The organism is Rhodococcus sp. 105337, assembly GCF_012844225.1.
Classification (GTDB): Bacteria; Actinomycetota; Actinomycetes; order Mycobacteriales; family Mycobacteriaceae; genus Rhodococcus.
In genome coordinates, this window is the sequence record NZ_JABAGQ010000006.1 from 1 (window position 1) to 57671 (window position 57671).

General features: G+C 68.1%; 50 protein-coding genes, 3 tRNA genes and 1 pseudogene. 29 read left to right on the plus strand and 25 right to left on the minus strand.

The features are described 5' to 3' along the window. The 3 genes from HF886_RS11405 to HF886_RS11415 all read left to right on the plus strand — a co-directional run bounded on the left by HF886_RS11405 (position 1) and on the right by HF886_RS11415 (position 292). Positions 1 to 75 (plus strand) — tRNA-Val (locus HF886_RS11405). Positions 76 to 121: 46 nt separating this feature from the next. Continuing rightward, a tRNA-Gly gene (locus HF886_RS11410) sits at positions 122 to 197 on the plus strand. A gap of 20 nt (positions 198 to 217) precedes the next feature. After that, positions 218 to 292 (plus strand) — tRNA-Val (locus tag HF886_RS11415). 114 nt (positions 293 to 406) lie between these two features. On the opposite strand, the gene HF886_RS11420 is transcribed toward HF886_RS11415, so the two are convergent. Beyond that, entirely contained in the window at positions 407 to 976 is a 570-nt protein-coding gene (locus tag HF886_RS11420; RefSeq protein WP_240952125.1) for a 2-isopropylmalate synthase, read from the minus strand. Between the two features lie 346 nt (positions 977 to 1322). Between HF886_RS11420 and HF886_RS11425 the strand changes: the two genes are divergently transcribed. Beyond that, complete coding sequence (locus HF886_RS11425) at positions 1323 to 1982, plus strand: N-acetyltransferase (protein WP_169620704.1); 660 nt, start codon at positions 1323 to 1325, stop codon at positions 1980 to 1982. Positions 1983 to 1994: 12 nt separating this feature from the next. Here HF886_RS11425 and zapE read toward each other — a convergent pair whose 3' ends face one another. Then, positions 1995 to 3008, minus strand: a complete 1014-nt coding sequence (gene zapE, locus HF886_RS11430; RefSeq protein ID WP_169652362.1) for a cell division protein ZapE — start codon at positions 3006 to 3008, stop codon at positions 1995 to 1997. Positions 3009 to 3232: 224 nt separating this feature from the next. On the opposite strand from zapE, the gene HF886_RS11435 reads away from it, so the two are divergent. The 3 genes from HF886_RS11435 to msrB all read left to right on the plus strand — a co-directional run bounded on the left by HF886_RS11435 (position 3233) and on the right by msrB (position 6618). After that, complete coding sequence (locus HF886_RS11435) at positions 3233 to 4792, plus strand: alpha/beta hydrolase (protein ID WP_206038719.1); 1560 nt, start codon at positions 3233 to 3235, stop codon at positions 4790 to 4792. 73 nt (positions 4793 to 4865) lie between these two features. Next, on the plus strand, positions 4866 to 6116 hold the full coding sequence (locus tag HF886_RS11440; protein ID WP_346765092.1) for a glycosyltransferase family 87 protein: 1251 nt from the start codon (positions 4866 to 4868) through the stop codon (positions 6114 to 6116). 73 nt (positions 6117 to 6189) lie between these two features. After that, positions 6190 to 6618, plus strand: a complete 429-nt coding sequence (msrB, locus tag HF886_RS11445) for a peptide-methionine (R)-S-oxide reductase MsrB (RefSeq protein WP_169620703.1) — start codon at positions 6190 to 6192, stop codon at positions 6616 to 6618. Here the strand turns inward: msrB and HF886_RS11450 are convergent. Beyond that, a complete protein-coding gene (locus HF886_RS11450) occupies positions 6581 to 7306 on the minus strand; it encodes an HAD family hydrolase (RefSeq protein ID WP_169652363.1) in 726 nt (241 codons plus the stop codon). The genes msrB and HF886_RS11450 overlap by 38 nt on opposite strands. 90 nt (positions 7307 to 7396) lie before the next feature. On the opposite strand from HF886_RS11450, the gene HF886_RS11455 reads away from it, so the two are divergent. Further along, positions 7397 to 8368, plus strand: a complete 972-nt coding sequence (locus tag HF886_RS11455) for an L-lactate dehydrogenase (RefSeq protein WP_169620701.1) — start codon at positions 7397 to 7399, stop codon at positions 8366 to 8368. A gap of 36 nt (positions 8369 to 8404) precedes the next feature. On the opposite strand, the gene HF886_RS11460 is transcribed toward HF886_RS11455, so the two are convergent. The 4 genes from HF886_RS11460 to hemE are packed head-to-tail and all read right to left on the minus strand — an operon-like array spanning position 8405 to position 13909. Then, complete coding sequence (locus tag HF886_RS11460; RefSeq protein ID WP_169652457.1) at positions 8405 to 10696, minus strand: molybdopterin-dependent oxidoreductase; 2292 nt, start codon at positions 10694 to 10696, stop codon at positions 8405 to 8407. A 59-nt stretch (positions 10697 to 10755) separates the two neighbouring features. Beyond that, positions 10756 to 11451 (minus strand): hydrogen peroxide-dependent heme synthase, encoded by a 696-nt coding sequence (gene hemQ / locus HF886_RS11465; protein ID WP_169620700.1) that lies wholly within the window; start codon positions 11449 to 11451, stop codon positions 10756 to 10758. A 5-nt stretch (positions 11452 to 11456) separates the two neighbouring features. Continuing rightward, positions 11457 to 12815 carry a protoporphyrinogen oxidase gene (locus HF886_RS11470; protein ID WP_169652364.1) on the minus strand — a complete coding sequence of 453 codons (1359 nt, stop codon included), beginning with the start codon at positions 12813 to 12815 and terminating at the stop codon, positions 11457 to 11459. Beyond that, positions 12812 to 13909 (minus strand): uroporphyrinogen decarboxylase, encoded by a 1098-nt coding sequence (hemE, locus tag HF886_RS11475; RefSeq protein WP_169620698.1) that lies wholly within the window; start codon positions 13907 to 13909, stop codon positions 12812 to 12814. The genes HF886_RS11470 and hemE overlap by 4 nt, the downstream gene beginning before the upstream one ends. A 133-nt stretch (positions 13910 to 14042) precedes the next feature. On the opposite strand from hemE, the gene HF886_RS11480 reads away from it, so the two are divergent. Genes HF886_RS11480 through HF886_RS11490 form a run of 3 tightly spaced genes read left to right on the plus strand, consistent with a single transcriptional unit; the run spans position 14043 to position 17456 of the window. Continuing rightward, a complete protein-coding gene (locus tag HF886_RS11480) occupies positions 14043 to 14615 on the plus strand; it encodes a DUF3000 domain-containing protein (RefSeq protein WP_169620697.1) in 573 nt (190 codons plus the stop codon). A 54-nt stretch (positions 14616 to 14669) separates the two neighbouring features. After that, complete coding sequence (locus HF886_RS11485) at positions 14670 to 16100, plus strand: wax ester/triacylglycerol synthase family O-acyltransferase (RefSeq protein ID WP_169620696.1); 1431 nt, start codon at positions 14670 to 14672, stop codon at positions 16098 to 16100. 60 nt (positions 16101 to 16160) lie between these two features. Then, a complete protein-coding gene (locus HF886_RS11490; protein WP_169620695.1) occupies positions 16161 to 17456 on the plus strand; it encodes a ribonuclease D in 1296 nt (431 codons plus the stop codon). Here the strand turns inward: HF886_RS11490 and HF886_RS11495 are convergent. Together HF886_RS11495 and HF886_RS11500 are read right to left on the minus strand one after the other, a co-directional pair. Further along, entirely contained in the window at positions 17360 to 18475 is a 1116-nt protein-coding gene (locus HF886_RS11495) for an alpha/beta hydrolase fold domain-containing protein (RefSeq protein ID WP_169652365.1), read from the minus strand. The two genes, HF886_RS11490 and HF886_RS11495, sit on opposite strands and share 97 nt — an antisense overlap. Beyond that, positions 18472 to 19281, minus strand: coding sequence for an oxygenase MpaB family protein (locus HF886_RS11500; RefSeq protein WP_240955071.1), 810 nt, complete (start codon positions 19279 to 19281; stop codon positions 18472 to 18474). The genes HF886_RS11495 and HF886_RS11500 overlap by 4 nt, the downstream gene beginning before the upstream one ends. A 353-nt stretch (positions 19282 to 19634) precedes the next feature. Between HF886_RS11500 and HF886_RS11505 the strand changes: the two genes are divergently transcribed. From HF886_RS11505 to HF886_RS11515, 3 genes are all read left to right on the plus strand, one after another. Next, entirely contained in the window at positions 19635 to 20855 is a 1221-nt protein-coding gene (locus tag HF886_RS11505; RefSeq protein ID WP_169620693.1) for a thiolase family protein, read from the plus strand. Positions 20856 to 20857: 2 nt separating this feature from the next. After that, the gene (locus HF886_RS11510) at positions 20858 to 22999 is read left to right on the plus strand and encodes a 3-hydroxyacyl-CoA dehydrogenase NAD-binding domain-containing protein (protein WP_169652366.1); all 2142 of its coding nucleotides are present in this window, start codon (positions 20858 to 20860) and stop codon (positions 22997 to 22999) included. Positions 23000 to 23181: 182 nt separating this feature from the next. Then, positions 23182 to 24579, plus strand: a complete 1398-nt coding sequence (locus HF886_RS11515; RefSeq protein WP_169652367.1) for a sugar porter family MFS transporter — start codon at positions 23182 to 23184, stop codon at positions 24577 to 24579. Positions 24580 to 24709: 130 nt separating this feature from the next. On the opposite strand, the pseudogene dxs reads toward HF886_RS11515, so the two are convergent. The 5 genes and pseudogenes from dxs to HF886_RS11540 form a co-directional block, all read right to left on the minus strand. Continuing rightward, a pseudogene (gene dxs / locus HF886_RS11520) lies at positions 24710 to 26584 on the minus strand (1-deoxy-D-xylulose-5-phosphate synthase); the annotation flags it as partial. 157 nt (positions 26585 to 26741) lie between these two features. Next, entirely contained in the window at positions 26742 to 28283 is a 1542-nt protein-coding gene (locus HF886_RS11525) for an MDR family MFS transporter (RefSeq protein ID WP_169620737.1), read from the minus strand. Between the two features lie 62 nt (positions 28284 to 28345). Beyond that, entirely contained in the window at positions 28346 to 28810 is a 465-nt protein-coding gene (locus tag HF886_RS11530; RefSeq protein ID WP_169620689.1) for a MarR family transcriptional regulator, read from the minus strand. A 128-nt stretch (positions 28811 to 28938) separates the two neighbouring features. Next, a complete protein-coding gene (locus HF886_RS11535) occupies positions 28939 to 30231 on the minus strand; it encodes a TRAM domain-containing protein (protein WP_296551153.1) in 1293 nt (430 codons plus the stop codon). Further along, positions 30228 to 32225: an APC family permease gene (locus HF886_RS11540; RefSeq protein WP_169652369.1), complete on the minus strand. Its 1998-nt coding sequence runs from the start codon at positions 32223 to 32225 to the stop codon at positions 30228 to 30230. Before HF886_RS11540 ends, HF886_RS11535 begins: the two co-directional genes overlap by 4 nt. Positions 32226 to 32405: 180 nt before the next feature. On the opposite strand from HF886_RS11540, the gene HF886_RS11545 reads away from it, so the two are divergent. The 4 genes from HF886_RS11545 (at position 32406) to eutC (ending at position 36090) form a co-directional block, all read left to right on the plus strand. Continuing rightward, positions 32406 to 33071: a TrkA family potassium uptake protein gene (locus tag HF886_RS11545; protein WP_169652459.1), complete on the plus strand. Its 666-nt coding sequence runs from the start codon at positions 32406 to 32408 to the stop codon at positions 33069 to 33071. Between the two features lie 34 nt (positions 33072 to 33105). Further along, positions 33106 to 33759: a TrkA family potassium uptake protein gene (locus tag HF886_RS11550; protein ID WP_169620687.1), complete on the plus strand. Its 654-nt coding sequence runs from the start codon at positions 33106 to 33108 to the stop codon at positions 33757 to 33759. A gap of 148 nt (positions 33760 to 33907) precedes the next feature. After that, complete coding sequence (locus tag HF886_RS11555; RefSeq protein WP_169652370.1) at positions 33908 to 35320, plus strand: ethanolamine ammonia-lyase subunit EutB; 1413 nt, start codon at positions 33908 to 33910, stop codon at positions 35318 to 35320. After that, positions 35317 to 36090, plus strand: a complete 774-nt coding sequence (eutC, locus tag HF886_RS11560; RefSeq protein ID WP_169652371.1) for an ethanolamine ammonia-lyase subunit EutC — start codon at positions 35317 to 35319, stop codon at positions 36088 to 36090. The genes HF886_RS11555 and eutC overlap by 4 nt, the downstream gene beginning before the upstream one ends. Before the next feature lie 21 nt (positions 36091 to 36111). On the opposite strand, the gene HF886_RS11565 is transcribed toward eutC, so the two are convergent. Beyond that, complete coding sequence (locus HF886_RS11565; RefSeq protein WP_296551161.1) at positions 36112 to 36789, minus strand: DUF3159 domain-containing protein; 678 nt, start codon at positions 36787 to 36789, stop codon at positions 36112 to 36114. An 81-nt stretch (positions 36790 to 36870) separates the two neighbouring features. Beyond that, positions 36871 to 37248 (minus strand): OB-fold nucleic acid binding domain-containing protein, encoded by a 378-nt coding sequence (locus HF886_RS11570; RefSeq protein WP_169620683.1) that lies wholly within the window; start codon positions 37246 to 37248, stop codon positions 36871 to 36873. 133 nt (positions 37249 to 37381) lie between these two features. Here HF886_RS11570 and HF886_RS11575 point away from each other — a divergent pair, with 133 nt between their 5' ends. Beyond that, complete coding sequence (locus HF886_RS11575; protein WP_169652372.1) at positions 37382 to 38146, plus strand: alpha/beta hydrolase; 765 nt, start codon at positions 37382 to 37384, stop codon at positions 38144 to 38146. On the opposite strand, the gene HF886_RS11580 is transcribed toward HF886_RS11575, so the two are convergent. Both HF886_RS11580 and dut read right to left on the minus strand, forming a co-directional pair. Continuing rightward, entirely contained in the window at positions 38143 to 39129 is a 987-nt protein-coding gene (locus HF886_RS11580; RefSeq protein ID WP_169652373.1) for a DUF3710 domain-containing protein, read from the minus strand. The two genes, HF886_RS11575 and HF886_RS11580, sit on opposite strands and share 4 nt — an antisense overlap. 1 nt (position 39130) lies before the next feature. Then, positions 39131 to 39601 carry a dUTP diphosphatase gene (dut, locus tag HF886_RS11585; protein WP_169620680.1) on the minus strand — a complete coding sequence of 157 codons (471 nt, stop codon included), beginning with the start codon at positions 39599 to 39601 and terminating at the stop codon, positions 39131 to 39133. A gap of 149 nt (positions 39602 to 39750) precedes the next feature. Between dut and HF886_RS11590 the strand changes: the two genes are divergently transcribed. After that, positions 39751 to 40185 carry a DUF3093 domain-containing protein gene (locus HF886_RS11590; RefSeq protein ID WP_169652461.1) on the plus strand — a complete coding sequence of 145 codons (435 nt, stop codon included), beginning with the start codon at positions 39751 to 39753 and terminating at the stop codon, positions 40183 to 40185. A gap of 174 nt (positions 40186 to 40359) precedes the next feature. Here HF886_RS11590 and HF886_RS11595 read toward each other — a convergent pair whose 3' ends face one another. After that, positions 40360 to 40662 (minus strand): DUF4193 domain-containing protein, encoded by a 303-nt coding sequence (locus HF886_RS11595; protein WP_169620679.1) that lies wholly within the window; start codon positions 40660 to 40662, stop codon positions 40360 to 40362. Between the two features lie 381 nt (positions 40663 to 41043). Here HF886_RS11595 and cei point away from each other — a divergent pair, with 381 nt between their 5' ends. Beyond that, positions 41044 to 41727, plus strand: a complete 684-nt coding sequence (gene cei, locus HF886_RS11600) for an envelope integrity protein Cei (protein ID WP_169620678.1) — start codon at positions 41044 to 41046, stop codon at positions 41725 to 41727. Positions 41728 to 41819: 92 nt separating this feature from the next. Here the strand turns inward: cei and HF886_RS11605 are convergent, their stop codons facing one another. Next, entirely contained in the window at positions 41820 to 42698 is an 879-nt protein-coding gene (locus tag HF886_RS11605) for an inositol monophosphatase family protein (RefSeq protein WP_169620677.1), read from the minus strand. Positions 42699 to 42865: 167 nt separating this feature from the next. Here HF886_RS11605 and ppgK point away from each other — a divergent pair, with 167 nt between their 5' ends. Beyond that, positions 42866 to 43660 carry a polyphosphate--glucose phosphotransferase gene (gene ppgK, locus HF886_RS11610; protein ID WP_169620676.1) on the plus strand — a complete coding sequence of 265 codons (795 nt, stop codon included), beginning with the start codon at positions 42866 to 42868 and terminating at the stop codon, positions 43658 to 43660. 133 nt (positions 43661 to 43793) lie between these two features. Beyond that, the gene (locus tag HF886_RS11615) at positions 43794 to 45167 is read left to right on the plus strand and encodes an RNA polymerase sigma factor (protein WP_169620675.1); all 1374 of its coding nucleotides are present in this window, start codon (positions 43794 to 43796) and stop codon (positions 45165 to 45167) included. Between the two features lie 99 nt (positions 45168 to 45266). On the opposite strand, the gene HF886_RS11620 is transcribed toward HF886_RS11615, so the two are convergent. Beyond that, positions 45267 to 45611 (minus strand): DUF952 domain-containing protein, encoded by a 345-nt coding sequence (locus HF886_RS11620; protein WP_169652374.1) that lies wholly within the window; start codon positions 45609 to 45611, stop codon positions 45267 to 45269. A 280-nt stretch (positions 45612 to 45891) separates the two neighbouring features. Here HF886_RS11620 and HF886_RS11625 point away from each other — a divergent pair, with 280 nt between their 5' ends. Beyond that, positions 45892 to 46092 carry a hypothetical protein gene (locus HF886_RS11625; protein WP_169620673.1) on the plus strand — a complete coding sequence of 67 codons (201 nt, stop codon included), beginning with the start codon at positions 45892 to 45894 and terminating at the stop codon, positions 46090 to 46092. A 98-nt stretch (positions 46093 to 46190) separates the two neighbouring features. Here HF886_RS11625 and HF886_RS11630 read toward each other — a convergent pair whose 3' ends face one another. Beyond that, positions 46191 to 47918 (minus strand): DEAD/DEAH box helicase, encoded by a 1728-nt coding sequence (locus HF886_RS11630; protein WP_169652375.1) that lies wholly within the window; start codon positions 47916 to 47918, stop codon positions 46191 to 46193. Positions 47919 to 48149: 231 nt separating this feature from the next. Between HF886_RS11630 and HF886_RS11635 the strand changes: the two genes are divergently transcribed. Beyond that, the gene (locus HF886_RS11635) at positions 48150 to 49445 is read left to right on the plus strand and encodes a YihY/virulence factor BrkB family protein (RefSeq protein WP_240952122.1); all 1296 of its coding nucleotides are present in this window, start codon (positions 48150 to 48152) and stop codon (positions 49443 to 49445) included. Here HF886_RS11635 and HF886_RS11640 read toward each other — a convergent pair. Beyond that, positions 49415 to 49654, minus strand: coding sequence for a DUF3039 domain-containing protein (locus tag HF886_RS11640; RefSeq protein WP_169620671.1), 240 nt, complete (start codon positions 49652 to 49654; stop codon positions 49415 to 49417). The genes HF886_RS11635 and HF886_RS11640 overlap by 31 nt on opposite strands. A gap of 73 nt (positions 49655 to 49727) precedes the next feature. On the opposite strand from HF886_RS11640, the gene HF886_RS11645 reads away from it, so the two are divergent. The 3 genes from HF886_RS11645 to HF886_RS11655 all read left to right on the plus strand — a co-directional run bounded on the left by HF886_RS11645 (position 49728) and on the right by HF886_RS11655 (position 52728). Next, complete coding sequence (locus HF886_RS11645; RefSeq protein ID WP_169620670.1) at positions 49728 to 50087, plus strand: DUF3099 domain-containing protein; 360 nt, start codon at positions 49728 to 49730, stop codon at positions 50085 to 50087. Positions 50088 to 50114: 27 nt separating this feature from the next. Then, complete coding sequence (locus HF886_RS11650; protein WP_169652376.1) at positions 50115 to 51593, plus strand: class I SAM-dependent methyltransferase; 1479 nt, start codon at positions 50115 to 50117, stop codon at positions 51591 to 51593. Between the two features lie 172 nt (positions 51594 to 51765). Further along, positions 51766 to 52728, plus strand: a complete 963-nt coding sequence (locus HF886_RS11655; protein ID WP_169620668.1) for a sigma-70 family RNA polymerase sigma factor — start codon at positions 51766 to 51768, stop codon at positions 52726 to 52728. An 89-nt stretch (positions 52729 to 52817) separates the two neighbouring features. Here HF886_RS11655 and HF886_RS11660 read toward each other — a convergent pair whose 3' ends face one another. Both HF886_RS11660 and HF886_RS11665 read right to left on the minus strand, forming a co-directional pair. After that, entirely contained in the window at positions 52818 to 55502 is a 2685-nt protein-coding gene (locus HF886_RS11660; protein ID WP_169620733.1) for a bifunctional GNAT family N-acetyltransferase/acetate--CoA ligase family protein, read from the minus strand. A gap of 55 nt (positions 55503 to 55557) precedes the next feature. After that, positions 55558 to 56829 (minus strand): acetoin utilization protein AcuC, encoded by a 1272-nt coding sequence (locus HF886_RS11665; protein WP_169652377.1) that lies wholly within the window; start codon positions 56827 to 56829, stop codon positions 55558 to 55560. Positions 56830 to 56933: 104 nt separating this feature from the next. Here HF886_RS11665 and HF886_RS11670 point away from each other — a divergent pair, with 104 nt between their 5' ends. Further along, entirely contained in the window at positions 56934 to 57620 is a 687-nt protein-coding gene (locus tag HF886_RS11670) for a metal-dependent transcriptional regulator (protein WP_169620666.1), read from the plus strand. The last annotated feature ends 51 nt before the right edge of the window (positions 57621 to 57671 follow it).

The window sequence follows — 57671 nt, forward strand, 5'->3', positions numbered from 1 at the left end:
GCGCGATTAGCTCAGCGGGAGAGCGCTTCCCTGACACGGAAGAGGTCACTGGTTCAATCCCAGTATCGCGCACCAGGTTCGACCAGCACGTGGGTCGAATCGATGTAGAGTCAACGTGCATGCGGATGTAGCGCAGCTGGTAGCGCATCACCTTGCCAAGGTGAGGGTCGCGGGTTCGAATCCCGTCATCCGCTCCAAATCTGGACCCCACAATCCCGCGCGATTAGCTCAGCGGGAGAGCGCTTCCCTGACACGGAAGAGGTCACTGGTTCAATCCCAGTATCGCGCACCAGGAACGACGAAGGCCCCCTTCCTCAGGAAGGGGGCCTTCGTCGTATCCGTCCGGTGGACGCGGCCCTCGATCAGGAACGCGACCGGCGTCGCATCCGAGTCGAGGGCCCGCGGACTACCGGCCCGCCGCCGCCGTGTGGGTCCGGTTGATTCCGGCGATCATCGCGCGAAGAGTCGATTCCACGCCGCTCTCCCCCATGCCCATCACCCACGTGCGACGTGCGCCGGACCCGCAGAGCAGGAACGTCACGTGCAGGTCGCCGAGATCGTGCCGGTGGAACGAGTGGATCTCGATGCCGAAACCGAGGTCGTAGAGCATCGCCGTCATCCCCGCGACGGGACCACACGCGAGCGCGGACGCGGAGTGGATCGTATCGCCCACCGCGATCGTCGCTTCGAACGCCGATCGGCCCGCCGGCAACGTGGTGGCCGACCAGTCACCCAATCGAAGGGGACCGCGCTCGGAGGCGTACACCGCGAGGAACTCCGGCCACGACATTCCGGCGGCTTCGGCACGCAGCGGGAGCGGAAGCGGGCGGCCGTACCGCGCAGCGAAAGGATCGAGGGGCGTAGCACTGCCGGGCGCGCACGCCGGTGCGGCACGCAGAGCGGTTCGACGAGAATCCGACGGACGCGCAAAGGCAGCATCGAAATCGGAGGAGATGAAAGAAGTGAAGGCGTTCATTTCGGGAGGTCTTCCGCGAGAAGGAAGGACCGACGCATAGCTCAACGACCCGCAGCGAGGGGTCGGTCCGAATCAGACCCCGCTACGGCGGTGAACTACGAGTACGCGCTTCATAGGTGCCGACCTTAAAGGGTTTGTGAACGTTCCGCAACAATGAGTTGTGCACGATGTGACGGAAACGTGACCGCAGCAGGTGGAACTCCCCGAAAACACTCGGGTAGCGTGGAACGTGCCATCCCCCCCGATGGTATTGGACCCCAGCCATGACCCCCCATCCAAGGCTGGGGTTCAGCCATTTCCGGGCCCGGAACTTCCCGCCCCGACCACTCGGTGCTTCACTGGATCCATGCCCACGTCGTCGTCACTCGAAGAGTCCGTCTCCGTCGGTCCGGCAGGCATCTGGGATGCCGAGACCATCGCCGGAGTCGCCGCCACCACGTTTCCGCTCGCGTGCCCTCCAGGGGCCGGGTCCGAGGACATCGCGGCGTTCGTCGAGGAAACCCTCAGCGCAGAGAACTTCAGCGAGTACCTGACCGACCCTCGCCGCATCGTGCTGAAAGCCTGCGTCGACGACGAGATCGTCGGCTATCTGATGGCCGTAGATCCGGCGAGTGAGACCACGGTGGACCCCGCGAGTGAGAACTCGGTGGACCCCGCGAGTCAGAACTCGGTGGACCCCGCGAGTGAGAACTCGGTGGACCCCGCGAGTCAGAACTCGGACGCGTACGCCGTACCCGACGTGGTCACCGCACGACCCGCCATCGAGATCAGCAAGCTGTACGTACTTCCGGGACATCACGGCGCCGGAGTATCCGCCGCGCTGATGGACGCGATCGTCGAGCGCGCCGCCGAGCGCAGGCGTGCCGGGCTGTGGCTGGGTGTGAACCAGGAGAACACGCGTGCCCGTCGCTTCTACCAGAAGCACGGCTTCGAGGTCGTCGGTACGCGAACCTTCGTTGTCGGTTCACAGACACACGACGATTTCCTCATGCAACGCGTGCTGTGACCGCCCCGCCGGTCAGCCGGCGGCAACCTCGAAACGGGACAAGGCGAGCAGACGCGACGTGGCACGCAGGTACTTCTTGCGGTACCCGCCCGACAGCATCTCGGGTGTGAAGATCTCGTCGAGCCGTGCGCCGGCGACCGTCACCGGAATGCTCGCGTCGTAGAGGCGATCCGCAAAGACCACGAGACGCAAAGCGACCGACTGATCGCGCGCGGGGTGCACCCCGTTGATGAAGACCGCGGGCACTCCTTCGACGAGCTTGCCGTACCGGGACGGGTGCAGGGTGCTCAGGTGATCGCACAATTCGTCGAAGTCGTCGAGCGTCGCGCCGGAAACCTGGTCCGCACGCTCGATGAGCTCCTCCGACTCGATGGGATCGGGGGCCGGCGGCAGGTCGCGGTGGCGATAGTCGGGTCCGTCCACGCGGATCGTCTCGAAGATCGAGGCGAGCTTCTTGATCTCGCGCAGGAAGTCCTGGGCCGCGAAGCGACCCTCGCCGAGCTGGCCAGGCAGTGTGTTCGACGTGGCCACGATCGACACTCCGCGTGCCGACAATTCGGTGAGCAGCCGGGAGATGAGCATGGTGTCGCCCGGATCGTCGAGTTCGAACTCGTCGATGCACAGGACGCTGTGACTCGACAGTTCCTCGACGGCCTTGTTGAACCCCAGCGCTCCGACGACGTGGGTGAGCTCGACGAAGGTGCCGAAGGCTTTCGGGGACGGTGCGCTGTGGAAGATCGAGGCGAGCAGGTGGGTCTTGCCCACGCCGAAACCGCCGTCGAGGTACAGCCCCGCTCCCTGGGCCGGGGCCTTACGGCCGAACAGGCCGCGCTTGCCGCCCCGGATCTTCTCGACCTTGCCGACGAACTCCTCGGCGGCCTTGACCGCCGCGGCCTGGCTCGGCTCGGCAGGATCGGGGATGTACGACGCGAAACTCACCTCGTCGAACATCGCGGGCGGCACCAGCTGGGCCACCAACTGATCTGCGGGCACCACCGGGTTGCGGTCGACGAGGCGTTCGTGCATTCATCCAGCGTAAGGCCGCAGAGTGAGTGGGTAGCACCGCCCAAGCGGAATGCGACCTACTTCACAGAACGTTCACCATGTGTTCACGAGTCGCGAGGACAATCCACTGCCCCGCGAGGCGGCGCCGATTTCACTCTTACCGGGATCATGTCCGGGCCTCGGGACGGCCGCTCACGTCGACACCTGTGCACTCCCCGATCGGTGACACCTGGCAGGCTGTCCCCATGCGCAGAACCGGTGTGCTCGCGGTGGGATGGATCGCGGTGGCCGCAGTGGCCGCCGCGTGCGGAGCGGGACCATCGGTCCGGCCCGACGTCGCCGTGGTGCGCGAAGGAGTCGATAGCAGCGAACCGACCGTCCAGGAAGACGAGGACGCGGCGCCCGAACTGCCCGTTCCCCAAACGGACCTCACGTGGCGCGACTGCACTTCCGACACCGTGGCGTCCTACTCGCTCTCGTCGGGGCCGACAGGTCTGTCGCTCGAATGCGCCGAAGTGCCGACGCCGATCGACCCCTCCGGTGCTGTTCCCGGCACCTTCCCGCTTGCCGTGCTCCGGGCGCAGCTCCCGGACACCCCGGACGACGTCGCACCACTGGTCCTCACGACCGGCAGCGACATGCCGTCGACGCGCGCCCTCGCCGCACTCGCAACCGGCCCGCTCTCGGGCGTGCTGACGACGCGTCCGGTGGTCGCGGTGGATCGTCGTGGCATCGGGATGTCGCTGGCCATCGACTGTGTGTTCGGCGCCGACCGTCGCGCCCTCGCCGATCTGGGACAGTTCGGTCGCAGCGGGTCCGCGCCGGAGCGAGTGGCCGAACTCGGCCGCCAGGCCACCATCTCCTGCACCGACTATCTTCAGCCCCAGGAGTTGATGTTCAGCGCGTCCCACGCGGCCGGCGACATCGACCGGCTGCGGCAGGCATGGAACGTCGAGCGCGTGGGCCTCCTCGGCATCGGAAACGGCGCGGCGGTGGGTCTCGCATATGCCGCGGCCTACCCGGGTGCCGTGGGACGGCTCGTGCTGGACTCCCCCGTCGCCGCATCGGGCGACGCAGAACAGATCGCGGAGTCGCGCGCCCGCGGCGCCGAGTCCGCGGTGGACGCGTTCTCGCGGCAGTGCGCAGCGCTCGACTGTTCGCTCGGTGACGACCCCCGGCAGGCTCTCGAAGACCTCCACGCACAGGCCTCGAGCGGCGCTCTGGCACCGGTGTCCTCCAATGCCTTGCTGACGGTGATCACCGCGTATCTCGGCACACCGCGCGGAGATCTTCCCAGCCGGATCCGCGAACTGTCCGACACGCTGGCTTCCGCGCGGGACGGCGATGTGGTGCCACTGCTCGATCTGGTGGGCACCGCCGAACAGATTCTCGCCTCCGACGGCCAGTTCGTCTCGCGGTGCAGCGACGGCCAGCGATGGCCGACGCCGACCCGCGCGGCCGATCTCCAGCGCAACTGGGCGACGCTCTACCCCCTGTTCGGTGCGGACACGGCCGCGGCTACCACCGCATGCGCGGCCTGGCCCACCCTGCCCGCTCCACCCCTGCCCGCAGCCCTCGACACCCCTGTACTCGTCACCGGCGGCGCTGCGGATCCCATTGTCGGCAGCGTGGGAGTCGAATCGGTGACCGGCGCGCTCACCGCCGGCGCGATCGCATGGTCGACCGTGTCCTGGCAGGGTGCCGGTTATTCCGCCTCGTTGCATTCGACGTGCATTCAGGGCCGCATCGAGCGGTACCTGAGTACGGGAGAGCTGCCGCCGAACGGAAGTCTCTGCCCGGCATGAGACGCGACGCGCCGTTCCCCTGCGTGCCGGGGGACGTGCGCGGTCCCGATCCCGGACGGGGTACCGTGCCGTAGTGTTCCTCAGCAGTCTCGAACCCCGGACGGCACGAACCACCGCAGACGTGGTCAAGGCCGTGGTGTGGCCATTGGCGGTCCTGACCGTTCTTCACCGGGTGGTGATCAAAGCAGTCAACGGTTTCCGGACCGATGATTTCACCCCGGTCTACAACGCGGCGCTCGCGTTCCTCAACCGGCTTCCGGTCTATACCGCGAACTTCCAATGGGTCGACCCGCACTACCTCTATCCCCCGTCCGGGACGCTGCTGATCTCGCCGATCGCCGTGATCGACCCCGAACGATCCCGGTGGCTGTTCATCATTGCGAACGCCGTCGCCATCCTGATCGCGCTGTACCTGCTGCTGCGCATGTTCGGCTTGCGGCTCGACTCGCCCATCGCTCCCATCCTCGTGCTGGGTGCGTTCGCGTCCGAGACGGTGACCAACACGCTGGTCTTCACCAACATCAACGGACTGGTGCTGCTGGGAGAAGTCGCGTTCCTGGTGCTCCTGCTCAAACGCCGAGACCTCTGGGCGGGCGTGATGCTGGGACTCACGTTCGCGGTCAAACCGATCCTCGCGCCTCTGCTGTTCCTTCCACTCGTACGCGGCCAGTGGAAGGTGTTCCTCACCGCCGCCGGGGTGCCCATCGCACTGAACATCATCGCGTGGCCACTGTCGGTCGACGCGTGGGATTTCGTCGAACTCACGGTGCCGTACCTGCTCGAGTCCCGCGACTACTTCAACAGCGCGATCGTCGGCAACGGGATGTACTACGGGCTGCCCGGCTGGCTGGTCCTGGGCCTGCGCGGTGTGCTCGCCGTGCTCGTGGCGGTGTCGCTCTGGCTGCTCTACCGCTACTGCCGCAACGACGAGGTCTTCTTCGTGTGCACCGCCACCGGTGTGCTCCTGAGTGCGTCGTTCCTGCTGGGATCGCTCGGCCAGATGTACTACTCGATGATGCTGTTCCCGCTGCTCATGACCGTGCTGCTGCCCAATTCCGTGATGCGGAACTGGCCGGCGTGGCTGGCGGTGTACGGATTCATGAGCTACGACTCCTGGTTGTCCGGGCGCTGGGTGGAGGCGGGCCGCGCGGCGGAGTACATGAAGACGACGCTCGGGTGGTCGCTGCTCATCATCGTGATCTTCGCGGTGCTCCTCGACCGTTACCTCGCGGCGCGCCGCGAAGGGCGGCTCGACGACGGTATCGAGCCGTCACACCTGCTCCCCGCCGCGGAGCACACCGATGAGGTCGCCGCACGGGCCTGAGACGTACCGGGCACGGCAGGACGGGACGGGGTGCGTCGTGGCGGCGGTCTCGGAGCGCGACTAGCGTGGGGACATGACTTCCACTCCCCGATCCGAACCCGCTCCCAAGGTTGTGCTGAGCGAGGACGAGTGGCGCGACAAGCTCACTCCCGCCGAGTATGCGGTGCTGCGTCAGGCCGGCACGGAACGGCCCTTCACCGGTGAATACACCGACACCGAGTCCGAGGGTGTCTACGAATGCCGGGCATGTGGCGCCGAACTGTTCCGCAGCAGCGAGAAGTTCCCGTCGCACTGCGGCTGGCCGTCGTTCTTCGATCCCGCCGACTCCGACGCCGTGATCCTGCGGACCGACGATTCGCTGGGGATGCGCCGCGTGGAAGTGCTGTGCGCCTCGTGCCACAGTCACCTCGGCCATGTCTTCGAGGGCGAGGGCTACCCGACCCCCACCGACCAGCGCTACTGCATCAATTCGATTTCCTTGCGCCTGGTTCCGACAACGTAACCCCCGCGTCCTTCAAGGCGCTCCACAGCCCGTCGGGCCGCTCCGTCGTCGGGAGTGGCTCGACGAGGCGGAACGCGCACCCGATCTCTGTAGCGGCGCCGTCCGCTTCCACACTGTCGCCGATCATCAGGGTGCGTTCGGGTTCGACCCCGAGCGCTTCGACGGCATAACGGAAGATCTCGGGCTCCGGTTTGACCGCACCGATCTCGAAGGACAGCGCGAACACGGAGACCAGGTCGTCGATGCCGAGTGCGGCGAAGGCAGGCCGGATGTCGAATGCGATGTTGCTCAGGACCCCCACCGCGATGCCGTCGCCCGCGAGTGCTTCGATCACGGGCACGGTATCCGGGTACACCGTCCAGCTCGTCGGATCGACCACCTTTCCGTACAGCGTCTGAGCCTGCTGCGGGTCCTCGACACCGGATCTGCAGAGCACGGTCAGATACGCCTCCCGATGCCGGCGCGGGTCACGGTCGCGATTGATCCAGGCGTGGTGCTCCTCCGCGTCCATCTCCACAGGCTGTCCGGTAGGAGCGGTCAGCCGCCGCATCAGTTCGGCCTGCCGGCTCACGTCGAAGGCCTCACCTCGTGCATCGGTGATGCCGGCCATCCAGCTCTCGTCCTCTTCGAGCCGGAACAGCGTGCCGGAAAAGTCGAACAGAACAGCATCGAACGGTCGCGCGCTCATGGTCCGAGGCTATCGACTCACCGACCGCCCCGCTGTGCGACGCGAACCCGCCGGGTGGCGCCGTCGTGGCTATGGGGCCATGATCGGACCATGGCGACAACGCGCAGCGGGCCCCGGATCGGCACAGCGAAGGTGTCCATCGTCGGCGTCGGCAGCGTCGGAGCGGCGGTGGCATACGCGTGCCTGCTCCGCGGCACCGCGAACACGATTGCGTTGTTCGACACCAACGCGGCTCGGGTGCGCGCCGAGGTTCTCGACCTCAATCACGGCACCCAGTTCACTCCGGCCTGCCGCATCGAAGGCAGCGACGATATTTCCGTGACCGCAAATTCCGACCTCGTTGTCGTGACCGCGGGCGCGAAACAGAAGCCCGGTCAGTCCCGGCTCGATCTCGCAGCGGCCAACGTCGCGATCACACAGTCGGTCACGCCCCGGTTGCTGGCGGAGTCTCCCGACGCGGTGATTCTGTTCGTCAGCAATCCCGTCGATATCGTCACGGCAGCGGCCATCGCGGTGACCGGCGTCGACGACGGCAGGATCTTCGGGTCCGGCACGGTTCTCGACTCGGGTCGTCTGCGCTATCTCATCGCCGAGCGTGCCGGGGTGGCGATCGAGAACACCCACGCGTTCGTCGTCGGCGAGCACGGCGATTCCGAACTCGCGCTGTGGTCGGGAGCGTCCGTCGGTGGCATTCCCATCGACTCGTACACGGTCGACGATCGCGTCGTGTTCGATGCCCGGACCCGCGCAGACATCTTCCACGAAGTGGTGCGCAGCGCCTACGAGATCATCCAGGGCAAGGGTGCGACGAACCTCGCGATCGGGCTGTCGACGGCCCGGATCGTCGAGGCAGTGCTGCGCGACCAGCGGCGCGTGCTGCCCGTGTCCTCGTTGCAGACCGGGATCCACGGCATGCGCGACGTGTGCCTGTCGCTGCCGACCATCGTCGACGCGGGCGGCGCGGACAGAGTTCTGGAGGTGCCGCTCTCGGAAGACGAAGCGGCCGGACTGGCCGAATCCGCCGCGACCCTGCACAACGTGCAGAAATCACTCGGGTTGTAGAAATCGCTCGGGTTGTAGACCGCGCGTTTCCTCACGTCACGGTCGGCGGGGCCTGATCGTCGGCGGGTCGTACGCGCGGATGGGCGGCAACTCCCCCTCGAACCGTTCGATCTCGACGAGCACGTGCTGACCCGTGCATCCCTGCGCCAGCGACGACGTGCCCGTGTCGGGAGTGAGAACATTCGGGTTGCCGTGCACGCACATGGACTCCGGATCGGCAGGGTCGAGCGGGTCGTACCACGCTCCCGTCGCGAGTTGGACGACCCCGCGGCGCAGTCCTTCGTCGAGCAGCGCACCGGCCAGGCACGCACCCCGGTCGTTGTACACGCGCACCACGTCGCCGGGGGTGATTCCGCGCTCGGCCGCGTCCTGCGGATGGATCCGGATCGGTTCGCGGCCGTGGACCTTGCTCTTCTGACTGGTCGCACCATGGTCGAGCTGGCTGTGCAATCTGCTCTTGGGCTGGTTCGCGATCAAGTGCAGTGGGAACGTCTGTGCCCGCTCACCGCCGAGCCACTCCTCCGGTTCGTACCACGTCGGGTGGCCCGCGCAGTCGTCGTATCCGAAGCCGTCGATGTCCGCCGAGAAGATCTCGATGCGCCCGCTCGGTGTGCGGAGCGGATTGTGCTCCGGGTCGGCGCGGAACTCCTCGAACAGCGTGAGGTCGTCCTCGGTGCGCATGCGGACGTGGCCGCGACGCCAGAATTCCGCGAACGGTGGCGGGTCCTCGAGCCGGCGCTCGTCGGCGAGGACGTAGCCGCGCCACTGCCCGTACAGATGCTCGAGCCACTGCGCCGACGTGCGCCCCTCCGTGAACCGCTCCCCGAATCCCAGTCGGTGCGCGAGGGCGGAGAAGGTGTCGTAGTCGTCGCGGGCGTCGGCGAAACGGGGTGCGGCCGCCTGCATTGCGACGAGCAGCGGATCGTTGCGCGTGCACGACAGATCGTCGCGTTCGAGCGCGGTGGTGGACGGCACGACGATGTCCGCGTGCTTGGCCATCTGCGTCCAGTACGGGTCGTGGACGACGATCGTGTCCGGCCGCGTCAATGCGCGGCGCAGGCGGGCGAGATGCTGATGGTGATGGAACGGATTGCCGCCCGCCCAGTAGACGAGACGGGTATCCGGAAATGTCAGCCGTCGGCCGTCGTAGTCGAACTGCTCTCCCGGATGCAGCAGAAGATCGGAGATCGCGGCGACGGGGATGAAGTCCTCGACGTCGTTGTTGCCCTGGAACAGGGTGGGCAGCGGGTAGGGCACGGGCGCGCGGCCGGGTTCGTTCATCGATCCGTACCCGTGGCCGAATCCCCCACCGGGAACACCGATCTGACCCAGCATGGCCGCCAGGGTGATACCGGCCCACGGTGCCTGCTCACCGTGTCGTACCCGCTGCAGCGACCAGGTCACCGAGATCAGCGTCCGGCCGGAGGCCATCCGGCGAGCGAGATCGACGAGGGTGGCGGCCGGCAGACCCGACAGTTCCGCAGCCCATTCCGGTGTCTTGGGAACACCGTCGGTGCGGCCGAGCAGGTACGCCTCGAACCGGTCGTATCCGGTGCAGTAGCGGTCCAGGAACTTGCGATCGGCCAGACCTTCGGACGCGAGGACGTAGGCGAGCGCCAGCATGATCGCGACATCGGTGCCCGGGCGGGGTGCCAGCCATTCGTGCTCGCCGTGGACGTCGTCGCGCAGCGGGGTGATGGACACGATGCGTCCTCCGCGGGCGCGCATCCGGTCGAGGCCGCCGCGCGTCGGATGGTCGCTGGTGCCGCCGTCGTTGACGCCGGTGTTCTTGAGCGGCACACCACCGAAGCACACGAGCAGGTCGGTCTCACGGGCGATGACGTCCCAGTTGGTGGAACGCGCGAACAGTTTCCAGTGGGCCCCGACCACTCGCGGCATGATCACGCCGGTCGCGCCCAGCGAGTAGCTGTGCACCGAGCGGGTGTATCCACCGAACATCTTCAGGAAACGGTGCACCTGGCTCTGTGCGTGATGGAAACGTCCGGGCGACGACCATCCGTACGATCCACCGAAGATCGCGCGGTTGCCGTGACGCTCCGCTACTCGCGTCAGTTCCGCGGCGAGCAACTCGGTGAGTTCGTCCCAGGAGACGGCGACGAACTCGTCGCTGCCGCGGTCGGTGCTCGGTCCCGGCCCGTGTTCGAGCCATCCCCGCCGGATCGCGGGACCCGTGATCCGGGAGCGGTGCCGCACCGATCCCGGAATGTTCTGCAGGATCGGCGACGGGTCGGCGTCCCCCGCGTAGGGGTGCGCGGCGACGACTTCGCCGTCACGCACCTCCGCGGAGTACATACCCCAGTGCGCCATCTGGGAGAAGCGTGCTCCGGGCAGCGCGGAGCCGTCCGTACCGATCGGACCGGTCACGGTCAGGGCAGCGACTCGATGAGCGCTTCGACCTCGACGCGCGGACCGGTGAAGAAGGGTGTTTCCTCGCGCACGTGCATCCGGGCTTCGGTCGCACGCAGGTCGCGCATGAGATCGACGATCCGGTCGAGTTCGGGTGCCTCGAAGGCGAGGATCCACTCGTAGTCGCCGAGTGCGAACGAGGGCACGGTGTTCGCGCGGACGTCGGGGTAACCGCGTCCTGCCTTGCCGTGATCGGCGAGCATGGTCCGGCGCTCGGCGTCGGGCAGCAGGTACCACTCGTAGGAGCGGACGAACGGGTAGACGCAGACGTATGCGCCCGGCTCCTCACCGGCGATGAACGCCGGCACGTGGCTCTTGTTGAACTCTGCGGGTCGGTGCAGCGCGACATTCGACCACACCGGCGCGCTGGCCCGGCCCAGGTCCGTGGTGCGCCGGAAATCGGCGTAGAGCTTCTGGAGGTCTTCGAGCCGCTCGGCGTGCGACCAGATCATGAAGTCGGCATCCGCGCGGGTGCCGGCGACGTTGTAGATGCCGCGGACCGTGACGTCGGTGTCGTCGAACTGGGCGAAGAACTCCTTCGCGTTCTTGATCGCCGCTGCGCGGTCGTCGTCGAGAACGCCCGGCTGCACCTGGAAGACGGACCACATGGTGTAGCGGAGGGTGGAATTGAGTTTGTCGTAATCGAGACGTGCCATACCGTTCATCCTGCCATTCGTGCGGCGAGTCGTGCCGCCGCGGTGGTTCCCGACGCGACGCATGCGGGGACGCCGACACCGTGCAGCATCGCGCCGGCGATTTCGAGTCCGTCGACTTCCGCGACTGCGGCGTCGAGCGCGCCGACGACATCGTTGTGCCCGGACCGATACTGCGGAAGCCCCCCGTGCCAGCGCTGCACGTAGGAGGCCACCGGCTCGTCCTCGACTCCGGTCACGGCGGCGAGGTCGGCGCGGGCGAGGGTGACGAGTTGCTCGTCGGAGGCGGAGAGCAGCGCGTCGTCGCCGTAGCGCCCGAACGACGCCCGGGCGAGCGCGACGTCACGCTGCGCGAGATGTGGCCACTTCCGGCTCGACAGGGTGAACGCCTTCGCGGCGAGTTCTTCTCCGGTCGCCACCAGAATCCCGGAGTTCTGCGGCAACGCCGAACCGCCGGGGAGAGCGAGAGCGACGACGACCGACGACGCGAGGGGTATCTCTGCCGCGAGGGCCGCGGCCGTCGGCACCGCCTCGGCCAGAAGCGCGGCGACCTCGGTGGCGGGTACCGCCAGCACAACTCCGTCGACCTCGCCGACGGGGTCGAGCGACCATCGTCCGTTGCTGCGGCGCAGCCCGCCCGCGGTGGTCTCCAGGTGGATCTCGGGCGCGGCCGCACGCTCGAGCGCTGCGAGCAGCACCCCGTAGCCGTCGCGCAGAGTGCCGAAGACGGGGGTGTGCGACGGTGCCGGGAGTGCCGCCGCGACCGCGGCGGTCAGGCTCGTCGCACCGGCGTCGAGTGCGGCGGCGAGCGCCGGGACGGTGGCGCGGACACCGGCGGTGTCGGACAGTCCCGAGTAGACCCCGCCCAGGAGCGGGTCGACACTGCGGCGGACGACCTGCTCGCCGAAACGCGAGCCGACGAGCGCGGCAACCGACATGTCGCCGGTCCGATCCCAGTTGAGCGGCACGCCCGGTTCGTCGCTGATGCGCTGCAGCGTCTCGTCGTCGACGAGTCCTTCGACGGAACGGGCGTCGGCGGGGATACCCATGAGCGTCCCCGCGGGCAACGGCCGGAGCCGGCCCCCGGCATAGAGCAGTGGCCGCGCGCCCGACGGATGGACGATCTGGTCGCTCAGGCCCAGTTCGTCGAGCAGGGCGGGAACCTCGGGCCGACGCGCGATGAAGGCTTCGGCGCCCACGTCGACGGGCCCGTTCGCCAGGTCCACGGTGTGCAGTTTGCCGCCGAGTCGCGGGGACCGTTCGAGTACGACGATTCGGGCATCGGGGCCGAGTGCGCCGCGCAAGCGGTAGGCGGCGACGAGGCCGCTGATGCCACCACCGACGACGGCGACGACAGGGTCGGTCACAACGAATGCACCAGCTCGACGACGCGGGTGAGCATGTCGGGATCGGTGTCGGGCAGCACACCGTGGCCGAGGTTGAAGATGTGGCCTGTCGCACCGGCCGCGAGTGCGCGGTCCGCTTCGGCGACCACGCGCCGGACCTCGCGTTCGATGACGTCCCAGCCGGCGAACAGGATGGCGGGATCGAGGTTGCCCTGCAGAGCCTTACCCGGCCCGACCCGCTGCGCCGCCACATCGAGCGGGATGCGCCAGTCGACTCCGACGACGTCGGCTCCGGCCTCGCCCATCGCGCCGAGCAATTCGCCTGTGCCCACACCGAAATGGATCCGCGGTACCTGGGCGGCAGCGAGTTCTGCGAACACGCGCTCGGAGTGCGGGAGCACGTATTCGCGGTAGTCGGACAACGGGAGCGCCCCGGCCCACGAGTCGAACAGCTGGATCGCGTCGACGCCGGCTGCCAGCTGGGCGCGCAGGAAGGTGATGGCCATGTCGGTCAGACGCCCGAGCAGCGAGTGCCAGGTTGCCGGATCGGAGTGCATGAGCGCCTTGGTGCGCTCGTGGTTGCGGCTCGGGCCACCTTCGACCAGGTAGGACGCGAGCGTGAAGGGGGCTCCCGCGAAACCGATCAGCGGAGTGGTGCCCAGTTCCTTGGTCAGCAACGTCACGGCGCGAGCGACCGCGCCCACTTCCTCGGCTTCGAGGTGCGGAAGGGCGGCGACATCGGCAGCGGTGCGCACCGGGTCGGCGACAACCGGCCCGGTTCCGGCGACGATGTCGAGATCGATTCCCGCAGCCTTGAGCGGAACCACGATGTCGGAGAACAGAATTGCGGCATCGACCTTGTGCCGGCGTACCGGCTGCATCGTGATCTCGCAGACGAGTTCGGGGTCGAAGCACGATTCGAGCATGCCGACGCCCGCGCGGATCTCCCGGTATTCCGGCAGCGAACGCCCCGCCTGGCGCATGAACCACACCGGGCGGTGCGACGGCTGCATCCCCCGGGCCGCAGCCAGCAACGGAGCCTCCGGCAACGCTCTGCGCGACGGGTACTCCGCGGGCACCGCGGAAGCGACGTTCGTGTTTTCCAAGCCGGTCATCGATCCTCGTTCTTCGGTCTCGTCGGGTTCGGTCGGACCCCGGTTCGAAGCCCATGCTGCCACGCTCACCCGCCCCGCCGGAACCGGCGCGCCTCCCGCGTGCACTGCGTCACCGGCGCTAACGTCCGCTGTCGTGACCACCTCACCCGAGCCGGCCCGCTTCCGCGCGGCCGTCGAATCGATGAAGGCGGCCACCGTCCGCAGCGAGATCGAAGTGGCACCGATCAGACCACCGCAGCGACTGGCACCGCACAGTTTCGCGCTGGGCGCCGAGGTCCTGCACGACGAGTCCGACGGTGTCCCCGAGGAATCCGAAGGCGATGCCTTCGGCCGCCTCATCCTCCTGTACGACCCGAACGGTGACGAAGCCTGGCACGGCACCACTCGGCTCGTCGCGTACATCCAGGCCGACGTCGACGCCTCACTCGCCGCCGACTCGCTGCTTCCGGATGTGGCCTGGAGCTGGCTGGTCGATGCCCTCGAAGCGCACGGCGAGCCGTTGACCGCACTCGGCGGAACCGTGACGGCGACGAGTTCGGTGCGGTTCGGCGACATCGCCGGCCCTCCGCGAGCGCATCAACTCGAGCTTCGCGCGTCGTGGACTCCTCGCTCCGACGTGCTCGCCCCGCACGTCGAAGCCTTCTGCGATGTCCTCGCATACGCCGCGGGTCTTCCGCCTACCGGCGTAGCGCAACTGCGGTCCTGACGGATACGCCCGATTCGGGCCTTCGGGAGACGGTCGAGTTCTAGCCTGAGGGGCATGCAGCGCCTCAGTGGTCTCGACGCCGGCTTCCTCTACCTCGAAACCCCCAGCCAGCACCTGCACATCTGCGGGTTGCTCGTCCTCGATCCCTCCACGGTGCCGGACGGATACGACTACCGGGCCGTCCGCCGGGAGTTGGACGCACGCCTCGACGCGGTCCCCGCCTTCCGCATGAAGCTCGCCGACAGCCGCTTCAATCTCGACCATCCGGTCTGGGTCGACGACAAGGACTTCGACCTCGACCGCCATCTGCATCATGTCGCGGTACCGTCTCCGGGCTCGCGGACCGAACTCGCCGACCTGTGCGGCCACATCGCCGCGCAGCCGCTCGACCGTGCGAAGCCCCTGTGGGAGATGTGGGTGGTCGAAGGACTCGACGACGGTTCGATCGCGGTGATCCTCAAGATGCACCACGCAGGCGTGGACGGGGTGTCGGGTGCGGCGATGATCGCTCAGCTGTGCAGCCTCGACCCGGCGGCACCGCGCCCCGACACGATCGCCCCCGGCGTCGGCGGCGGAAACGAGATCTACATGGCGGTCGCCGGCGCGGTGAACGTCGCCCTGCGTCCCCTGCACCTGGCCCGGATACTTCCGTCCGCCGTGACCTCGGTGGCGTCCTGGGTGGCACGAGCGCGCCGTGGAGACGCCATGCCGGCCCCCTTCACCGCGCCGCGGACCCCGTTCAACTCGACGATCACCGGCCACCGGGCCGTGGCGTTCGCCCAACTCGAACTCGCGGATGTCAAAGCCGTGAAGAACGCGTTCGGCGTCAAGGTCAACGACGTGGTGATGACCCTCGTGGCGAGTGCGCTGCGCAGTTACCTCGCAGGCCGGGGCGAACTCCCCGACAGTCCGCTCGTCGGGATGGTGCCGGTCTCGGTCCACGAGGAGTCCCACCGGCCCGGACGTAACCAGGTGTCGGCGATGTTCGCGGGCCTGCACACCCACATCGAAGATCCGGTCGAGCGCCTGCGCGCACTCGCCGACGCGAACGAGGTGGCCAAGGACCACAACGCCGAGCTGGGCGCGAACATGCTGCAGGACTGGTCGCAGTTCATGGGAGCTGCGGTGTTCGGCGCAGCCATGCGCACGTACGCCGCATTGCGGCTCGCCGACAAACACCCCGCGATCCACAACCTGGTCATCTCCAACGTGCCCGGTCCCCCGCAGGCGCTCTACTTCCTCGGAGCGCACGTGACCGCGCTGTACCCGTTCGGCCCGCTCTTCCACGGAGCCGGACTCAACATCACGGTGATCTCGCTCGAAGACAAACTCGACGTCGGCCTCATCACCTGCCCGGAACTGGTCCCGGACCTGTGGGTACTGACCGACTGTCTGGCGCCGGCGCTCGACGAGTTGCTGGCCGCCGCGGAGCAGGCCCGGTCATCGGACGACGAGGACTCGAGCATCGACGGCGTGAGCCGATGAGCGCCCGTTCTGCGCGCGGCACAATCTCGCTTTCCCAGGACAGCCGCTAGAGTCACGCCCATGTCTGCAGGCCAGGACCACGAGACGGTAGCGCCCGAGCACAGCTCTCCCACTGGCGGTGATTCCCCGAACGAGCACCCGCCCGCGGCGACGGTGCCGCTCCTCGAGCCGCGGGAGGGCGTACCCGAGGTGGTCACCACCGCCGCGGGTGTCGCCGAGGCGGCTGCGCTGCTCGCCCGCGGGCACGGACCGCTGGCCGTCGACGCGGAACGGGCCTCCGGCTACCGCTACTCCGCCCGGGCCTATCTCGTCCAGTTGCGGCGCAACGGCGCCGGCACCGTGCTTCTCGACCCGATCCCCACGGCAGCCGACCTCGCGCCGCTCGCGGAAGTGATCAACGACCTCGAGTGGGTGCTGCATTCGGCCGACCAGGATCTTCCGGGCCTGGCAGAACTGGGCCTGCACCCCGCTGTGCTGTACGACACCGAACTGGCGGGCCGGCTCGCCGGGTTCCCGCGGGTCGGGCTCGCTGCGATCGTCGCCGACACGCTGGGGTTCGAACTGAGGAAGGGGCACGGGGCCGCGGACTGGTCGACGCGTCCGCTGCCCGACTCCTGGCTGAACTACGCGGCGCTCGACGTGGAAATCCTCGTCGAACTCCGCGACGCGATGGCCGAGGAACTGGAACGGCAGAACAAGACGGAGTGGGCCGCGCAGGAGTTCGAACACATCCGGCTGGCCGGACCACCCGCACCGAAGCCCGAACGCTGGCGGCGAACGTCGAAGATCCACACGCTCAAAGACCCGCGCCGTCTCGCGATCGTGCGCGAGTTGTGGATCACCCGGGACGAGATCGCCGCGAACCGCGATATCGCGCCGGGCCGCATCCTTCCGGATTCGGCGATCATTGCGGCGGCGGAGGCCGCGCCGGCCACCCTCACCGACCTGCGCGCCCTCCCGGTCTTCGGTGGACCTCGTCAGCGGCGGTCGTCGCGGCTGTGGTTGTCGGCGATCGATCGTGCCCGCGCCCTGCCCACGTCGGAACTGCCTCCGGTCACCCCGCCGTTCACCGGTCCTCCGCCCGTGGGCCGGTGGGCCCGGCACCATCCCGAGGCTGCCGCACGACTGACGGCCGCGCGCGCCGAACTCGCAGCGCTGAGCGAGGAGGTGTCGGTTCCCGTCGAGAATCTGGTGAGCCCCGAACTCGTTCGGCGCCTGTGCTGGGACTGGGACGTCACGCCCGGGTCGGATGCCGAGGCCTACATCGAGGAGAAGTTCGCGGCCGGAGGTGCCCGGCCGTGGCAGCGGGCGCTGACGGCACCGCGGCTCGCGAAAGCTCTCGCGCCGGCGGAGTAGCGACCGGTCAGGACGGATCTGCTCCTCGTGTGAGAGCGTCGCGCACGAAGTGTCCGAGGTGCCGGGCCGCAGCGGCCGCCTCGGGGACGAGCGGGTGGAATGCGTGCCACACGTGTACCTGTCCGGGCCAGATCTGCAGTTCGTGGGGCACTCCCGCCGCGGCGAGAGTCTCCCTCGAGGGCCTGCGTGTCGCCGGTGATCGCTTCGGTTTCCCCGCCCTGGACGAAAAACGGCGGCCAATGCGGCCCGGGAGTCGCGGCGAGCAGATCGAGGCGAGGATCGGCCGGGTCGCCGTCCGGGGCGTAGGCGCGCCGCGCACGGTCTGCGAACTTCACCGACAGGAACGGATCACGCCGGGCCGCTTCACGTTCCCAGCCGGTGCGGAGCCACAGGTCCAGCCACGGAGAGACGAGTGCGACCCCGGCGGGCAGATCTGCGCCTTCCCGGTCGAGTTCGACGACGAGTCCGTAGGCGAGGTGGCCGCCGGCGGAATCTCCGGCGATCACGATGTCGCGGGCAGCGTAGCCACGTATCCGGAGGTGGTCGAACCCGGCGCGGACGTCGTCGGGCGCTGCCGGGAACGGTGCTTCCGGTGCGCGACGGTAATCGGGCAGGAATGCGGGGACTCCTGCGGCACGGGCGATTCGGGCGGCGACGCCGATGTGCGACGCGGACGACCCCATCACGAAGCCTCCCCCGTGCAGGTAGTAGAGAACGTGCGGCGAGTCGCCGGTCCCGGGCGGGACCACCCATCGGCCGGGGACCGGTCCGGTGCGGTCGCGCGCGACGCGTGTGCCCCGCGCGAGGTCGAGGCGACCGGCGACCGACAATCCGAGACGCAGACCGCCGAGCGGCACCGGGCCGAGCGGGACGACGTCCGCGAGGATCCGGGCGCTCACGGCGAGGACGGCCGCGAGGGCCCGGCTACGGCGGCTCCCGCGCCCGGGAGGCACTACGGCGACGGTGGCGCGCCCCTCGTCGTCACGGCCGCTTACCGGCCCGACGGGCACACGGGTCACGCCGGCGCCCCGTCCGCCGTGGCCGAACGTGCCCCGAACCGGCGACGCGCGTCGCGCAGGACGAGCGACGCGGGAAGGTGGCGCACCCGGAGCGGAAGCGCCCGGTACAGCGGCGCGGCGACCCGCATGGCGCGGTCGAACCTGCGCTGCTGAGGGTCCGTCCAGAGGAGGCCGTAGGCGTCGCGGATGCGGGCATCGAGAAGACCGACGGTGAGGAAGCGGGCGGGTGACATACCCGCGCGGATGTACCACGGCGCGTGCCCGCCGCGTAGCAGTGCGTGCGCGTAGGCACGGACGGTGTCGTCGACGACGAGATCTGCGACGACGCTGTCCCAGTAGTCCTCGAATGCCGCGAGGTCGGCCGGCCACAACTCGGCCGGAACCTGGAGCGCGGTGCCGTAGACCGCGAACTCCCGGTACATCCGCTCGGCCTCCGAACGGTCGAGAGGCCCGAAGAAGCGTTCGTAGATGTCGCGGCCACCGCGGAACATGACCGCCGCGATCCACAACTGCAACTTCGGGTCGAAGGCGTTGTATCCCTCTGCCCGGACGGGCGCATGAGCACGGTTGACGAACCGGACCACCGCGCGCCGCTCCTCGTCGCTGCCGAACGCCACGAGGAAGATGTACGCGCTCGTGTTCCGGAAACGAGCAATCGGGTCCGTGAGGGCCTTGCTGTGCTCGGCTACTCCGCGCCCGACCGGGGCAAGTGCAATCTCCGTGAGGAAGCGTCGAGGGGAACTGAGCAGGAACACTGCCTCACCTACCACGCCCTGCACCGTGGGGTCGGGCCGACGTCGCATCATGGAGTGCAATGTATCCGCAGATCAAGCGGTGTCAAGAGGAACGAGCCCGATGGCGATGCCTATGCGCCCGTGTCGCCGGTCGGTGGGAATGCCCGTTAACTTGCCGAGGGTTGACGCGTGTATCCGGCGGCACCACGTCAGTCGGCGTGTACGGGCACCGCGGGGAGCGAGAACACACTGCTCACAGGCGTGCGCCGGGGTGACCCGCATGCCGGCGCGAAATCGCAGGTATTAAGTTACTCACCGGTAATGACAATGTAGGCTTGTCCGCGAGGCCGGTCGCCGTCTGGCGATCGAGCACTCCTCGCCACGGCACGTGTCGGCGAGTAATCGCTCCATCAGGAGGAATCCGCGTGGCTCCCACCACCTCAACACAACGCAACGTCGTCTTCGTCGACGGAATCCGGACTCCGTTCGGTAAGGCCGGCCCCAAGGGCATGTACGCCGAGACCCGTGCCGACGACCTCGTCGTGAAGGCGATCCGTGAACTGCTGCGCCGCAATCCGCAGCTCGACCCCTCCCGTGTCGACGAGGTCGCAGTCGCGGCCACCACACAGACCGGCGACCAGGGCCTGACCATCGGCCGGACATCCGCGATTCTCGCGGGCCTGCCGGAAACCGTGCCCGGCTTCGCCATCGACCGCATGTGCGCAGGCGCCATGACGGCCGTGACCACCACGGCATCCGGGATCGGCTTCGGTCAGTACGACGTCGTCATCGCCGGTGGTGTCGAGCACATGGGCCGCCACCCGATGGGTGAGGGCGCCGACCCCAACCCGCGTTTCCTCGCCGACAAGCTGGTCGATCCGAGCGCGCTCGTCATGGGCAACACCGCCGAGAACCTGCACGACCGGTTCCCGAGCATCACCAAGGACCGCACCGACGCCTACGCGGTCAACAGCCAGAACAAGTACGACGCCGCCAAGAAGGCCGGCTGGATCGCCGACACGCTGGTTCCCGTCGCGACCCGCTCCGCCACCGGCTGGGGCCTCGCCACCGAGGACGAGCCGCCCCGCCCGGGCACCACGATCGAAGATCTCGCAAAGCTCAAGACGCCGTTCCGCCCCGCCGGCCGTATCACCGCGGGCAACGCAGCGGGTCTCAACGACGGCGCGACGGCCGCGATTCTCGCGGGCGAGGACACTGCGCGTGAGCTCGGTCTGCCCGTCGGCATGCGCATGGTCGGCTTCTCCTTCCAGGGCGTCGATCCCGCGGTCATGGGCATCGGCCCCGTCCCGGCGACCGAGAAGCTGCTCGCCCGCACCGGCCTGAGCATCGAGGACATCGGTCTGTTCGAGATCAACGAGGCGTTCGCCGTGCAGGTGCTCGCGTTCCTCGAGCACTTCGGCATCGACGACGACGACCCGCGCGTCAACCAGTGGGGCGGTGCGATCGCGTGCGGCCACCCGCTCGCCTCGTCGGGCGTCCGCCTGATGACCCAGCTGTCGCACCAGTTCGCGCAGCATCCCGAGGTCCGCTACGGCCTGACGACCATGTGCATCGGTCTCGGCATGGGCGGCACCGTGATCTGGGAGAACCCGAACCACGCCGATTACGAATCCGGAGCCGCATAACCATGACATCGGACACCGCACACGGGGCGACCGACGCGACGGGGATCGCGTCCGCGTTCGCCGACGAGGTCGTCACCCACGCGTACACCAAGCTGCTTTCCGTCCCCGGCATCGAGGGCCCGGTAGCCCTGATCACGCTGGACAACGGCTTCGACCACACCAAGCCGAACTCGTTCGGTCCCGCGGGACTGCTCGCCTTCGACAAGGCGCTGGACGAGGCGTTCGCCGCCAACCCGGCCGCGATCGCCGTCACCGGCAAGCCGTTCATCTTCGCAGCGGGCGCCGATCTCAAGGGCGTTCCCGCCGTCACGCGCCGTGAACAGGGCGTGGAGCTCGGAACCCTGGGACACAACGTGTTCCGCCGTCTGCGCGACACGACGATCCCGACCTTCGCCTTCGTCAACGGTCTGGCGCTCGGCGGCGGACTCGAGGTCGGACTGCACACGCACTACCGCACGGTCGCCGACAACGTTCCGGCGCTCGGCCTGCCCGAGACGATGCTCGGCCTGGTCCCCGGTTGGGGTGGCACACAGCTTCTCCCGAACATCGTCGGCCCCGACAACGCGGTCACCCTGATTCTCGAGAATCCGCTGAACAACGGCCGCACCATCAAGGCCAAGCAGGCCGAGGCGCTCGGTTACGCCGACGTCGTGCTGGCATCGGCCGATTTCCTCGAGCAGTCGCTCGCGTGGGCGTCGAAGGTGCTCGCGGGCGAGATCGTGCCGGCGCGTCCGGAGATCGACCGCGGGGCCGGCTGGGATGCCGCCATGGCACGCGCCAAGGCCCTCGTCGCCGGAAAGACCCGCGGCTTCTCCCCCGCCGCCGAGCGTGCGATCGAGCTCCTCGAACTCGCCCGCACCACCGACATCTCCGATCCCGAGTCGCTGAGCAAGGGCTTCGACGCCGAGACCGAGGCGCTCGCCGACCTGCTGATGTCCGACGAACTGCGTGCGGGTCTGTACGCATTCGATCTGGTCAACAAGCGCGCCAAGCGCCCCGCCGGCGCTCCGGACAAGTCCCTCGCCCGCAAGATCAGCGGCGTCGGCATCGTGGGCGCGGGCCTGATGGCCAGCCAGCTCGCGTTGCTGTTCGTCCGTCAGCTCAAGGTGCCGGTGATCCTGACCGACATCGACCAGGATCGCATCGACAAGGGTGTCGGCTACGTCCACACCGAGATCGACAAGCTGCAGGGCAAGGGCCGGTTGTCGCCCGACGCCGCGAACCGCCTCAAGGCGCTCGTCACCGGTTCGCTCGACAAGGCCGCGTTCGCGAAGACCGACTTCGTGATCGAAGCCGTGTTCGAGAACATGGACGTCAAGAAGCAGGTGTTCGGCGAGCTCGAGCAGCACGTCACGCCCGAGACGATCCTCGCCACGAACACCTCGTCGCTGTCGATCACCGAGATGGCGTCGGGCCTGCAGCATCCCGAGCGGGTCGTGGGATTCCACTTCTTCAACCCGGTCGCCGTGCTGCCGCTGCTCGAGGTCATCCGGGGCGAGAAGACCGACGACGCCACGCTGGCAACGGCATTCGCGACGGCCAAGTCCCTGAAGAAGTCCGCCGTGCTGTGCGGCGACAAGCCCGGCTTCGTCTTCAACCGCCTGGTCACCCGCACCCTCGGTGAGGTCATGACCGCTGTGGACGAAGGCACCCCGTTCGAGGTGGCGGACAACGCCGTCGGCGCGCTCGGCATGCCGATGTCGCCGTTCACGTTGCTCGCGCTGGTCGGGCCCGCCGTCGCCCTGCACACCGGGGAGACCCTGCAGGCCGCGTACCCCGACCGCTTCGTGTCGTCGCCCGGTCTCGAGGCGCTGGTGGAGGCCCGTAAGCCCGGCGTGTGGTCGTACGCCGACGGGCAGCAGGTCGTCGATCCCGAGGTCGCCGCACTGTGGCCTCAGGGTGACTCCCCGTCCACCGCGGAGGAGGTGCTCGAGCGCACCCGCCGGGCATTCGCAGAGGAGATCGCGATCATGCTCGACGAAGGTGTCGTCGCAGCACCCGAGGACATCGACCTGTGCCTGATCCTCGGCGGCGGCTTCGCGTTCTGGAACGGCGGCATCACGCCGTACCTGGATCGCACCGGAACGTCGGAGGCCGTCAACGGCAAGCGTTTCCTGGCCCCGGGCGTCGCCGACGTCGCGTAGCACCGGTTGCGCTCGGCGCACCTGAAAAGAAGGCGTGTCGCCCCCCTGGGGCGGCACGCCTTTCTTCGTGTGAAGATCGTCCCCCGCAACCTGCCGCGGCGTAGTGTCCCCGATGAGCAATTGCCGTAGCTTTCCGACCGAGCAGCGCCCCCGGGTGGTGCACGACGTCAGCAGGAGCTTTCATGACGCAACCGTCGTCCGCACACGCTGCCAAGGTCATCGCGGTTACCGTCGCCGCTGCAGTGGGCGGATTCCTGTTCGGGTTCGACAGCTCCGTCATCAACGGCGCTGTGGACTCGATCGAGCAGAATTTCGCGCTCAGTTCGTTCGTCACCGGGTTCGCGGTCGCGATCGCGCTGCTCGGCTGCGCGGTAGGTGCCTGGTTCGCGGGCAGGCTCGCCGATCGCTGGGGCCGCAAGCGAGTCATGGTGCTCGGCTCGATCCTGTTCCTGGTCTCGTCGACCGGTTCCGGCCTCGCGTTCAGCGTCCCCGACCTCATGCTCTGGCGGGTTCTGGGCGGACTGGGCATCGGCATCGCGTCGGTCATCGCGCCGACCTACATCTCCGAGATCGCACCGGCCCGGTACCGCGGCGGTCTCGCCTCGCTGCAGCAACTCGCCATCACCCTCGGCATCTTCGCGGCCCTGCTGTCCGACGCGGTGTTGCAGAACGCCGCAGGCGGTGCGTCGAACGACCTGTGGTGGGGACTCGAGGCCTGGCGGTGGATGTTCCTCGTCGGAGTCGTCCCCGCTGCGGTCTACGGCATACTCGCGGTGCTGATCCCCGAGTCGCCGCGATACCTGGTGGGGCAGGATCTCGACGAGGAAGCCGCCGAGGTCCTCGCCAACGTGACCGGTGAACTGGAACCGGAAGAACGGGTACGCGAGATCCGGCTGACACTGCGGCGCGATACGAAGGCGTCGTTCGGAGATATCCGGGGCCCGGTCTTCGGGTTGCAATCGATCGTCTGGGTCGGCATCACGATGGCGATCTTCCAGCAGTTCGTCGGCATCAACGCGATCTTCTACTACTCGACGACACTGTGGCAGTCGGTGGGGTTCACCGAGAACGAGTCGTTCACGACCTCGGTGATCACCGCCCTGATCAACGTGGTGATGACCTTCGTGGCGATCCTGTTCGTGGACAAGATCGGCCGGCGACCGCTGCTGATGACCGGTTCCCTCGGGATGTTCGTCAGCCTGTTGCTGGCCGCGATCGCGTTCTCCCAAGCCGAGGGCGGAGGGGACGACGTGTCGCTGCCGGCACCGTGGGGCGCCGTGGCACTCGTCGGCGCGAACGCTTTCGTCATCTTCTTCGCCGCGACGTGGGGCCCCATCATGTGGGTCATGCTGGGCGAGATGTTCCCGAACCGTATGCGGGCAGTCGCGCTCGGTATCAGTACGGCCGCGAACTGGATCGCGAATTTCACCGTGACCCTGGCCTTCCCGCCGTTGACATCGGCGGTGGGCCTGTGGTTCCTCTACGGATTGTTCGCGTTCTTCGCGTTGCTGTCGTTCTTCTTCGTCAAGACGAAGATCCGGGAGACCAAGGGAATGGAACTCGAGGACATGCAGACCTGATCCCCGGCGGGGATCAGCCGACCTCCCGCTCGAGTTCCGCGTCCGTACCCTTCGGGGCTACACCGGTGCCGTTTCCGGCCGACGCGCTGCCGTGTGCGGCCGCCTTCGGAGACGCGACGGTGTGCGGGGTAGCAGTCCATCCCGTCACACGGCGTACGACGTCCTCGACGGTGAGCCCGAGTTCCTGATGGATCTCGGAGCGCGACGCGTGATCGAGGAACCGCTGCGGCACCCCGAGGGCGCGCAGGGGTACGTCGATGTCGCGGTCGCGGAGCGCAGCGGCCACCGCCGACCCCACACCGCCGTGTGTACCGCTGTCCTCGATCGTCACGACGAGCCGGAATGCGCGCGCCAGTTCGGTGATCGATTCGGGGACGGGGAGCACCCACCGCGGATCGACGACCGCGACGCTGATCCCCTGCTCCGCGAGAACCTCGGCGGCGTCGAGTGCGAGTCGCACGAATGCACCCACCGCGACGACGAGCACGTCGCCGGAGCGTTCCTCGGGCATCCGCAGCACGTCGACGATTCCGTCGATGCGTTCGACGGCCGGGATGTCTTTCCCGACCGAGCCTTTCGGAAAGCGCAGCACGGTGGGGCCGTCGGAGACGTCGAGTGCTTCGGCAAGCTCTTCTCTCAAGGTCGCCGCGTCGCGCGGCGCAGCCACGCGAATGCCGGGGACGATGCCCAGGAGGGAGAAGTCCCACATCCCGTTGTGGCTCGCGCCGTCCGAGCCGGTCACGCCCGCTCGGTCGAGCACCATCGTGACGGGCTGCTTCAGCAACGCGACATCCATGAGCAACTGGTCGAAGGCGCGGTTGAGGAACGTCGAATACACCGCGACGACGGGATGCAGGCCACCGAGCGCGAGGCCGGCGGCGGACGTCACGGCGTGTTGCTCGGCGATACCGACGTCGAAGGTGCGGTCGGGGAACCGCTCGGCGAATTTCGAGAGTCCGGTCGGGCCGGGCATCGCCGCGGTGATGGCGACGACCTCGTTGCGTCCTTCCGCCTGGGCGATGAGTTCCTCGGAGAACACCGACGTCCAGTCGGGTGAGGACGACGACGATGTGGCCACACCGGTGCGCGGGTCCATGATTCCGGTCGCGTGCATCAGATCGGCCAGATGATTCTCGGCCGGTGCGTATCCGGCACCCTTGCGGGTCACGGCATGGACGATCACGGGGCCGCCGTAAGCCTTGGCGCGACGCAGAGCCGCCTCCATGGCCGGCTCGTCGTGGCCGTCGACCGGTCCGAGGTACTTGATCCCGAGATCGGTGAACAGCACCTGCGGGCTGACCGCGTCTTTGACGCCGGCTTTCATGCCGTGGAGCACCGAGTACGCCGTCGGACCGACCACCGGAAGCCGCTTGACGATCCGGCGGCTGTTGTCGAGGGCACGTTCGTATCCGGGCTTGAGGCGCAGCACCGCGAGATGGTCGGCGAGTCCGCCGATCGTCGGTGCGTAGGAACGGCCGTTGTCGTTGACGACGATCACCAGCGATCGGTCGGCACCGGCGGCGATGTTGTTCAGCGCTTCCCAGCACATTCCGCCGGTGAGCGCTCCGTCGCCGACGACCGCGACGACCGTGCGGTCGGGTTCCTCGGTCAGCGCGAAAGCTTTGGCGAGGCCGTCGGCGTACGACAGCGCCGCCGACGCATGCGACGACTCGATCCAGTCGTGCTCGCTCTCGGACCGGGACGGGTAGCCGGACAACCCCCCGCGCTGGCGCAGGGTGTCGAACCGATCTCTGCGTCCGGTGAGGATCTTGTGGACGTAGGCCTGGTGGCCCGTGTCGAAGAGGATCGGGTCGCGCGGCGAGTCGAAGACCCGATGCAACGCGATGGTCAGTTCCACGACGCCGAGATTGGGCCCGAGGTGTCCCCCGGTCGCAGCCACCTTCTCGACCAGAAAATTGCGGATTTCCCCGGCGAGCTGCGTGATCTCGGTGGGGGTCAACCGACGAAGATCGTCGGGGGACTGTATGCGGGACAAGACACCCACCTGGAGAAGCTCCCTCCGGCTCGGGATTCGCGCGTGGCCGCGCGAGCAAGTGATCACCAGTCTACGGAGCGATTGCAACAAGGGGGTGAGCGCACTCCGCAGAGACGGCGCCCGATATCGTGATGCACACGACATCGGGCCCCGTCCGCAACGTGCGTCACACGTCGGTCGTGTCCTTGGTGCGCTCGTCACCGGTCGGCTCCTCGACGAGGTCGATGGTGGTGCGCAGTTCCCGGTTGGGGATGACAGCGACTGCGAGCAACGTGATCACTGCGAAGCCCGCGGCCACGAGGAAGAGCGTGCCGGTGGCGTCACCGTAGGCGTGCTGCACGATCTCGACGACGGGCGCGGGCAGCACACTCAGGTCGAGGCTGCCTCCGCCGCCGGCCCCGGCATCGATGCCGAGCTTCGCGAATCCTTCGGCCGAGATCGTGGCGACTCGCGACGCCAGGATCGAGCCCAGGACGGAGACGCCGATCGCGCCACCGAAGGTGCGGAAGAACGCGACGGAGCTACTGGCCGCCCCGATGTTGCGCACGCTGACGGTGTTCTGGACGGCGAGCACGAGGTTCTGCATCAGCATGCCGGTGCCGAGACCCACGATCGCGATATATCCGCTGATGGCGAGCAGCGACGTGGTGTGGTCGATGGTCCCGAGCAGCGCGAAGCCGACGAGTTGCAGGACCGCACCCCCGATGAGGAAGCCCTTCCACTTACCGAAACGCGTGATGAGCTGACCGGACAGCATCGAGGAGACCAGGGTTCCCGCCACCATCGGAATGGTGAGCAGACCCGCCTCGGTGGGGCTGTATCCGCGTGCGGTCTGGAAGTACTGGCCGAGGAACGTGGTGGCACCGAACAGGCCGACACCGACGGCGATGGACGCGATGATCGCGAGCGCCGTGGTGCGCTCGGAGACGATCTTCGGCGGGATGATCGGGTCGGCAACCTTCGTCTCGACGATGATCGTCGCGATGAGCAGCGCCAATCCCACGCCGACGTAGAGCGCCGATTCGGCGGAGATCCACTCGTAGTAGCCGGCCTTCCCGGCGAAGGACACCCAGACGAGCAGCACGCTCACCGCAGCGGTGATGAGGGTCGCACCGAGCCAGTCGATGTTGACATTCTGCTTGCGCACGGTCTCGATGTGCAGGGTGCGCTGGAGCAGGACGAGAGCCACGACGGCGATCGGTACACAGACGTAGAAGCACCAGCGCCAGCCGAGGGTGTCGACGATGACGCCGCCGAGGACGGGACCGCCCGACATCGCGACGGCCATGACCGCGCCCATGTATCCGGAGTAGCGACCGCGCTCGCGGGGCGGGATGATGCTGCCGATGATCGCCACCACGAGGGCGGTCAGACCGCCCATGCCGATGCCCTGCACCACACGAGCAGCCAGCAGGATCGGCACGTTGTGCGCGACGCCGGCGAGCACCGACCCGACCACGAAGACCAGGATCGACAGCTGTACCAGGAGTTTCTTGTTGAACAGATCGGCGAACTTGCCCCAGATCGGGGTGGATGCCGCGTTCGCGAGCAGGGCGGTGGTGATCACCCAGGCGTACTGGGTCTGGGTCCCGTTCAGGTCGGCGATGATCGTGGGCAGCGCCGTCGACACGATCGTGCTGCTCAGCAGCGCGGTGAAGAGCGCGGCGAGCAGACCGGAAAGAACGACGAGGATCTCGCGGTGCGTCATCGGCGCATCGGCCTCTGCCTCAGGACCTGGCGGAAAAGCGCCGTGCCTGGAGTCGGTGGTGGTCATGAAGAAGTCCTTTGGGCGGTGGCGGTAGCTATCGGAAGCAATGAAGCGTTGAGCCGGCGGAGAACTGCGATCGCGTCGTCGACCTGCTGCTGATCCCAGTCGGCGAGTTCGGCGGACAATCGCTCGGTGCGCAGTTCGCGGACCGACTCGAGAACGTCCAGTCCCTTCCGCGTACATCGGAGGGTGTGTGCTCGCCGGTCACCGGGGTCCGGGCGTCTTTCGACGAGCCCCCGTTCGACGAGTTCACCGATCTGCCGGCTGAGCGAGGACTGACTGACGCACATCTCCGCGGCGAGTTCGCTGGGTCGGCACTCCCCCGCTCTCGCGAGGAGGATCAGCACCCCGACGAGCGTGTTGGGAAGCACTGCGGTCTCGTTGTGCGCGAGCGCCGAGCGCATCGTTCTACCCAGCAGAAAGATGGCGTCCACGAGTTCGTGCGCCGTCTCGGTCCGAACCGGCACGAAAACCTCCGAAGAAAAGTATTTGGTTACGACATGCAACTATAACATATAGTTGCTTGCTGTAACCAAATACTTCACGAAACGGACGAACCTCCCAGCGGCGTCACCGGCCGCTCAGGAGACCCTGCTCACCGGGTGAACAGCGCGAGGCACTCCACGTGATGAGTCGACGGGAACGCCGCGAACGCGCGGACTTCGGCGAGCTCGAAACCCTGTGCGCGGTACAGGCCCACGTCACGGCCGAATGCCGCGGGGTCGCATCCGAGGTGGATGACCCGGCGGGGCCCCGCCTCCGCGATGGCACTCACGACCTCCTTGCCCGCACCGGCGCGCGGCGGGTCGAGCACGACGACCTCCGGAGCCGGAAGCTCGCCGACGAGGCGCTCCACGCGTCCGTGCCGGAACGAGATCTGGTCCAGGTCCGCCAGCGCAGCCGTACCGTCCTCCACAGCGGTCCGCGACGACTCCACGGAGATCACACTCCCCCGGCTTCCCACCTGTCCGGCGAGCGAGGCGGCGAAGACACCGACTCCGCCGTACAGGTCCCAGACGGTGCTTCCCTCCGATGCCTGCGCCCACTCCGCGACGACCCCCGAGTACGTGGTCGGCGCCCCTCGATGGGCCTGCCAGAAACCGGTTGCCGCGACGGTCCACTCGCGATCGCCGACCCGTTCGACGGGTCGTCCCGATCCCTCGACGACCTTCTCCGCGCGAGGCGCACTCGTCGCAGCCCGGCGCGCGGCGGCGCCGCGGCGGCCGGGGCTCTTGTGACCGGTACCCGAAATCACGGGAGGTGCGATCTCGACGATGTGCCGGTCGCCGTTCGCATCCAGCACCACCTGCAGTTCGGCGCCGGGACGCCACACCTGGTCCGGCAAACCCCGGTAGGCGGCGGCGTCTATCTGTGGGCACGCAAGCTCGGGAACGACGTCGTTGCTGTGGTACCGCCGGTACCCGGGGCTGCCCGCGGCGTCGACCGCGAGCCGGACACGGGTCCGCCACAAGGTGCCGTTCGGCGACCCGCCCGGGATTTCCTCGACGGTGATGTCGCGCTCGACACCGCCGAGTCTCCGCAGCTGTTCGCTCACCACCGCGGCGGCAAAGCGGCGCTGCGCGGGCACGGAAGCGTGTGACATGTCGCAGCAGCCCGCACCGCCCGGCCCGGACACCGGGCACAGCGGATCGACCCGATCCTCGGAGGCTTCCAGGATCTCCACCGCGTCGGCGAAACAGAACGAGCCGCCGCGGTCCTCGGTGATCGACGCGAACACCCGCTCCCCCGGAAGGCCGTGGCGGACGAAGATCACCCGGCCTTCGAACCGGGCGACGCAGAAACCGCCGTGCGCGGGGTTGCCCAAGATCACCTCTACCCGGCGTCCGGACCAATCCGTGCGCGTGCCCTGTCGTTCCTGCCGACTCACTGCTGTTCCTCCTTGTCGAGACCCCGGCGCACCGCTCCGGGCGCCGAATCGATCCGTTCTCGTCCCACCGCTGCCGACGAGCGCAGCTGCCAGGGCACGCTCGTGACCATCACCCCGGGTTGGAAGAGGAGACGGCTCTTGAGACGTAGCGCACTCTGGTTGTGCAGGATCTGCTCCCACCAGTGACCCACCACGTACTCCGGGATGAACACCGTCACGACGTCACGCGGCGAGTCACGCCGGACACGCCGGACGTAGTCGAGCACGGGCCTGGTGATCTCACGATACGGCGACTCGACGACCTTCAGCGGAATGGTGAGGTCGCTGCGCTCCCATTCCCGGACCAGCTTGCGGGTGTCCTCCTCGTCGACGTTCACGGTAATCGCTTCGAGAGTGTCGGGCCGGGTCGCCCGCGCGTACGCCAGGGCGCGCAATGTCGGCAGGTGGAGCGTCGACACAAGCACGATCGAGTGGGTGCGACTGGGCAGAACCCCGTCCCACTCCGCACCTTCGAGTTCGGCCGAGATGGTGTCGTAATGACGACGTATCGCCTTCATCACACCGAAGATCGCCACCATCGTCGCGACCGCGATCCACGCACCCGCGGTGAACTTCGTGACGAGCACGATCAGCAGCACGGCCGTGGTCGCCACGAACCCGATCACGTTGACCGACCGTGAACGCTGCATCCGGCCACGGCTCGCCGGGTCCGTCTCGGTGGCAAGGAATCGGGTCCAGTGCCGGACCATTCCGGCCTGTCCGAGACTGAAGGCGACGAACACGCCGACGATGTAGAGCTGGATGAGCTTGGTCACTTCGGCGTCGAAGACCCACACGAACACGATGGCCAGACCCGACAGGAACACAATGCCGTTGCTGAACGCGAGGCGATCGCCGCGGGTGTGCAGCTGCCGCGGGAGGTACCGGTTCTGGGCGAGCACCGAGGCGAGCACGGGGAACCCGTTGTAGGCGGTGTTCGCGGCGAGCACGAGGATCACGGCCGTCACCACCGCCATCAGGAAGAACGCCACCGGAACGTCGCTGAAGATCGTCTGGGCCAGCTGCGCGACGAGCGTTTTCTGCTCGTACCCCTCGGGGGCACCCCGGAGCTGGGTCGCCGGATTCTCCGCCACCACCACGCCCAGACGCTGGGCGAGGAACACCACCCCGAGGAAGAGCGTCACGGCGATCGCTCCGAGCATGAGCAGTGTGGTCGCCGCGTTCCGAGCCCTGGGCTTACGGAAGGCCGGAACCCCGGTGCTGATCGCCTCGACACCCGTCAGCGCCGCACAGCCCGACGAGAAGGCCCGTGCGAGAAGGAAGATGAAGGCGATCGCGGTGAGGTCGGTCTGCTCGGCGACGAGCTCGAACTCCGCCGATTCCGCTCGCAGGTCCTCCCCCAGGACGAAGATCTGGAACAGCCCCCACCCGAGCATCGCGAGCATGCAGGCCACGAACGCGTACGTCGGGAAGGCAATGGCCTTGCCCGCCTCCCGGAGCCCACGCAGGTTCACCGCGGCGAGTATCGCGATGGCGGCGATGGCGAAGAGCACCTTGTGCTGCGCGACGAAGGGCACCGCCGAACCGATGTTCGCCGCTGCCGACGACAACGAGACCGCGACGGTGAGCACGTAGTCGACCATGAGGGCGCTGCCGACCGTCAGACCGGCGGTGGCCCCGAGGTTCTTCGTCGCGATCTCGTAATCGCCGCCGCCCGAGGGGTAGGCGCGCACATTCTGCCGGTAACTCGCCACGACGATCACGAGAACGGCGGCGACTGCGAGGCCGATCCACGGCGAGAACGCGTATGCGGACAAGCCGGCGATGGACAGGACGAGGAAGATCTCCTCCGGCGCGTATGCCACCGAGGACAATGCGTCGGAGGCGAATACGGGCAGGGCTATCCGCTTGGGCAGCAGATCGTGCCCGAGAGTATCGCTGCGGAACGGGCGACCCAGCAGGAGCCGTTTCGTGGCGGTGGAAAGCTTGGACACCTGCAAAGCCTAAGCCGTCCGCCTGGTGGAACACTGCATCGGACGCCGGTGTCCGTTTCCGCACGCCACCGACGCTTCGCCGAGTCCGACCGCGCGCCCGACCGCCGGGCGGTACGGTTCCGTTCGGCGACCACCGACCGTGGTCGCCTCCTCGACGATCGACGAAACGGAGTGTCCACGGTGTACGTGGTGGTGATGGGGTGTGGCCGGGTGGGTTCGTCCGTGGCCACCGCGCTCGTGCGACTCGGCAACGAGGTGGCGGTCGTCGACCGGGACCCGAGCGCATTCCTGCGGCTGGGACCGGATTTTCCCGGCCACACGGTCGTGGGGATGGGATTCGATCGGGACGTGCTGATCCGGGCCGGCATCGAGCAGGCCGACGCGTTCGCCGCGGTGTCGTCGGGTGACAACTCGAACATCATCTCGGCGCGTGTGGCCCGCGAGATCTTCGGGGTCGATCGTGTGGTCGCGCGGATCTACGACGCGAAGCGCGCGGCCGCCTACGAGCGCCTCGGCATCCCCACCGTCGCCACCGTGCCGTGGACCACGGACCGGTTCCTGCACGCGCTCACCCACGACAGCGAGGCGACGCGGTGGCGGGATCCGACCGGCTCGGTCGCAGTGGCCGGCGTCGACGTCCACGAAGGCTGGGTAGGTCGGCGCGTGACCGAACTCGAGGAAGCGACCGGTTCCCGCGTCGCGTTCCTCATCAGGTTCGGCACCGGCCTGCTGCCGGATCGCAGGACCGTGATCCAGGCAGACGATCTGGTCTACATCGCTGCCGTTTCCGGTTCTGCGGCCGAGGCGATCACACTGGCCGAGAACCCTCCGGCGGAGGACAACTGAGCACGATGACCCCGTCAACCGAGAGGATCCGTCGATGAAGGTCGCCATCGCAGGCGCGGGAGCCGTGGGACGGTCGATCGCCCGCGAACTCGTGCGCAACAACCACGAGGTCATGCTGCTCGAGCGCAAACTCGACCACGTCGAACCCGCTGCCGTGCCGGAGGCCGAGTGGGTGCACGCCGACGCGTGCGAGCTCAGTCTGCTCGAGGCTGCCGGTCTCGAAAACTACGATGTGGTGATCGCAGCGACCGGCGACGACAAGGTCAACCTCGTGCTGAGCCTTCTCGCCACCACCGAGTTCGGGGTGCCGCGCGTCGTGGCCCGCGTCAACGACCCCCGCAACGAATGGCTGTTCGACGAGTCGTGGGGGGTCGACGTGGCGGTGTCGACCCCTCGCATGCTCGCGGCGCTGGTCGAGGAGGCCGTCACCGTGGGCGATCTGGTGCGATTGATGACATTGCGAAGGGGTGCGAACCTCGTCGAAATCACCTTGCCCGACACCACCGCGCTCGCGGGCAAGCCGGTGCGCAAATTGCAGTTGCCGCGGGACGTCGCGCTGGTGACGATTCTTCGCGGTGAACGAGTCATCGTGCCGCAACCCGACGACCCCCTCGAGGGGGGAGACGAACTGCTGTTCGTCGCTGCGCAGGATGTCGAAGACGAGTTGCGCGCGGCCGTCGGCGTCTAGTCTCCCACTCCGCCGGGACCTCGGGACGATTCCCGTGCCGGGTCCCGGTTCCGGCCCTCACCCGACCGGCGCTGCACGGCTCACCTCGGTACGCTGTGCCGACCATGCCGCCGAGGCGTGACCGAGGGACTTCGGAGGTGACCGAACCATGACCGTGTATCGGCAGCAGATCGCCGGTGTCACATACGAATTCCAGGGTCTCGTGGATCTCCTGGCGAAAGCGTCGCCGCGGCGGTCGGGAGACGAACTCGCCGGGTGCGCCGCGCATTCCGACGCCGAGCGTGCGGCGGCTCAGTGGGCGCTCGCGGACGTGCCGCTGTCGGCCTTTCTCACCGAGGCGATCGTTCCGTACGACACCGACGAGGTAACCCGTCTGATCATCGACTCCCACGACGCCGACGCGTGTGCGCCCGTCGCGCATCTGACGGTCGGCGGCTTCCGCGACCACCTGCTCACCGTCGCGGCGCAGCCGGACCCTGCCCCCGCGCTGCGGGCACTCGCGCCGGGGCTGACCCCGGAGATGGTCGCGGCGGTCAGCAAGATCATGCGCAACCAGGATCTGATCGCGGTCTCGCGGGCAGCGACCGTCACGAGTGCCTTCCGCACCACCATCGGCCTCCCGGGCCGATTGTCGACCCGGTTGCAACCGAACCATCCGCTCGACGACCCGCACGGTGTCGCGGCGGCGGTGCTCGACGGCCTGCTGATGGGATGCGGTGACGCGGTGGTCGGCATCAACCCCGCGAGCGACTCCCCGCGCGCGGTGGGCGACCTCCTGCGGTTGCTCGACGACATCCGGCAGCGGTTCTCCATCCCGGTCCAGTCGTGTGTACTCACCCACATCACGACGACCATCGACCTGGTGGCGCAGGGCGCGCCGGTCGATCTGGTCTTCCAGTCGGTCGCGGGCACCGAAGGCGCCAACCGCGGATTCGGAGTCGATCTCGCCCTCCTGCGTGAAGGCAACGAGGCGGCGCGGGCGCTGCGCCGCGGAACGGTCGGCGAGAACGTGATGTATCTGGAGACCGGTCAGGGCTCGGCGCTCTCGTCGGGCACACACCTGGGCGCCGGCGGACGCCCAGTGGATCAGCAGACCTTGGAGGCCCGCGCGTACGCGGTGGCGCGTGAGCTCGATCCTCTCCTGGTCAACACCGTCGTCGGTTTCATCGGACCCGAGTACCTCTACGACGGCAAACAGATCATCAGGGCAGGGCTCGAGGACCAGTTCTGCGGCAAGCTCCTCGGCCTGCCCATGGGAGTCGACGTCTGCTACACCAATCACGCCGAGGCCGACCAGGACGACATGGACACCCTGCTCACGTTGCTGGGCGTCGCGGGCACCGCGTTCGTCATCACGGTGCCGGGAGCGGATGACGTCATGCTCGGCTACCAGTCGCTCTCGTTCCACGACGCGCTGTATGCGCGGGAGGTCATGGGTCTGCGGCCCAGCCCCGAATTCGAGGAATGGCTGCGGGCACAGGGCTTGGCCGACGATTCCGGGCGCATCCTGCCCGTCGATATGGCGGCCTCGCCGCTGCGAGCACTCGGAGGGGCGCTGTGACGGACGCGTGGGAGGCACTTCGGCGCCACACGCAGGCCCGCATCGGACTGGGACGGGCCGGCAACGGCTTGCCCACGCGGCGGCACCTCGAGTTCGTCGCGGCGCATGCGGCGGCCCGCGATGCCGTTCATGCACCTCTCGACGTGGAGTCCCTCGCACAGCAGCTGGAGGCGCTCGAATTCGATGATCTGCCCGGACGCCCGCGTCTCGGTGCGCCTCTGACGGTGCGCAGCGCGGCCGCCACCCGGGACGTCTATCTCCGCCGCCCCGACCTGGGACGCCGGCCCGAGGACGGGACCGCACTTCCCCACAGCGGTGCCGACGTGGGGATCGCTCTGTGCGACGGCCTGTCGTCGACCGCGCTCCTGGACCACGGCCCCGCGCTCGTCGCAGCGATCGTGCGTGCGCTTCCCGGGTCGACTTTCGCGCCGCCGGTCATCGCCACGCAGGCGCGGGTCGCACTTGGCGACCACATCGGCGCACAGCTCGGCGTCACGACCATGCTGGTGCTCATCGGTGAGCGCCCCGGACTGTCGAGCGCCGACAGTATCGGCGTCTACCTCACGCATCACCCCGAGCCGGGGCGCCGCGACTCCGAGCGGAACTGTGTGTCGAACATCCATCCGCCCGGCGGGATGACATGTGAGGGGGCCGCGCGGGTGATTGCTGCACTCGTGGACGGTGCTCGGCGGCTCGGCGCCTCGGGCGTCATGCTCAAGGACGGTTCGCGCGGTCCGGCGTTGGCCGACGGAGAACACCGCGCGTTGTAGCGCTGTCTCGTCCGGGCGACGTCACACCTCGCGGTGGCGGCCCGAGGGAGGAATCGGGGTCTCCCCCGGTTCCTCGGCTTCGGCGGCCTCGGGAGCCGGCTCGACGAGACGGTCGGCTTTGCGTACCGCCCACAAGGTCACCAGCAATACCAGGCCGGTGAGCGGCCAGCCCATTCCGATGCGGGCCACGGCCAGCCAGCCGGTTTCGTCGGCGTCGTAGAGGTGGTTCTGGACCAGATAGCGCGCCAGGAACACCAGTGCCCACGCGACGGTCGCGATGTCGTACGCACGGACGGCGTCCTTGTGCGACCGCCACCGTGAGCCCTGCCCGTTCAGCATCCCCCAGACCACGCCCACGAGCGGCCTGCGGACCAGCACCGATACGACGAATGCTCCGCCGTAGATCAGGCTGGCGTAGATCCCGAAGAGGAAGTACCCCTTGGCATCACCGGTGCGATACGCGATGAACGCGCACACCGCGACGCCGATGAAACCCGAGATCGCGGGCTGAATAGGGGTGCCTCGAATCAGCCGCCACGCCAGGACACCGCAGGCGACAGCCACGGCCGCCCAGATCGCGGCCGTCAGGCCCCACCAACTGTTCACCGGCACGAACACCAGGACGGGCAGCGTCGAATACACCAACCCGCTGATGCCACCGAGTTGTTCCAGCATCGTCTGCTGCCTGATGTCGCTCACTCCTACGAGAGTGCCATATTCCCGGGGCTACCCCGGTCGCGGACGTGCGGAGTCCCGTCGCGCCTCACGGTCCGCGCCCGGTCAGGCCGGGCCGCGCAATTCGTAGTAGGGGTTGTAGATCACCCGTCGCCCGTCGCGTTCACCGACTCGTCCCCGTACGAGCAGGGTCTTGCCGGTTTCTATACCCGGGATACGGCGGCGTCCGATCCAGACCAGAAGGATGGAGTCGGTGCCGTCGAACAACTCCGCCTGCACTGTCGGGGCGGCTGCTTTCGAGCACGACTCCACGCTGCGGAGCCGGCCGAACATGGTCACTTCCTGGCCGCGGGTGCACTTGACGACGGGAAGCGCGCCGGTCGAATGAGACGACTCGGCCATCTCTTCTGCGTCGAGTTCCTCGAGATCCTCGGTCAACCGACGAGTGAGCCGGCGTAGGTAACCGGCCGCGGCGGGTGGCATGGCGCGCTCCTGTACACGGTGGGCACATGTGTGTGCCCGAAGTTGTCGTTCGACCGCCACTGTAGACCGATTCCGGGCAAGCACAAGCACACCGAGTTGTGGTCCGGTTTCGAGCATTCGGCAGGATTGTGACATGCCCCGCACTGTGCCCTCCACCATCGATCTCAGCACTGTCACCGTCGCCGTCGTTCTGCCCGGCACCGGCTCGGATGCGAACTTCGTCGACCGCGTCTTCCGGGGCGCGCTGCGTTCCCGGGGAATCGACGTCGTGGCGGTCGATCCCGACCCTCGGGGAGTCGTGCGCAGCTACGTCCGCGCCATGGATGCTGCCGCGCGCAGCGGCCCGATCCTGGTCGGTGGAGTGTCGATCGGGGCCGCGGTCGCCCTGCAGTGGGCGGCGGAGCATCCGGATCTCGCTGCGGGAGTGCTCGCGGCCCTGCCCGCGTGGACCGGCGATCCCGCCGCGGCGCCTGCCGCGGCGAGCGCGCGATGGACTGCGTCGGAACTCCGTGCTCACGGTTTGGACGCGGTGACGGCCGCGATGGCGGCGTCGAGTCCTTCCTGGCTTGCCACAGAGCTGACCCGATCCTGGAAGGCTCAGTGGCCCGACCTGCCGTCGGCGCTCGAGGAAGCCGCCGGTATGCACGCGCTCGACGTGGACAGGCTGCGCGCTCTCGAGGTGCCGGTCGGGATCGCTGCGGCCGTCGACGATGCGGTCCATCCGTTCGAGACGGCGGAGCAATGGGCGCGGGAGATTCCGCGTGCCGCGCTGGGGAGCCTCCGACTGGCAGACATCGGCGCGGATCCGGGCCGGCTCGGCACGATGTGCCTGACGGCGCTCGACCAGGCGTGCGCCGGCCCGGCCCCGCGTGAGGACCGGACCGGCGGTACGGGCTAGAAGCCCAGCTGCTGCATAGCGGAGCCGGACTCGCCGCGGCGAGGCGGCTGCGGCTGCCGCGTGCTCGGCGGCGGCGGGTTCGTTCCTGCGCGCGCCTGCGGTGCGGGTCCACCCTGACGCGGCGCCGGAGGCGCAGCCGGGGCGCCTTGCGGACCGCGTTGCTGCTGTGGGGCGGCTCCCTGCTGAACGGGTTGCTGCTGAGCGGGTTGCTGTCGCGCCGCGGCTTGTTGCTGCGCTGCCGCAGCGAGCTGCTGCGCGAGTGCTTCGGGAAGGACGACGGGCAACGGCGTGCGCACCGGATACGGCTCTGCTCCTCGTCGCACCACAGTCCCCGCGACGACGGATCGCGCGAGCACTACCAGTTCCGAATCCCCTCCGGCGTTTCCGGCCGGACCGGCGACAACACACCGAATCATCCAGCGAGGGCCGTCCACACCGATGAACCGGAGGTCTGCGTTCGGCGTCACACCGTGCAGTTCCCTGCCCCACGGACCGGATTCCATACTCACGGTCGCGTTGTCGTTGCGCAGGGTCTCGGACAGTTCCGCAGCGACCTCGCGCCACTGACCCGGCGACTTCGGCGCCGCGTACGCCGAGACGGTGATCCGCCCGTACCGGGTGACGAGGTGAACGTTCTGCGGCGCACCGTTCTGCGCCATCTCGACCTGGATCTGGCTTCCCTGCGGGAGGGGCACCAGCACGGAGCCGAGATCGAGACGGGAACCGGTGAGGTCCTCTTCGTCGATCTCGGTGATGTCGAAGGGCCCTTCGTCGCCGGCGGCACCGGTCGCGTGGTCGTATCCCGCCTCGTCGTACGCGCCAGTGCCGTAACCGGCCTCGTCGTACCCGGCCTCGTCGTACCCGCCCTCGTCGTAACCGGCCTCGTCGTACCCGGCATCATCGAAGCTGCCGTCGTCCGCGTAGGACTGCTCAGCGCGATCGGCACCGGTATCCGGTCCACGATTCTTGCGACGTCCGAACATGTCAGGAACCTTCCTTCACGAGACCGGCGTGTCCGCCGCTCGATCCGTATCCGCCGCTTCCGCGTGCGGTGTCGTCGAGTTCGTCGACCTCCACGAACTCGGCGAGTTCGACGCGTTGGACCAGCAACTGGGCGATCCGGTCACCGCGGCGCAGCTCGACGGCGTTTTCGGTGTCGTGGTTGATCAGGCACACCTTGATCTCTCCACGGTATCCGGCGTCGACCGTCCCGGGGGTGTTCACCACCGACAGACCGAACTTCGCTGCGAGTCCGGACCGCGGATGGATGAGCCCGACGGTACCGATCGGCAGGGCAACAGAGATGCCGGTCCCCACGAGAGCTCGCTGGCCCGGTTGGAGAGTCAGGTCGGCGGTCGTGCACAGGTCGACACCTGCGTCACCGGGGTGAGCACGGGTGGGCACAGGGATCCCGGGGTCGAGGCGACGCAGCGGGATGCGCGGAAGGTCGGTCACGTGGACCGAGGTTACTCTGCGGATGCCTGTCCCCCGCTGCGGGCGCGAGGCCGTCCGATACGGGCGACTATCCTGGGCCTGTGTCTCGATCCTCTCGCTCCGGAGCGACTCCCGGCCGGACCACCGGCACCCCGACCTTCTCCGAACAGATGTGGGTGCCGTGGTGGTGGTGGCCCATCGGGCTCGGCATCGCTGCGTTGCTCGCGGCGGAACTCCATATGGGAGCGCCGGGCCTCTACGCGTGGCTGCCGTACGTGCTGCTGCTGCCCTTCCCGATCTGGGCTCTGATCTGGCTCTCTCGCAGCAAGGTCGAAGTGGTCGACGGGGAGCTGGTCGTGGGACGCGCACATCTACCGGTGGAGGTCATCTCACGCGGTGTGGTGGTTCCGGCGTCGGCGAAGAGCGCTGCGCTCGGCCGCCAGCTCGATCCGGCCGCATTCGTCCAGCACCGGCCGTGGGTCGGGACGATGGCGATGGTTGTACTCGACGATCCCGACGACCCGACGCCCTACTGGCTGATCAGTACCCGGCGTCCCGCCGAGTTGCTCGAAGCGTTGGGCTGCGACGTTTCCACAGGAAATTAGCCACAGGGAGCACCCGCGGGAAGCAACCATCAGGTCGCAACCACCCGGTCGCCGCAGCGCCCTGAGGTCGTCACACGGAGCGGCCGCGCGGCATGGTCATGCCGAGCGGCCGCGGGGCGACCTCAGGCTGCGCAGTCGCGGGGCGATCTCAGGCTGCGCAGTCGCGGGGCGATCTCATGCTGCGCAGTCGCGGCAGATCAGGACGCCGTTCTCCTCGGTTGCCAGTCGGCTGCGGTGGTGCACCAGGAAGCAGCTCGAGCACGTGAACTCGTCGGCCTGCTTGGGCACGACGCGCACCGACAGCTCTTCGCCGGACAGATCGGCACCGGGCAACTCGAAAGACTCGGCGGTATCCGATTCGTCGACGTCCACCACAGCGGACTGCGCTTCGTTGCGCCGCGCCTTCAGTTCCTCCAGTGAATCCTCCGACACCTCGTCACTTTCGGTCCGCCGCGGTGCGTCGTAGTCAGTCGCCATGTCCTCTTACCTTCTAATCTTCGTGCGGGCGCTCAGCAGAAGCACCGAAGGTGCTCCCGGCCAAGGCAACGCTCGACGGTGTCATGAAGTTCCCTGGGATAAGTCCGGAACACCGGACATACCCGAATACGTGCATTCGAACCCGCGTCGTGCAACTCCTACGACTCGGGCCGCCGAACAATAGCCGACGCGGACCCGAAATATGCAATCAATTTCGCCGCCCGCCCGGAATTGTCGAGCAATTGTCACCAACACCACAGAAACCCGTGGCATTCCCTCCCCGCGAAGGCAGACACCTCCGGAGGCCTCCACCTTCCGAAGGCGCCGCCCTCTAGAGTGAGTGCGCACCATCACCGGCACGAACACGAGAGGCAGGGCGGCGTGGTTTCCCTGATCACCCAAGGCACCGCTACCGACAAGCGCGGCCGGCCGTTCCGTCACCGCCGGACACTCCCGGCAGCGATCGCCGCGGCAGTCCTCGCGGCCGCGACCATCGTCGTCTGGACCTCGGTGTTCAGCTCGGTCGAGCCGGTGACCACCACCGTCGCATGCAACGCTCCGGCCCTCGGCGCATCAGGCCCGGACGGCGCCGAGCCCGCACCGCTCGGAGACGTCGTCGATCGGTCCACTCTGCTCGACGTCGAGCCCGCGCCCCTCGCAGCCACCCGCGTTCGCGTGTTCAACGCCAACGGCGAGCGTGGCCAGGCGACACACGTCGCTGCGCAGCTGAGCGACTACGGCTTCGCCAGCGCGCCGGATGTTCAGGCCGGCAACGACCCCGTGTACCTGGATCAGAACATGCAGTGCCAGGGACAGATCCGGTTCGGGGAGTCCGGTAAGGCCGCGGCGAGCGCGGTCTGGCTGCTCGCACCGTGCGCCGAGCTGGTCCTGGACGAGCGCGGGGACGACACCGTCGACTTCGCCCTCGGGACGTACTTCAAGGACCTCTCCCCCTCGGCGGACGCGGAAGAGGTCCTGCGGACCCTCCGCGAGGTCCCGGCCGGAGAGGGTTCGGCGCCCCTCGACATCGACCTTCTCACCGCCGCGCGCGACGCCCGTTGCTGATTACTTTTTCACTTCGAGTGCAAAAGGGGACGCCGCTCACTATTTCGACGTGACGCGACACAAAGCATATTCGGGTGAACCGGGCGGAATACTCAATTCGGCGCGGCGTCATTTGCGCCTAATTCGGCGAGTAACTCGTTGAAAGCGACCGCAATACCCGGCGCCGCCGCGACGGTGATCTCTCCGGCGTCGCCGAAACCCTCGGGCACCCGTACCGTCGCGCCCGCCTCGGCCGCGACGAGCGCACCCGCCGCCCAGTCCCACGGATTGAGGCCGTGCTCGTAGTGCGCGTCCACGCGACCCGCGGCCACCATGCACAGGTCGAGCGCTGCGGCGCCGATCCGCCGGATGTCGCGGACCCGCGGCAGGAGCGCTGCGACTATCGCGCCCTGATGAGCGCGCCGGCCCGGAGTGTAGGAGAAGCCCGTCGCCACGAGCGACATCCCCAGGTCGGTCACCGGGTTGCATCGCAGCGGCGTCTCCGTGCCGCGCGCGTCCGTGAGGGTCGCGCCCGCGCCCAGGGCAGCCGAGTACATGTCGCCGGACGTGATGTCGACGACCGCCCCCGCGATCGATCGGCCGTCCACCTGCGCGGCGACCGAGACGGCGGACGCCGGGATGCCGTAGACGAAGTTGACGGTGCCGTCGATCGGATCCACCACCCAGCACACTCCGGTCTCCCCCGTGCCGGCCACCTCGCTGCTCCCGCTCTCCTCGCCGAGAAACGCGTCCCCGGGTCGCAGCTCGCGCAAGCGGGCACGGATCAGGTCCTCGCTCTCGGTGTCCGCCACGGTGACGGGATCGGTATGCGTGGATTTCGTGCGGACCGAATCGGTGCCGTCGGATCCGGGCGGGCCGAAGAGTTCACCGCGACGGGCCCGGACATGGTCGGCGGCCTCCCGGGCAACCGTGACGGCCACCTCGCGCAGGGCGGACAATTCCGATGGGGTGGCGTTTCGCTCGGCAGGCATCTCCTCATCCGAACACACCCGCACGCAGGACACCAGCGCACCACTTGCGGCCCGCGGAAACGGAGATGCACCGGTTCGCGACCCCGCGCCGCGACGGACCACACTATCGTTGCGACACAGGCGCAGTCCGGATTCCCCCGGGCCGATCCGAGCGAGAGGAACACGTGATGACCCAGGACACCCCGACGGTTTCGTCGAAATCGGTGCAGTCGTCGAACCTGGGGTTCGGTGTCGACGTCGGAGGCAGTGGCATCAAGGGTGCGGTGGTGGACCTCGACACCGGGGAACTCGTCGGTGAACGCATCAAGATCCTCACTCCGCAGCCGTCGACACCGGATTCTGTCGCCGCGACGGTTGCCGAAATCGCGGACCAGGCCGGATGGTCCGGCCCGGTGGGTGTCACCCTGCCGTCGGTCCTGATGGGTGGAGTCGTGCGCACCGCCGCCAACATCGACTCGTCCTGGATCGGCACCGATGCGCACGAACTGTTCACGGGCGCACTCGGACGGCAGGACGTGTCCATCCTCAACGACGCCGATGCTGCCGGGATCGCCGAAGATCGCTTCGGCGCGGCGAAGGACACCGACGGAGTGGTCATCCTGCTCACCTTCGGTACGGGCATCGGCTCGGCCGTGCTGCACAACGGCGTCCTTCTCCCCAACACCGAATTCGGCCACATGGAGATCGGCGGGCGCGAGGCCGAACACATCGCGGCGTCCTCGGTCAAGGACAAGCTCGGTCTGTCGTACAAGCAGTGGGCCAAGGAAGTCTCCCGCGTTCTCGAGCACTACGAAGCGCTGCTGTGGCCGGACCTGTTCATCGCGGGAGGCGGGATCAGCCGTAAACATCACAAGTGGATCCCGCTCCTGACCAACCGAACTCCGGTCGTTCCCGCCGAACTGCGCAACGCGGCGGGGATCGTCGGAGCCGCATACGCAGCGAAAACCGGCGTAACACCCTGAGTCGCGCTCATCCTCCCCGGACGGAATCGTTACAATGGTCCTCAGCCGGCCGGAACCGGCCTGATCCCGACAGACCTCTCCGCCGGAACACCTCTGGCGCGACGCCGCACTACCTCGTCACGAAAGGGCGTACGTGGCAGCCACCGACATCCACACCGCTGATTCAGAGAACGAATCCGCACCCGTTGCAGGCGCCTCGGGCGCCGCCGCCGACGCTGACGGCACCGCCGCGGATACCGCGCCGAGCGCCAAGTCGCCAGCGAAGAAGGCCGCAGCAAAGAAGGCTCCCGCCAAGAAGGCCGCAGCGAAGAAAGCTCCTGCCAAGAAGGCCGCAGCCAAAAAGGCTCCCGCCAAGAAGGCCGCAGCGAAGAAGGCCGCCGGAGCGGCCGGCGAGGAAGAGTTCGACGCGACCAGCGTTGCCGATCTCGCCGACCTCGAGATCTCCGAGGGAGAACTCGCCACCACCGAGGATGTCGTGGTGGAAGAGGAAGAGCCCACCGAGAAGGACAAGGCGTCCGGTGACTTCGTCTGGGACGAAGAGGAGTCCGAGGCGCTTCGTCAGGCCCGTAAGGATGCCGAACTCACCGCTTCTGCCGACTCGGTGCGCGCGTACCTGAAGCAGATCGGCAAGGTCGCCCTGCTCAACGCCGAGGAAGAGGTCGAGCTCGCCAAGCGGATCGAGGCAGGCCTCTACGCCGTCTACCGTCTGCAACAGCTCGCCGAGAAGGGCGAGAAGCTGCCCGTCGCGCAGCGGCGCGACATGAACTGGATCTGCCGCGACGGCAACCGCGCGAAGAACCACCTCCTCGAGGCGAACCTGCGACTCGTGGTCTCGCTCGCCAAGCGCTACACCGGCCGCGGAATGGCGTTCCTGGACCTGATCCAGGAAGGCAACCTCGGTCTCATCCGCGCGGTCGAGAAGTTCGACTACACCAAGGGTTACAAGTTCTCCACGTACGCCACGTGGTGGATCCGGCAGGCGATCACGCGTGCGATGGCCGACCAGGCCCGCACCATCCGTATCCCGGTGCACATGGTCGAGGTCATCAACAAGCTCGGCCGCATCCAGCGCGAACTCCTCCAGGATCTGGGACGCGAACCCACGCCGGAAGAGCTGGCGAAGGAAATGGACATCACGCCCGAGAAGGTGCTGGAGATCCAGCAGTACGCGCGTGAGCCCATTTCGCTCGACCAGACGATCGGCGACGAGGGCGACAGCCAGCTCGGCGACTTCATCGAGGACTCCGAAGCGGTCGTCGCCGTCGACGCGGTGTCGTTCACGCTGCTTCAGGACCAGCTGCAGTCTGTCCTCGAGACCCTCTCCGAGCGCGAGGCCGGCGTCGTCCGGCTGCGCTTCGGCCTCACGGACGGGCAGCCGCGCACGCTCGACGAGATCGGGCAGGTGTACGGCGTGACCCGCGAGCGTATCCGCCAGATCGAGTCGAAGACGATGTCGAAGCTGCGGCATCCGTCCCGGTCGCAGGTACTGCGCGACTACCTCGACTGACAGAACAACGAGAACGAGGGCCACCCCGCGGGGTGGCCCTCGTTCTCGTTGTTCACTCCGGCACGCCCCTCGCTGCAGTCCGATGACGACGCCGGACACTCACAGTCGCGCGAACCGGCCGTCGGCGCCGGGCAGGTATTCGGTGACGGCGACGACCGCACCGACCGGCAGCGGGCCGTACAGGTGCGGGAACCGCATCGACTCGGGGTCTTCGGGCACACCCGGCTCGTAGCGCACCGGGTCGGTGAGCGCCGAGGAGTCCACGTGCAACAGCAGCAGGTCGGTCCGGCCGGCGAACAACCGGTTGGCGGGCAGATGCACCTGCGCGGGCGTCGACAGGTGCACGAATCCGGTCTCGCTCAGCGACAGCGGCGTCAGGGCGCCTGCGTCCCGAGCCCGGTCCCACTCGTCGCGTGGGCAGAGGTGGAGGAGAGTGTCGGTCATCGGCTCATTGTCCTCGTAGCGGTGTCGAATCTCTCCCCGCAGCCCAGCGCTGCCGGGACTCGCTGGTTCGACGCTGCGCTGTCAGCGAACACACCCTGGGACAAAGCTCCACGTCGGGGCCTTTTCGCTGGTCCATGCGTGAACCGCGCCACCATTGGGCACCCCGGGGAACAACGCATCGAACCGAAACGTCTGTCAGAGTAGATCCACCGCGCTACCCCCGGCGCGGCGGACCAGACCCCAGGCACCCGATTTCAGCGGTAGCCAGTTTGGAGGAGTCATGCCCGGTACGTTGACCAGCCCGAAGTTGACCGCTGCAGATCGCTGCGATCGGTGTAATGCTGCCGCTCGCGTGCGCGCCGTCCTTCCGACCGGTGGTGAATTGCTGTTCTGTGGCCACCACGCCAGCGAGCACACCGATCGTCTCCGTGAACTCGGAGCGACGATTGCCACCGAAGAGGAATCCGACGCGACCGTCTGATCCGCCGTCGAGAGCCACACGGCCCCGACATCCGACCCGAAGCGGGCGACCACAGCAGATGTGGTCGCCCGCTTCCGTCTGTTCCGGCTCTCCGTCTGTCACCAGCTCCGCAGGATCGCGATTCGATCTCGCAACTGCTCGACATTGGCCATCGCCGTCGGCGGACCTCCGCACTGCCGGCGCAAATCCCCGTGGATCACCCCGTGCGGCTTACCGGTCCGGTGGTGTACCACCGCGACGAGCGAATTGAGCTCACGACGCAACTGCGCCAGCGAATCGGCGGTCGCGACCCGCTCCGTGACCTGAGGGGGAGGTTCGTGCGCGGGAACCGCTTTCGGCTTCTCGAGTTGCTGTTCCTGACGTTGCCGCAGCAGGGCTCGCATCTGGTCCGCGTCGAGCAGGCCGGGCAACCCCAGATAGTCGGCTTCCTCGTCGCTCCCGGAGAACGTGGCGGTGCCGAACGAGGAACCGTCGTAGATCACCTGATCGAGTTCGGCGTCGGCACCGAGCGACTGGAACGCCTTCTCGTCCTCCCCCGGCTCGTCCTTACGGCGGTTGGCGTCGGCGAGCAACTCGTCGTCGAACCCCTCCTTCACCCGGTGGGGTTTGCCGAGAATGTGGTCGCGCTGAGCCTCGAGCTGGCTGGCGAGGTCGAGGAGGACCGGAACGGACGGGAGGAAGACGCTGGCGGTCTCGCCTTTGCGGCGTGCACGCACGAACCGTCCGATCGCCTGCGCGAAGTACAGCGGGGTGGAGGCGCTCGTCGCGTACACCCCCACTGCGAGACGGGGCACGTCGACGCCTTCCGACACCATTCGCACCGCGACCATCCAGCGCTGGGTGCTGGCGCTGAACTCCGAGATCCGCTTCGAGGCGGTGGGATCGTCGGACAGGACGACGGCGGGCGCCTCCCCGGTGATGACCTCGAGCGCTCGGGCATACGCGCGGGCGACTGTCTGATCCGTCGCGATGACGAGCCCACCGGCGTCGGGCATCCCCCCGGCACGCAACTGTTCCAGGCGGGTGTTCGCCGCCCGCAGAACGGCCGGGATCCAGTCGCCCTCGGGATCGAGAGCGGTACGCCACGCTCGCGCCGTCTGTTCGGCGCTCAGCGGCTCGCCGAGGCGTGCGGTGAACTCCTCCCCCGCATTGGTACGCCACCGCGCCTCGCCCGAATAGGCGAGGAACACCACGGGCCGCACCACGCCGTCGGCGAGGGCGTCGGCGTACCCGTAGGAGTGGTCGGCTTTGGACTGCATCAGTCCGTCACCGTTCGGCTCGTACGTGACGAACGGAATGGCGCTGTCGTCACTGCGGAACGGGGTACCGGTCAGCGCGAGACGCCGGGTGGCGTCACCGAATGCCTCACGGATGCCCTCACCCCAGCTCTTGGCGTCACCACCGTGGTGGATCTCGTCGAGGATGACGAGGGTGCGGCGCGCTTCGGTGCGTACCCGGTGTTTGAAGGGGTGCGAGGCCACCTGTGCATACGTGACGACCACACCCTGGAAATCACTCGAGGTCTGGCCCGTCGAGTTCGAGAAATTCGAGTCGAGGGCGATACCGACGCGCGCGGCACCCGCCGCCCACTGATGCTTGAGGTGTTCGGTGGGCGCGACCACCGTGATCTGATCGACGGTGCGGTCGCGCAGCAGTTCCGACGCGACACGCAGCGCGAAGGTGGTCTTGCCGGCGCCCGGGGTCGCCACCGCCAGGAAATCACGAGGCTTGGTCGCCAGGTACTTGGTCAGGGCGCGACGCTGCCAGGCGCGCAGCTGTCCCGCCGGGGCGGAGGTCGTAGCTTGTCCGACGGTTTCGATGCTCACCGGTTTCTCGTGCTCCTTGTCCGCATAGCTCTGATCGACCTCCGCCGGTGCCGCGACGCAGTGCGCCTCGACCGGACGCCGACCGTCATGAAGCCTAACGTCTCCGCGCGCCGATCCCGGTCACGAACCGCGCGCCGACGATCACCTCCGGCGGGATCGTGGCAGACTTTCCCTGCACCTACCGGCCCGGCTACGCGCATGACGGCACGTCGTCGGGAATGCTGGAAGCAGATGAACGACACACCCCGATCCCCCACCTCTCAGCCCCGCGGCCGCCTGCGGCACGCGGTACGCCGGACTGGGCAGGTCATCGGCCACACCCTGGCGATGTCCTGGAATCACTCGATCTTCAGCAAGGCGGCAACCGCGGCCTTCTGGCAGACACTGTCGTTGCCGCCACTGCTGCTCGGGCTGCTCGGCAGCCTCGGTTACGTGGGCGGATGGTTCGGACCCGACACGGTGGACATCATCACCTCCAAGATCGTCACGTTCACCCGTACGGCGTTCAGCGACAGCGTGGTGGACCAGATCATCCAGCCCACGGTCGAGGATGTCCTCAACCGCGGACGCGCCGACGTGATGTCCGTCGGGTTCGTGCTGTCGCTGTGGGCGGGGTCGTCGGCGATTGCCACCTTCGTCGATTCGATCGTGGAAGCCCACCATCAGCAGAACCACCGCAACCCGATCTGGCAGCGCATCTTCGGACTGCTGCTCTACGTGATGTTTCTCATCCTGGCGGTGTTCACCCTGCCGCTCGTCGCTCTGGGCCCGACGATGATCGGCCGGTTGCTGCCCGACTCCTGGTACACGCTCGGATCGAGCATCGTCGACACGTTCTACTACCCGGGTGTCGGACTGCTGCTGCTCCTCGGTCTCACCACGCTCTACAAGGTGGCCCTGCCGAAGTCGCTGCCCTGGCACCGGCTGCTCGGAGGTGCGCTGGTCGCCGGCGCGTTCTTCATCGCCGCGAGCGTGGGACTGCGCTGGTACCTGACGATCATCGCGTCGACCGGGTACACCTACGGAGCGCTGGCCGCGCCCATCGCGTTCCTGCTGTTCACGTTCTTCCTGGGATTCGCGGTCGTGCTGGGCGCCGAGTTCAACGCGACCGTTCAGGAGTTCTGGCCGGCGCGTGCGACCAGGATGGAACAGTGGAAAGAGTGGCTGTCGGCGCAGGCCGATCAGGTGCCGTCACCCGAACTCGGTCCGGTCACCAACCTCACGCGGCGGCTCACCGCGGCCAGCCCGATCCGGATTTCCGATCTGTTGCGCCCGGGAGACCAGCAACCCGAGGCGTGCCCGATCGACCGGCACGAGCGAGCCGACACCGACGGGGAGTGCATGGAACTCGAGCGGGGCGGCACGAAAGTCGACCGGCCCCGTCCGGACAGCACCGCACCCGAATATGCAGAAGCGGCCGGGGAAGAGAGTTCTCCCCCGGCCGACGATGCCGATGTACTACCGCTGGATCCGGGCGCCGGAACCGAGCCCGAGGCTCACTCGCCGCCTCTGCGGAGGCCTTCATAGACCTTCTTGCACTCGGGGCACACCGGCGAACCGGGTTTGGGCGATCGCGTCACAGGGAAAACCTCGCCGCACAACGCAACCACGTGGGTTCCCATGACCGCGCTCTCCGCGATCTTGTCCTTCTTCACGTAGTGGAAGAACTTGGGAGTATCGTCCTCGGTCGTCTCGTCGGGGGTGGTATCCGGCCGTTCCTTGGTATCCGTGCTCACGTATCCATGATGCCGCACGACGGCCGAGGATGCGCGTGTGCATCTCGGGACCTGTCGTGGGAAGGTGGAGGCTATGGCAAGAACTTCAGGTTTCGGTGGATCTCCCGACCACGGATCGCCCGATAACCCGGTTCTGATCACGGAGGCGTCGGCGTCTCTCGAGGACCAGCACCGAGCGCGGGTCCGCAAATACCTCACGTTGATGTCGTTCCGTATCCCCGCGCTCATCCTGGCGGCGATCGCGTACGGCGTCTTCGAAAACCCCTGGATATCGATGGCCATCATCGGCCTGTCGATCCCGCTCCCCTGGGTCGCCGTGCTGATCGCCAACGATCGGCCGCCGCGCAGCAAAGACGAGCCGAGCCGCTGGGACGGCCGTTTCGACACGAACCCCGCCATCGAGGCACCCGACCGCCGGGTCATCGACGGCTGACGCACGACGCCCTGCGAGAATGCCGGGGTGGACCGCGACCTGCTTCTGTCGATCTGCCCTGCCCTGCGCACGGCGCTGAACCGATCCCGCTACGACCTCGACGCCGTGCGGGAACTGCTCGGGCCCGAGGCGCACGCCGCATACGGTCGCGGGGAGCCGGTACCGGCGCGCCGCGCGGCCCGCGGGGCCGGTGATCTGGGTCTGCTCGTGCGCCTGTTCCTGTTGCAGGACACCTGCCCCGAGGACGACGTGGCACGCGCGCTCGCTCCCCTGTCCCCGGCCGACGCGATCCGGGCCGGACTCCTCGAACGCGACGGTGACGGCGTGCGCGCCGCCCTCGACCTCCGCCCGTTCGACGCCGGGACCGGCACGCGGTGGTTGCTCTCGGACCTCGACGGCTCTCTCCGCCCCACCGTCACCCGCCCCGACCATGTCCTCGGCGTCGGGCAGGCCTCCCTGTCGCTGCTCCACGCCACTCCCACCGACCGGGTCGGATCGGTGCTCGATCTGGGCACCGGATGTGGCGTCCAGGCGATCCGCGCCGCCGAGTACGCGGACACGGTGACCGCAACCGACATCACGCCGCGGTGCCTGACCCTCACCGCCGCCGGCGCGGCGCTCAACGAGATCGACCTGGAACTGCTCGAGGGATCGTGGTTCGAGCCGGTCGCGGGCAGGACATTCGATCGCATCGTCGCGAACCCGCCGTTCGTGGTGAGCACCGGCGACGTCGAGCACAGTTACCGGGACTCCGGGATGGATCTCGACGGCGCCAGCAAGCTGATGGTCTCGCAGGCGGTCCGGTATCTGAACCCCGGTGGAACCGCTGCGATGCTCGCGTCGTGGGTGCACGTCGACGGTGAGGACTGGCGGGCCCGCGTCGCCTCCTGGCTCCCTTCGCACGGCGTCGACGCCTGGGTCGTCCAGCGAGACGTCGCGGACCCCGCGCTCTACGTGGGGACGTGGCTGCGCGACGGCGACGCCGACGAGCGCGACCCCGACGGTGCAGCCCTCGCCGAGCAGTGGCTCGACCACTTCGAACGCAACGGCGTCGAGGGCGTCGGGTTCGGATTCGTCTATCTGAGGCGGACCGACGGCCCGTCGGACGTGCTCGCCGAAGACCTGCGGCACGGGTCCACCGATTCCCTCGGGAACGAGGCGGTCGACTACTTCCGGCGTGTCGAGTGGCTCCGGAACCACGATGTGCTCGGCGCGCGGTTCACTCTGCGGCCCGACACCGCTCTCGAGCGGGTCTATCTTCCCGGCGCGGAGGGCTGGAAAGAAGCCGTCGTCCGCGTGCACCGCGGCAACGGACCCGGGTGGCAACACGAGATCGACGACCTCGCCGCGGCGCTGCTCGCAGGATTCCGGGCCGACGGATTGCCGTTGGAGGACCTGGTGACGTTGCTTGCCGCCGCACACGGGGAAGACGAGGACGCGTTGGCGGCACAGGCCGTCTCGCTCGTCCAGGGTCTGGTCCGGCACGGACTGGTCGAACCGGCCTGATTCCGGCGTCTGCGGCGGTGGCGGGTTCCGCCTGGACGATCTCTCAGGAACTTCTCAGGACGAGCGGCAGGTTTCCGCAGGTCAGTGCGGTCGTGCTCACAGTCTTACGGGAACTATCGGTGGGCTTCCGAGCGTTGAAGCTTGTAAGACACCACCGATGAGGAGGCACGTCATGGCACGCCCCGCAACAACCGCTCGCGTCGATTCGGACATCGACAGCCAGAGCCCCGCCGCTGATCTCGTCCGCGTTTATCTGAACGGGATCGGCAAGACAGCTCTGCTGACGGCAGCCGACGAGGTGGAGCTGGCCAAGCGGATCGAGGCCGGTCTGTATGCCAAGCACGTGCTCGAGACCAAGAAGCGGCTCACTGCTGCGAAGAAGCGCGACCTGTCGATCGTCGTTCGCGAAGGCCAGGCCGCCCGCAGCCATCTGCTCGAGGCGAATCTGCGTCTCGTGGTTTCGCTCGCGAAGCGGTACACCGGACGTGGTATGCCCCTGCTGGACCTGATCCAGGAAGGCAACCTCGGCCTGATCCGCGCGATGGAGAAGTTCGACTACGCGAAGGGCTTCAAGTTCTCGACCTATGCCACGTGGTGGATCCGTCAGGCCATCACCCGCGGCATGGCCGACCAGAGCCGCACGATCCGCCTGCCCGTCCACCTCGTCGAGCAGGTCAACAAGCTCGCCCGGATCAAGCGTGAGTTGCACCAGCAACTCGGCCGGGAAGCCACCGATGCGGAACTGTCGAGCGAATCGGGCATCGCGGTCGAGAAGATCGCCGATCTGCTCGACCACAGCCGCGACCCGGTGAGCCTCGACATGCCGGTCGGCAACGACGAGGAGGCGCCGCTCGGTGACTTCATCGAAGACGCCGAAGCCACGTCCGCCGAGAATGCCGTCATCGCGGGACTGCTGCACAGCGACGTCCGGACGGTGCTGGGCACGCTCGACGAGCGCGAGCAGCAGGTAATCCGCCTGCGGTACGGCCTCGACGACGGACAGCCCCGCACGCTCGACCAGATCGGCAAGCTGTTCGGGTTGTCGCGCGAGCGGGTCCGGCAGATCGAACGCGAAGTGATGAGCAAGCTTCGCGAGGGCGAACGCGCAGATCGCCTTCGCGCATATGCCAGCTGACCGGGCGCGTCAGCGGTAAAAGATCCCCGAGGACCGGGCTGGGTCCTCGGGGATCGTCTTGTCTGTGGGGCGCCCCCGCGGATCGGCGGTCAGCGCAGGCGCCGGGGCCCCAGATCGAGCGGGTGCGGTTCCGGGCCGACCCGCACGTGGGCGTCGGTCAGTTCCACACCCACAGGGGACGCGAGCAGCGGCTCACAGACGAGATCGCGCACCTCGGGCAGATCGTCGGCGAGAGCCGAGATCCGCTGGACGAAATCCACCAGCGCCGCCTTGTGCACCGGGGCCGCGTTGCGGTAGCCGGAGAGCAGCGGTGCGGCCTTCGGTGCGTCGATCAGTTCGGCCGCTTCGTCCTCGGTCAGGGGCAGCACCCGGTACGCCCGGTCGCCGAGAAGGTCGGAGATGACACCGGCGAGGCCGAACGAGATGAGTGCGCCGAACGACGGATCGTCCTGCACGCGGATCGCACATCCGATGCCTTTGACCGCCATCTTCTGCACGTGCAGCAGCGGCTCGCCCGACATCGCCGCAAGGTCGCGGTACGCGATCCGCACGGATTCCGCGTCGACGAGATCGAGCCGTACCCCACTCAGGTCGGGACGATGGCGCCACTGCGCCCCGGTGGCTTTCACGGCGACCGGAAAACCGATCTCCTTCGCCGCCGCGACCGCTTCGGACTCGGTGGTCACCGCCCGGAAATCCGCGACGTGCACGCCGTAACACGCCAGTAGCAGCGCCGCCTCCGTGTCGGACAGGTACCTGCCCTCGGGAGTGGTCTCGAGCCACCCCTGGACGAGCGCGCGGGCCCGGTCGGGATCGATCCCCGCCGGGCGCACCACCTGCGACGGCGGCCTGCTGCGCCACTTCGCATAACGCCATGCCCGCGCGAGCGCCTTGGCCGCACGCTCGGGCCCCGGGTACGACGGCACCGACCCGCGGGTGGGGTTGCCGGCGGAATCGCGCACGGCGAGAACATCCGGGATGCCTTCGGTGGCGAGGAAGGTCGTCACCACGGGCTTGTCGGATCCGGAGACCGCATCGCGCAGTGCCTGGGCGAACGGTTGCACGTCCACCGCGACCGGTGGCACGAACACCGCGATCACCGCATCGATGCTCGCCGAATCCAATGCGTGCGCCACGGCCTCGGCGAACTCGTCCGGGGTCGCTTGCGGCCCGAGGTCCACCGACTCCGGTGCCACGAGTCCTTCACCGCGTGCGGCGTCGACCGCGAGCACACCGAGAGCCGTGGAATTGCCGATGACGGCAACTCGCGGCCCGGCGGGCAGCGGCTGATACCCGAAGAGCAGAGCCGAGTCGAACAGTTGCGCAATGGATTCCACCTGCACGACACCGGCCTGTTCGAACAGACTGCGCACCATGGTGTCGTCCATTTCGCCGGTACGTGCCGCGAGGGCCGGCGGTACGGCATGGCGTCCGCTCTTGACCGCCACGATCGGTTTGCTGCGCGCCACCCGGCGGGCGATCCGCGAGAATTTGCGCGGGTTGCCGAAGCTCTCGAGGTACAGCAGCACCACCTCGGTCGCCGGGTCGGTGTCCCAGTACTGCAGCAGGTCGTTGCCGGACAGGTCGGCGCGGTTGCCGGCGGAGACGAACGACGACAGGCCCACCCCGGTCTTCGCGGCCTCGTCGAGGATGGCGATACCCAGAGCGCCCGATTGGCAGAAGAAGCCGACGTTGCCGAGCGACGGAAGTACCGGTGCCAGGGTCGCGTTGAGCAGAATCGACGGATCGTTGTTGGCCACGCCGAGCGCGTTCGGGCCGATCAGCCGCATGCCGTGGGAGCGGGCGGCGAGGGCGAGTCGCCGTTCCGCGTCGCGCCCCTCCGGCCCGGTTTCGCCGAATCCGGACGAGACGACGAGCAGCGCCTTGACGCCTTTGGCGAGACAGTCGTCGAGTACGGCGTCGATGGACTCGGCGGGCACCGCGGCGATCGCGAGGTCGACCTCGTCCGGGATGTCGCGGACCGTGGGGTAGGCGCGCACCCCCCGCACCGATCGGTGTTCCGCGTTGACCGGGTACACCGGTCCGGTGAACCCGCTGCGCAGCATGTTCACGAGCACCGCATTACCGACCTTGCGGCTGTCGGTGGACGCACCGATCACCGCGACGCTGCCGGGGCCGAGGATGTTGCGGACGCTGCGCGCCTCGGCGGCGCGTTCGCGGGCGTTCCGCACCGAGACGAGCGCTTCGGTGGGGTCGATGGCGAACTCGAGTCGCACCACCCCGCCCTCGAAACTGCGGCTGACCTGGTATCCCGCTTCGCGGAACACCGTGATCATGTGCCGGTTCTCGGCGAGAACCTCCGCGACGAAGGTGTGCAGGCCGTTCTCGGCTGCCGCACCCGCGAGATGCTCGAGCAGGATCGGCCCCAGACCGCGCCCCTGATGCGCGTCGGCGACGGTGAACGCGACCTCGGCGGACAACCCGTCCCCCTCGTCCGGGAGTCCTTCGTACCGCCCGACCGCGATGATCTCGTCGCCGAGCAGCGCCACGAACGCGACACGGGTGTGGTGATCGACGACGGTGAACCGGAACAGGTCCTTCTTCGAAATCGTGGGATACGGCCCGAAGTACCGCAGGTACCGGGTCCGTTCCGACAGTTTGCTGTGGAACTCCACGATGCGGTCGGCGTCCTCGGGGACGATGGGCCGCAGATGCACGACGCCGCCATCGGAGGCCAGGACGTCGGCGACCCAGTGACGGGGATAGTCCCGGGCGACGCTGAGCGCGCGCTCGCGTGCCGCATCGGCAGCGATCTCCGCCTCGCTTTTCCCGGACTCGAGGCCCGGGTCCGCCGGTACTTGCTGGGATTCAGTCACGCGGGTCCTCCGGATCCAGGCCGAGCAGCGGGAACGCCGATCGGCGTGTGGCGATGATCGCCGAGTCGATACGGGTGAGCGCCCGATCGAGAGACGCCACCCCGGTTTCCGGGGTACCTCCCGGGCCGTCCCAGGGAAGGTAGGACACGTCCGAGTCCTCCCCCATGACGGTCGGCAGATCCACTCCGGGTGCGAGGGCGCCGACCCGTTCGCGCCAGTCTTCCGGAACGGCGGTGGTGGGGTCGATCTCGCGGTCGAGCGCCGCCGCGATGAGGTGGGTCCATGCCCGGGGCACGACGCGAACCAACCCGTAACCGCCGCCGCCGACTGCGAGCCAGCGGCCTTCGCAGTGCCGGTCCGCGAGATCACGCATGGCGAGATAGGAGGCCCGCTGACCGTCGACGGTCAGCGCCAGATCTGCGAGAGGGTCCTCGCGGTGACTGTCGGCGCCGCACTGGCTAATGAGGATCTGCGGGCGGAACGCAGCGAGCGCTCCGGGCACCACCGCGTGAAAAGCCCTCAGCCACAAGGAATCGACAGTGCCGGGCAGAACCGGCATGTTGATCGAGGTCCCCTCGGCCTCACCCGAGCCCACCTCACTCGACCATCCGGTGTTGGGCCACAGCGTCGCGGGGTGCTGGTGGAGAGAGATGGTGAGCACCCGCGGGTCGCCGAGAAAGGCGTGCTGGACTCCGTCACCGTGATGCGCGTCGACGTCCACGTAGGCGATGCGGTCGTAACCGTTGTCGAGAAGCCAGGAGATCGCGATCGCGGCGTCGTTGTAGACGCAGAATCCGGCGGCCCAGTCGGCCATCGCGTGGTGCATTCCCCCGCCGATGCTCACCGCGCGCAGGGTCCGGCCCGAGGCGATCTCCCGGGCGGCGGCGAGTGTGCCGCCGGCGAGGGTGGCACTCGCCTCGTGCATGCGGGGGAAGATCGGATTGTCCTCGGTACCCAGGCCGTGCGGGGCGTCGGCGACGGCAGCGGTACCGGGGGCGACCGCGCCGGCCCGTTTGACGGCATCGAGGTAGGCCGGGGTGTGGATGCGCAGCAGGTCCACATCGTCCGCGGGAGACGGATGGACCGTCTCGACACCCTCGAGCAGACCGATACTCTTCGACAGCGCCATGGTGAGATCGAGCCGCGTGGGGTTCATCGGGTGTGTCGGGCCCCACCGGTAGTCGAGGTATTCGGGGCTCCACACCACCACTCGATCGCCGCCCAATTGTGTCGTACCGCCCTCGGCGGTGGAGCTAGTGGTCATGAACACAGACGCTACTGGTCCGGGATGGGACGCGCGAGCAACCAAGGGCGCCCCCACCGCCCTATTCGCACGGTTAGAATCGGCGCAGACGAAGGGGTGTGAGAGTGAAGGACCTGGTCGATACCACGGAGATGTATCTCCGGACGATCTACGATCTGGAAGAGGAAGGCGTCGTGCCGTTGCGTGCGCGCATCGCCGAACGCCTCGAGCAGAGTGGACCCACCGTCAGCCAGACGGTCGCCCGCATGGAGCGGGACGGCCTGTTGCGCGTCGCCGGCGACCGCCATCTGCAACTGACCGAGAAAGGCCGCGACCTCGCGGTGTCGGTCATGCGCAAGCACCGTCTCGCGGAGCGACTCCTCGTCGACGTGATCGGCCTCGACTGGGAGAACGTGCATGCCGAGGCGTGCCGTTGGGAGCACGTGATGAGCGAGGAGGTCGAGCGGCGACTGGTCGAGGTGCTCAACAACCCGACGACGTCCCCGTACGGAAACCCGATCCCCGGCCTGGCACAGCTGGGCTTGGACAAGGATGCTGCTCCCGACGAGAAGCTGGTTCGGCTGACGGAGATTCCCGCCGGTAAACCGACCGCGGTCGTGGTGCGTCGGCTCGCCGAATACGTGCAGTCCGACCCCGATGTCATCGCGCGCCTGCGTGAGGCCGGAGTCGTCCCGGACGCGCGCGTTACAGTCGAGACGCGCCCGGGCTCGGTGACCATCACCGTGGCCGGGCACAACAGCTTCGAGCTTTCCGACGAGATGGCCCACGCCGTGCAGGTGAAACAGGTTTGATGCAGACCTCTTCACAGGCCCGCGGCGGGCCTGTGAAGAGGGGATCCACAG

Excerpts from the sequence above, each read along its gene's own strand:
- HF886_RS11575 (WP_169652372.1), top strand. The coding sequence starts at position 37,382 with ATGCCCCGCACTGTGCCCTCCACCATCGATCTCAGCACTGTCACCGTC.
- HF886_RS11655 (WP_169620668.1), top strand. The coding sequence starts at position 51,766 with ATGGCACGCCCCGCAACAACCGCTCGCGTCGATTCGGACATCGACAGC.
- HF886_RS11550 (WP_169620687.1), top strand. The coding sequence starts at position 33,106 with ATGAAGGTCGCCATCGCAGGCGCGGGAGCCGTGGGACGGTCGATCGCC.
- HF886_RS11645 (WP_169620670.1), top strand. The coding sequence starts at position 49,728 with ATGGCAAGAACTTCAGGTTTCGGTGGATCTCCCGACCACGGATCGCCC.
- HF886_RS11485 (WP_169620696.1), top strand. The coding sequence starts at position 14,670 with ATGCAGCGCCTCAGTGGTCTCGACGCCGGCTTCCTCTACCTCGAAACC.
- msrB (WP_169620703.1), top strand. The coding sequence starts at position 6,190 with ATGACTTCCACTCCCCGATCCGAACCCGCTCCCAAGGTTGTGCTGAGC.
- HF886_RS11620 (WP_169652374.1), bottom strand. The coding sequence starts at position 45,611 with ATGACCGACACTCTCCTCCACCTCTGCCCACGCGACGAGTGGGACCGG.
- HF886_RS11420 (WP_240952125.1), bottom strand. The coding sequence starts at position 976 with ATGAACGCCTTCACTTCTTTCATCTCCTCCGATTTCGATGCTGCCTTT.
- HF886_RS11595 (WP_169620679.1), bottom strand. The coding sequence starts at position 40,662 with ATGGCGACTGACTACGACGCACCGCGGCGGACCGAAAGTGACGAGGTG.
- HF886_RS11460 (WP_169652457.1), bottom strand. The coding sequence starts at position 10,696 with ATGGCGCACTGGGGTATGTACTCCGCGGAGGTGCGTGACGGCGAAGTC.
- HF886_RS11435 (WP_206038719.1), top strand. The coding sequence starts at position 3,233 with ATGCGCAGAACCGGTGTGCTCGCGGTGGGATGGATCGCGGTGGCCGCA.
- HF886_RS11590 (WP_169652461.1), top strand. The coding sequence starts at position 39,751 with ATGTGGGTGCCGTGGTGGTGGTGGCCCATCGGGCTCGGCATCGCTGCG.
- ppgK (WP_169620676.1), top strand. The coding sequence starts at position 42,866 with ATGACCCAGGACACCCCGACGGTTTCGTCGAAATCGGTGCAGTCGTCG.
- hemE (WP_169620698.1), bottom strand. The coding sequence starts at position 13,909 with ATGACCGGCTTGGAAAACACGAACGTCGCTTCCGCGGTGCCCGCGGAG.
- HF886_RS11450 (WP_169652363.1), bottom strand. The coding sequence starts at position 7,306 with ATGAGCGCGCGACCGTTCGATGCTGTTCTGTTCGACTTTTCCGGCACG.
- HF886_RS11525 (WP_169620737.1), bottom strand. The coding sequence starts at position 28,283 with ATGACGCACCGCGAGATCCTCGTCGTTCTTTCCGGTCTGCTCGCCGCG.
- HF886_RS11580 (WP_169652373.1), bottom strand. The coding sequence starts at position 39,129 with ATGTTCGGACGTCGCAAGAATCGTGGACCGGATACCGGTGCCGATCGC.
- zapE (WP_169652362.1), bottom strand. The coding sequence starts at position 3,008 with ATGCACGAACGCCTCGTCGACCGCAACCCGGTGGTGCCCGCAGATCAG.
- HF886_RS11500 (WP_240955071.1), bottom strand. The coding sequence starts at position 19,281 with ATGATGCGACGTCGGCCCGACCCCACGGTGCAGGGCGTGGTAGGTGAG.
- HF886_RS11570 (WP_169620683.1), bottom strand. The coding sequence starts at position 37,248 with ATGCCACCCGCCGCGGCCGGTTACCTACGCCGGCTCACTCGTCGGTTG.
- HF886_RS11555 (WP_169652370.1), top strand. The coding sequence starts at position 33,908 with ATGACCGTGTATCGGCAGCAGATCGCCGGTGTCACATACGAATTCCAG.
- HF886_RS11605 (WP_169620677.1), bottom strand. The coding sequence starts at position 42,698 with ATGCCTGCCGAGCGAAACGCCACCCCATCGGAATTGTCCGCCCTGCGC.
- HF886_RS11455 (WP_169620701.1), top strand. The coding sequence starts at position 7,397 with ATGGCGACAACGCGCAGCGGGCCCCGGATCGGCACAGCGAAGGTGTCC.
- HF886_RS11665 (WP_169652377.1), bottom strand. The coding sequence starts at position 56,829 with ATGACCACTAGCTCCACCGCCGAGGGCGGTACGACACAATTGGGCGGC.
- HF886_RS11510 (WP_169652366.1), top strand. The coding sequence starts at position 20,858 with ATGACATCGGACACCGCACACGGGGCGACCGACGCGACGGGGATCGCG.
- HF886_RS11515 (WP_169652367.1), top strand. The coding sequence starts at position 23,182 with ATGACGCAACCGTCGTCCGCACACGCTGCCAAGGTCATCGCGGTTACC.
- hemQ (WP_169620700.1), bottom strand. The coding sequence starts at position 11,451 with ATGGCACGTCTCGATTACGACAAACTCAATTCCACCCTCCGCTACACC.
- HF886_RS11625 (WP_169620673.1), top strand. The coding sequence starts at position 45,892 with ATGCCCGGTACGTTGACCAGCCCGAAGTTGACCGCTGCAGATCGCTGC.
- HF886_RS11490 (WP_169620695.1), top strand. The coding sequence starts at position 16,161 with ATGTCTGCAGGCCAGGACCACGAGACGGTAGCGCCCGAGCACAGCTCT.
- HF886_RS11425 (WP_169620704.1), top strand. The coding sequence starts at position 1,323 with ATGCCCACGTCGTCGTCACTCGAAGAGTCCGTCTCCGTCGGTCCGGCA.
- HF886_RS11635 (WP_240952122.1), top strand. The coding sequence starts at position 48,150 with ATGAACGACACACCCCGATCCCCCACCTCTCAGCCCCGCGGCCGCCTG.